This window comes from Microbulbifer variabilis (genome assembly GCF_020524905.1).
Taxonomy (GTDB): Bacteria; Pseudomonadota; Gammaproteobacteria; order Pseudomonadales; family Cellvibrionaceae; genus Microbulbifer; species Microbulbifer variabilis_A.
This window is the reverse complement of the sequence record NZ_JAIVKI010000001.1, coordinates 634,385-692,055: the sequence shown is the minus strand read 5'-3', so window position 1 is coordinate 692,055 and position 57,671 is coordinate 634,385. Positions and strand designations below refer to the sequence as shown.

At 49.2% G+C, this 57,671-nt stretch carries 49 protein-coding genes (1 of these 49 cut by a window edge); 23 read left to right on the top strand and 26 right to left on the bottom strand.

The annotated features are described in order from the left end of the window. The first annotated feature begins 9 nt into the window (after positions 1-9). The gene (locus LC073_RS02905) at positions 10-1,296 is read left to right on the top strand and encodes an aminotransferase class I/II-fold pyridoxal phosphate-dependent enzyme (protein WP_226643203.1); all 1,287 of its coding nucleotides are present in this window, start codon (positions 10-12) and stop codon (positions 1,294-1,296) included. 59 nt (positions 1,297-1,355) lie between these two features. On the opposite strand, the gene LC073_RS02900 is transcribed toward LC073_RS02905, so the two are convergent. The 3 genes from LC073_RS02900 to LC073_RS02890 form a co-directional block, all read right to left on the bottom strand. Then, complete coding sequence (locus LC073_RS02900) at positions 1,356-3,041, bottom strand: lysophospholipid acyltransferase family protein (RefSeq protein WP_226643201.1); 1,686 nt, start codon at positions 3,039-3,041, stop codon at positions 1,356-1,358. Beyond that, the gene (locus LC073_RS02895; RefSeq protein WP_226643199.1) at positions 3,038-3,829 is read right to left on the bottom strand and encodes a UDP-2,3-diacylglucosamine diphosphatase; all 792 of its coding nucleotides are present in this window, start codon (positions 3,827-3,829) and stop codon (positions 3,038-3,040) included. Before LC073_RS02895 ends, LC073_RS02900 begins: the two co-directional genes overlap by 4 nt. Before the next feature lie 319 nt (positions 3,830-4,148). Next, entirely contained in the window at positions 4,149-4,481 is a 333-nt protein-coding gene (locus LC073_RS02890) for a DUF1820 family protein (RefSeq protein WP_226643197.1), read from the bottom strand. A 181-nt stretch (positions 4,482-4,662) separates the two neighbouring features. Here LC073_RS02890 and miaB point away from each other — a divergent pair, with 181 nt between their 5' ends. The 6 genes from miaB to LC073_RS02860 all read left to right on the top strand — a co-directional run bounded on the left by miaB (position 4,663) and on the right by LC073_RS02860 (position 11,389). Next, on the top strand, positions 4,663-6,030 hold the full coding sequence (gene miaB, locus LC073_RS02885; protein WP_226643195.1) for a tRNA (N6-isopentenyl adenosine(37)-C2)-methylthiotransferase MiaB: 1,368 nt from the start codon (positions 4,663-4,665) through the stop codon (positions 6,028-6,030). Between the two features lie 208 nt (positions 6,031-6,238). Continuing rightward, positions 6,239-7,267: a PhoH family protein gene (locus LC073_RS02880; protein ID WP_226643193.1), complete on the top strand. Its 1,029-nt coding sequence runs from the start codon at positions 6,239-6,241 to the stop codon at positions 7,265-7,267. A 17-nt stretch (positions 7,268-7,284) separates the two neighbouring features. Next, the gene (ybeY, locus tag LC073_RS02875; RefSeq protein WP_226643191.1) at positions 7,285-7,755 is read left to right on the top strand and encodes an rRNA maturation RNase YbeY; all 471 of its coding nucleotides are present in this window, start codon (positions 7,285-7,287) and stop codon (positions 7,753-7,755) included. A gap of 66 nt (positions 7,756-7,821) precedes the next feature. Beyond that, positions 7,822-8,715, top strand: coding sequence for an HlyC/CorC family transporter (locus LC073_RS02870; protein ID WP_413231424.1), 894 nt, complete (start codon positions 7,822-7,824; stop codon positions 8,713-8,715). Positions 8,716-8,788: 73 nt separating this feature from the next. Continuing rightward, positions 8,789-10,354: an apolipoprotein N-acyltransferase gene (gene lnt, locus LC073_RS02865; RefSeq protein ID WP_226643184.1), complete on the top strand. Its 1,566-nt coding sequence runs from the start codon at positions 8,789-8,791 to the stop codon at positions 10,352-10,354. Between the two features lie 114 nt (positions 10,355-10,468). Beyond that, positions 10,469-11,389, top strand: coding sequence for a TIGR01777 family oxidoreductase (locus LC073_RS02860; protein WP_226643182.1), 921 nt, complete (start codon positions 10,469-10,471; stop codon positions 11,387-11,389). A gap of 35 nt (positions 11,390-11,424) precedes the next feature. On the opposite strand, the gene LC073_RS02855 is transcribed toward LC073_RS02860, so the two are convergent. The 3 genes from LC073_RS02855 to LC073_RS02845 form a co-directional block, all read right to left on the bottom strand. Then, on the bottom strand, positions 11,425-11,838 hold the full coding sequence (locus LC073_RS02855) for a hypothetical protein (protein WP_226643180.1): 414 nt from the start codon (positions 11,836-11,838) through the stop codon (positions 11,425-11,427). Between the two features lie 161 nt (positions 11,839-11,999). Then, on the bottom strand, positions 12,000-12,785 hold the full coding sequence (locus LC073_RS02850; protein WP_226643178.1) for a YdcF family protein: 786 nt from the start codon (positions 12,783-12,785) through the stop codon (positions 12,000-12,002). After that, positions 12,782-13,231, bottom strand: a complete 450-nt coding sequence (locus tag LC073_RS02845) for a zinc ribbon-containing protein (RefSeq protein WP_226643176.1) — start codon at positions 13,229-13,231, stop codon at positions 12,782-12,784. The genes LC073_RS02850 and LC073_RS02845 overlap by 4 nt, the downstream gene beginning before the upstream one ends. Before the next feature lie 160 nt (positions 13,232-13,391). Between LC073_RS02845 and leuS the strand changes: the two genes are divergently transcribed. The 3 genes from leuS to holA all read left to right on the top strand — a co-directional run bounded on the left by leuS (position 13,392) and on the right by holA (position 17,635). Then, positions 13,392-15,989 carry a leucine--tRNA ligase gene (gene leuS, locus LC073_RS02840; protein ID WP_226643174.1) on the top strand — a complete coding sequence of 866 codons (2,598 nt, stop codon included), beginning with the start codon at positions 13,392-13,394 and terminating at the stop codon, positions 15,987-15,989. Positions 15,990-16,091: 102 nt separating this feature from the next. Further along, the gene (gene lptE, locus LC073_RS02835) at positions 16,092-16,616 is read left to right on the top strand and encodes an LPS assembly lipoprotein LptE (protein WP_226643173.1); all 525 of its coding nucleotides are present in this window, start codon (positions 16,092-16,094) and stop codon (positions 16,614-16,616) included. A gap of 11 nt (positions 16,617-16,627) precedes the next feature. Beyond that, positions 16,628-17,635: a DNA polymerase III subunit delta gene (gene holA / locus LC073_RS02830; RefSeq protein ID WP_226643171.1), complete on the top strand. Its 1,008-nt coding sequence runs from the start codon at positions 16,628-16,630 to the stop codon at positions 17,633-17,635. Between the two features lie 104 nt (positions 17,636-17,739). On the opposite strand, the gene LC073_RS02825 is transcribed toward holA, so the two are convergent. The 6 genes from LC073_RS02825 to LC073_RS02800 all read right to left on the bottom strand — a co-directional run bounded on the left by LC073_RS02825 (position 17,740) and on the right by LC073_RS02800 (position 22,207). After that, entirely contained in the window at positions 17,740-18,939 is a 1,200-nt protein-coding gene (locus tag LC073_RS02825) for a hypothetical protein (RefSeq protein WP_226643169.1), read from the bottom strand. Positions 18,940-18,994: 55 nt separating this feature from the next. Then, positions 18,995-19,474 carry a hypothetical protein gene (locus LC073_RS02820; RefSeq protein WP_226643167.1) on the bottom strand — a complete coding sequence of 160 codons (480 nt, stop codon included), beginning with the start codon at positions 19,472-19,474 and terminating at the stop codon, positions 18,995-18,997. Positions 19,475-19,795: 321 nt separating this feature from the next. Then, complete coding sequence (locus tag LC073_RS02815; RefSeq protein ID WP_226643165.1) at positions 19,796-20,644, bottom strand: CsgG/HfaB family protein; 849 nt, start codon at positions 20,642-20,644, stop codon at positions 19,796-19,798. Positions 20,645-20,686: 42 nt separating this feature from the next. After that, on the bottom strand, positions 20,687-21,088 hold the full coding sequence (locus tag LC073_RS02810) for a curli assembly protein CsgF (RefSeq protein WP_226643163.1): 402 nt from the start codon (positions 21,086-21,088) through the stop codon (positions 20,687-20,689). Next, positions 21,088-21,522 (bottom strand): curli production assembly/transport protein CsgE, encoded by a 435-nt coding sequence (locus LC073_RS02805; protein ID WP_226643161.1) that lies wholly within the window; start codon positions 21,520-21,522, stop codon positions 21,088-21,090. Before LC073_RS02805 ends, LC073_RS02810 begins: the two co-directional genes overlap by 1 nt. 1 nt (position 21,523) lies before the next feature. Then, positions 21,524-22,207, bottom strand: coding sequence for a helix-turn-helix transcriptional regulator (locus LC073_RS02800; RefSeq protein WP_226643159.1), 684 nt, complete (start codon positions 22,205-22,207; stop codon positions 21,524-21,526). A gap of 689 nt (positions 22,208-22,896) precedes the next feature. Here LC073_RS02800 and LC073_RS02795 point away from each other — a divergent pair. After that, entirely contained in the window at positions 22,897-24,567 is a 1,671-nt protein-coding gene (locus LC073_RS02795) for an acyl-CoA dehydrogenase family protein (RefSeq protein WP_319004703.1), read from the top strand. 63 nt (positions 24,568-24,630) lie between these two features. On the opposite strand, the gene LC073_RS02790 is transcribed toward LC073_RS02795, so the two are convergent. Then, positions 24,631-27,216 carry a TonB-dependent receptor gene (locus LC073_RS02790; RefSeq protein WP_226643155.1) on the bottom strand — a complete coding sequence of 862 codons (2,586 nt, stop codon included), beginning with the start codon at positions 27,214-27,216 and terminating at the stop codon, positions 24,631-24,633. A 287-nt stretch (positions 27,217-27,503) separates the two neighbouring features. On the opposite strand from LC073_RS02790, the gene LC073_RS02785 reads away from it, so the two are divergent. From LC073_RS02785 to LC073_RS02760, 6 genes are all read left to right on the top strand, one after another. Next, on the top strand, positions 27,504-28,829 hold the full coding sequence (locus LC073_RS02785; RefSeq protein WP_226643153.1) for a DUF5690 family protein: 1,326 nt from the start codon (positions 27,504-27,506) through the stop codon (positions 28,827-28,829). An 18-nt stretch (positions 28,830-28,847) separates the two neighbouring features. Then, positions 28,848-30,029, top strand: coding sequence for a TIGR03364 family FAD-dependent oxidoreductase (locus LC073_RS02780; RefSeq protein WP_226643151.1), 1,182 nt, complete (start codon positions 28,848-28,850; stop codon positions 30,027-30,029). Beyond that, positions 30,022-30,612 (top strand): HD domain-containing protein, encoded by a 591-nt coding sequence (locus LC073_RS02775; RefSeq protein ID WP_226643149.1) that lies wholly within the window; start codon positions 30,022-30,024, stop codon positions 30,610-30,612. Before LC073_RS02780 ends, LC073_RS02775 begins: the two co-directional genes overlap by 8 nt. Before the next feature lie 12 nt (positions 30,613-30,624). Then, the gene (gene phnX, locus LC073_RS02770; protein ID WP_226643141.1) at positions 30,625-31,434 is read left to right on the top strand and encodes a phosphonoacetaldehyde hydrolase; all 810 of its coding nucleotides are present in this window, start codon (positions 30,625-30,627) and stop codon (positions 31,432-31,434) included. Positions 31,435-31,514: 80 nt separating this feature from the next. Beyond that, positions 31,515-32,216: a UTRA domain-containing protein gene (locus LC073_RS21780; protein ID WP_226643139.1), complete on the top strand. Its 702-nt coding sequence runs from the start codon at positions 31,515-31,517 to the stop codon at positions 32,214-32,216. Between the two features lie 197 nt (positions 32,217-32,413). Then, a complete protein-coding gene (locus LC073_RS02760) occupies positions 32,414-34,174 on the top strand; it encodes an alkaline phosphatase family protein (RefSeq protein ID WP_226643138.1) in 1,761 nt (586 codons plus the stop codon). Positions 34,175-34,178: 4 nt separating this feature from the next. On the opposite strand, the gene LC073_RS02755 is transcribed toward LC073_RS02760, so the two are convergent. From LC073_RS02755 to LC073_RS02735, 5 genes are all read right to left on the bottom strand, one after another. Continuing rightward, positions 34,179-34,919 (bottom strand): SDR family oxidoreductase, encoded by a 741-nt coding sequence (locus tag LC073_RS02755; RefSeq protein WP_226643136.1) that lies wholly within the window; start codon positions 34,917-34,919, stop codon positions 34,179-34,181. Positions 34,920-34,951: 32 nt separating this feature from the next. Then, positions 34,952-36,997, bottom strand: coding sequence for an aminotransferase class I/II-fold pyridoxal phosphate-dependent enzyme (locus tag LC073_RS02750; RefSeq protein WP_226643134.1), 2,046 nt, complete (start codon positions 36,995-36,997; stop codon positions 34,952-34,954). 245 nt (positions 36,998-37,242) lie between these two features. Then, on the bottom strand, positions 37,243-37,647 hold the full coding sequence (locus LC073_RS02745) for an NUDIX hydrolase (protein ID WP_226643132.1): 405 nt from the start codon (positions 37,645-37,647) through the stop codon (positions 37,243-37,245). Positions 37,648-37,693: 46 nt separating this feature from the next. Next, positions 37,694-38,809 (bottom strand): phospholipase A, encoded by a 1,116-nt coding sequence (locus LC073_RS02740; RefSeq protein WP_226643130.1) that lies wholly within the window; start codon positions 38,807-38,809, stop codon positions 37,694-37,696. 308 nt (positions 38,810-39,117) lie between these two features. Continuing rightward, on the bottom strand, positions 39,118-39,843 hold the full coding sequence (locus tag LC073_RS02735) for a hypothetical protein (protein ID WP_226643128.1): 726 nt from the start codon (positions 39,841-39,843) through the stop codon (positions 39,118-39,120). Positions 39,844-40,474: 631 nt separating this feature from the next. On the opposite strand from LC073_RS02735, the gene LC073_RS02730 reads away from it, so the two are divergent. Continuing rightward, positions 40,475-41,413 carry a hypothetical protein gene (locus tag LC073_RS02730; RefSeq protein WP_226643126.1) on the top strand — a complete coding sequence of 313 codons (939 nt, stop codon included), beginning with the start codon at positions 40,475-40,477 and terminating at the stop codon, positions 41,411-41,413. Positions 41,414-41,517: 104 nt separating this feature from the next. On the opposite strand, the gene LC073_RS02725 is transcribed toward LC073_RS02730, so the two are convergent. Genes LC073_RS02725 through LC073_RS02710 form a run of 4 tightly spaced genes read right to left on the bottom strand, consistent with a single transcriptional unit; the run spans position 41,518 to position 47,525 of the window. After that, on the bottom strand, positions 41,518-42,831 hold the full coding sequence (locus LC073_RS02725; protein ID WP_226643124.1) for a lysine N(6)-hydroxylase/L-ornithine N(5)-oxygenase family protein: 1,314 nt from the start codon (positions 42,829-42,831) through the stop codon (positions 41,518-41,520). 2 nt (positions 42,832-42,833) lie between these two features. Then, positions 42,834-44,648 carry an IucA/IucC family protein gene (locus tag LC073_RS02720; RefSeq protein ID WP_226643122.1) on the bottom strand — a complete coding sequence of 605 codons (1,815 nt, stop codon included), beginning with the start codon at positions 44,646-44,648 and terminating at the stop codon, positions 42,834-42,836. Continuing rightward, complete coding sequence (locus tag LC073_RS02715) at positions 44,645-45,625, bottom strand: GNAT family N-acetyltransferase (RefSeq protein WP_226643120.1); 981 nt, start codon at positions 45,623-45,625, stop codon at positions 44,645-44,647. Before LC073_RS02715 ends, LC073_RS02720 begins: the two co-directional genes overlap by 4 nt. Positions 45,626-45,659: 34 nt before the next feature. Beyond that, the gene (locus LC073_RS02710) at positions 45,660-47,525 is read right to left on the bottom strand and encodes an IucA/IucC family protein (RefSeq protein WP_226643118.1); all 1,866 of its coding nucleotides are present in this window, start codon (positions 47,523-47,525) and stop codon (positions 45,660-45,662) included. Between the two features lie 178 nt (positions 47,526-47,703). Here LC073_RS02710 and LC073_RS02705 point away from each other — a divergent pair, with 178 nt between their 5' ends. Then, on the top strand, positions 47,704-48,921 hold the full coding sequence (locus LC073_RS02705; protein ID WP_226643116.1) for an MFS transporter: 1,218 nt from the start codon (positions 47,704-47,706) through the stop codon (positions 48,919-48,921). 52 nt (positions 48,922-48,973) lie between these two features. On the opposite strand, the gene LC073_RS02700 is transcribed toward LC073_RS02705, so the two are convergent. After that, positions 48,974-49,483: a GNAT family N-acetyltransferase gene (locus tag LC073_RS02700; RefSeq protein WP_226643114.1), complete on the bottom strand. Its 510-nt coding sequence runs from the start codon at positions 49,481-49,483 to the stop codon at positions 48,974-48,976. A gap of 159 nt (positions 49,484-49,642) precedes the next feature. After that, on the bottom strand, positions 49,643-49,861 hold the full coding sequence (locus LC073_RS02695) for a hypothetical protein (RefSeq protein ID WP_226643112.1): 219 nt from the start codon (positions 49,859-49,861) through the stop codon (positions 49,643-49,645). A gap of 102 nt (positions 49,862-49,963) precedes the next feature. Between LC073_RS02695 and can the strand changes: the two genes are divergently transcribed. The 4 genes from can to LC073_RS02675 all read left to right on the top strand — a co-directional run bounded on the left by can (position 49,964) and on the right by LC073_RS02675 (position 53,997). Next, positions 49,964-50,653: a carbonate dehydratase gene (gene can / locus LC073_RS02690; protein ID WP_413231423.1), complete on the top strand. Its 690-nt coding sequence runs from the start codon at positions 49,964-49,966 to the stop codon at positions 50,651-50,653. 109 nt (positions 50,654-50,762) lie between these two features. Further along, positions 50,763-52,436: an FAD-dependent oxidoreductase gene (locus LC073_RS02685; protein ID WP_226643110.1), complete on the top strand. Its 1,674-nt coding sequence runs from the start codon at positions 50,763-50,765 to the stop codon at positions 52,434-52,436. A 105-nt stretch (positions 52,437-52,541) separates the two neighbouring features. Next, positions 52,542-53,054, top strand: a complete 513-nt coding sequence (locus LC073_RS02680) for a flavin reductase family protein (RefSeq protein ID WP_226643108.1) — start codon at positions 52,542-52,544, stop codon at positions 53,052-53,054. A 211-nt stretch (positions 53,055-53,265) separates the two neighbouring features. After that, positions 53,266-53,997 carry a glycerophosphodiester phosphodiesterase gene (locus LC073_RS02675; RefSeq protein ID WP_226643106.1) on the top strand — a complete coding sequence of 244 codons (732 nt, stop codon included), beginning with the start codon at positions 53,266-53,268 and terminating at the stop codon, positions 53,995-53,997. A 161-nt stretch (positions 53,998-54,158) separates the two neighbouring features. Here the strand turns inward: LC073_RS02675 and LC073_RS02670 are convergent, their stop codons facing one another. Both LC073_RS02670 and LC073_RS02665 read right to left on the bottom strand, forming a co-directional pair. Continuing rightward, a complete protein-coding gene (locus LC073_RS02670; protein ID WP_226643104.1) occupies positions 54,159-56,780 on the bottom strand; it encodes a TonB-dependent receptor plug domain-containing protein in 2,622 nt (873 codons plus the stop codon). A gap of 379 nt (positions 56,781-57,159) precedes the next feature. Beyond that, positions 57,160-57,671, bottom strand: the 3' portion of a protein-coding gene (locus tag LC073_RS02665) for a M20/M25/M40 family metallo-hydrolase (protein WP_226643102.1). Its footprint extends 1,051 nt past the window's final position; only the last 512 of its 1,563 coding nucleotides appear in the window; the start codon falls outside the window, past its right edge — the gene reads right to left on this strand; the stop codon is at positions 57,160-57,162.

Here is a 57,671-nt window from a genome sequence, read left to right as displayed (position 1 = left end):
GGACATCACGTGCAAATCGAATCCGCCAGTATCAACCAGTTAGCGGAGTGGGAGAAAGAGCTGAGCACCCACTACGAGCGCATCCGCCAACACGAACTGAATCTGGATATCACCCGCGGCAAGCCTTCAGCCGAACAGTTAAATTTATCCGATAAGCTCGACGGCATCCTCTGCAACGATTACCGCGCCGCCGGCGGGACCGACACCCGCAATTACGGCGGTTTGACCGGACTCACCTGCGCCCGTGAACTAGGCGCGGATATACTCCAGGTGCCCACGGAAGAAGTCATTGCCGGAGGCAATAGCTCGCTCACCCTGATGTATCACGCGGTGTTGACCGGCTACCTGTTCGGCTTTGCCGGTAATACCCCCTGGCGCGAACTCAAAGCGCCGAAGTTCCTCTGCCCGGTGCCTGGATACGATAGACACTTCTCCATCTGTGAGCAGTTGGGGATCGGCATGATCAATATCCCAATGAATGCGCAGGGGCCGGATATGGACCTTGTGGAAAAACATATTCGTGAAGACAACGAAATTATCGGCATCTGGTGCGTGCCTAAGTATTCCAACCCCAATGGCGTCACCTACAGCAATGAAACCGTAGAGCGCCTGGCCCAACTGGGGCAAATCGCCAATCCGGGCTTTCGTATTTTCTGGGACAACGCCTATGCCGTGCACGACCTGGGCCACTATGTCAGCCTCGCCAGCATCCGTGCGGCCGCCTTGGAAAGTGACACAGTGGACTCAGTGCTTCAGTTTGCCTCCACCTCCAAAGTGACCCATGCGGGGGCAGGTGTGGCATTTGTCAGCGCCAGCAGTGCTAACCTGCAATCCTTGCAACAACAGATGCAAGCGATGACTATTGGCCCAGATAAAGTGAACCAACTGCGCCACTCGCGCTTCTTTACCGAGTTCACCACCCTTAAGGAACACATGCGTAAGCATGCCAATATCCTAAAGCCCAAGTTTGACTGCGTGCTGGAGCACCTGCACAACGGTTTGGGAGATACGCAATTAGGTCAATGGGAAAAACCTGAAGGAGGCTATTTTGTCTCTTTCAACACTATTCCAGGCTGTGCCAGGGCAGTGGTCAAACTGGCAGCGGAGGCCGGAGTAAAGCTGACTCCAGCCGGAGCCACCTTCCCCTACGGCGAAGACCCTGAAGATAGCAACATCCGCATAGCACCGAGTTTCCCCCCATTGGAGGAACTCGATACCGCCATGTCTGTGTTCGTGCTGTGTGTAAAACTGGCCAGTGTGCGCCAAAAACTGGAGCAATTGCGAAAGGCCGGATAACGGCCTTAAATAATTGTGGCCATTAATAAAAGGGCGGCTCTTATAACCGCCCTTTTGAATTAAGCAGCATTTTCCCTGGAGAGATAGCGCCGTGCGAATTTCTCATCGGCCAGATCCAAGTCAACTACCACAAGCCCATCGACGGAATCACAGAAATCCGGATCGACATTAAAGGCGTGAAAACTGGTCCCGCCCGGCTTGGTCAATGCCGCATATTTTTTGAAAAGCGGCGGTAAAACCACCCCCTCTTCACGCAACACCAACTTTAACTGGCGCATATCTGCGATGGAGTCCCCCGAAAGATCTGGCAGTGGCGCACCGGCCTGCAAGAATGGCAGGCGCGCATCGCCCAGTGAGTTTTGCGGAGCGAAATAATGGGAGAAGTATCTTACGATCGCCGACTTGGCCCGCACCGAAAATGTTCCCGGCATTGAGACAGGGCCAAATAAATAGCGCACATTATTGCGTAAAACCCACTGACCGATAGCACTCCAAAGCAGGTCCAAGCCCTTTCCTCTCCAGTATTCAGGCAGCAAGAAACTGCGGCCCAGTTCCGCTGATCTAGGCAGGCACTGACGCGGTGGAGAGGGGTAATTGAACAGGGTGCTGCTGTAGATTTCATCCTCGGCCAGACTCTCGGTGCCAGCAATGCGATAAGCACCAGCTATTTGCCCATGCTTATGGTCCCACAGTAACAAGTGGTCATAGTGCGCATCGAAAGCGTCCCAGTCCCGACTCTGCCCTGTTCCCTCACCCACTGCGCGGAACGCCACTTCACGTGTACGCGCCAACTCACGCATAACCGGGCAGTCCGGTCTCTGGCGATACAAGCGCACGGAAAAATCACCTTGGGCAGTTAGGGCTTCACAGCTTTCGATGACTCTTTCCACTTCACCTCGAGGCTCCGCAGCAGCGATAAGCTCCGGCCCCAGAGGGGCGGGAGATCGATGCAGTGTGTATACATGTTTGCGCCATAGCGCGGCCTGGGCGCGCGGAGTGAGCGGCCAGCTACGAAAGTGTTCTGCTTCCAGGGGGCGACCAACTCGGATATCGATGCCACGACTGGCCTGCTTGAACATTTCTCGAATCAGCCAGAGGGTCGAAAGGGGCTTATTCAGCATTGACAAGCCATAGAACCACCAGGAATTTCTGCCGAGTACTTGTACTGGTAGAATCGGCGCATTCGCCTTCTCAGCAAAACGTACAAATCCAGGATTCCAGCGCCCATCACGCACGCCCTGGGGACTGAGGCGCGAAACCTCACCGGCGGGGAAAATAATCACTGCCCCACCCTGCCCCAGATAATCGTAGATTCCCTGCACATCCGCACGGCGGGTACGCCCGTTAAAGTTATCCACCGGCAAAAAATAGGGACGCAGCGGATGAATATTCCATAAAAGTTGGCTGGCAATTGCACGCACATCCTTGCGCACACGGGCAACCATATCGATTAAGGCTAGGCCATCCAGACTGCCCAACGGGTGGTTTGCCACAATAATCAGGGGCCCTGTCACCGGCACCCGTTCCAATTCCGAAGGATTTAATTCATAGCGGAAATTGAGGTCGCTAAATAGCTGGCGAATAAAATCCAGCCCTCCCAGATGGGGATAGCGCCGCCCAAACTCTACAATCTGCTCCTCACAACAAATTTTTTTAAGAGTGGCGGATACCAGTTTCCGTGTTGGCTTTTGCGGCGCTGCGCTATACCAGGCATTTTTTTGCAACAGTGTTTCGAGCTGAATCATGCGGCCACCACCTCTGTCATTATGCTGGCTATTTTTGGGGCCCGGTACCAATGGAGCAGTTCCAGGCTGCCATCTTGTTGTTCTACCACGGCACTCATCGAATCGACCCAGTCACCGCAGTTAGCGTAGGTCACGGTGCGCTCGCCCATGTTTTTGCTGCGCAGTGCCGGGCGATGAATGTGTCCACAGATAACCCCATCCATGCCTTTGGCCACTGCCTCACCCACGGCGACATTTTCGAAATCATTCATCATTTGCCTGGCAGCGCCCACACGGTTTTTTACCTGACTTGCCAGAGACCACCAGGGCTTATTGAAACGACTGCGCCAGTAATTAATCCAGCGGTTAAATCGCAACATCAGATAGTAACTGCGATCCCCAATGTGGTAACTGACCGGATTAATTTTGATGTGGTGTTCAAATTGGTCTCCGTGGGTTACCCAGTAACGTTTACCGTTAGCCGCTGTGTGAATCCAATCGCGCTCGATGCGGATATTACCCAGACGTTTACCCGTCCAGCTGCGCATGGGGGCATCGTGATTTCCGGGAATATAAATGACCTCCGGAGTAAGACTGCTCAACTCCGAGAGCATACCCAGCAACATGGAAGATGCCTGACACCAGGTGCCTTTCCCTTTAGACAGGGCGTACATATCGAAAATATCCCCCACCAGGTAAACCTTATCGGCACGATTTTGTGCCAGGAAATCTGCCAATCGGCGGGGCTCACTGTCTCTACTACCCAAATGGACATCCGATATCCACAGCGCGCGGTAGCGATTGCTCATAGCAAGGTTCCAGCCTTTAACCCGTAATCAACTCGCTTAGAGGCTGATAACCAGCCCGACTGGCACCAATCCGGGCGCTACAGTGGAGGTTATCAATCAATAGCTTACAAGCCGCGAACAGACGGACACTTATTAGATATCAGTCAAATACTAATAAGGCCGATGATCGCCTGGGCAGTCACTTTGCAGCGATTTGATGACAGTCCGGAGGACCTTTATTGAAGCTTATATTGCAGTGAAACCCGGCCGACTGCGAGGGTTTTAGGCGCCCGAATCAGCCTGGCCCAAAGCCCGCTGATCCGGTGAAAAGAAAGGCTGATTATTCGGTATCTTGGGGATGGCGAATGGGCGGTGCGAAGGGGAATTTGGTTACTTTATCGCCTTTAACCTCGACAATTTTGCCGGTTCCCTCTTTCTCCACTTCATCGATTCGCACAATACTGTGCATTGGAATATAGGAACGAGTTACCGAGGCAAACTCGGTTTTCAGCTTTTCTTCGCTAGGGTCCACTACCAGCTGGGCCTTCTCCCCGAATACGAATTCCTCGACCTCGATAAAGCCGTACATATCGCTCTGATAAATCGCCCGGGCATAGAGTTCATATACCTGGTTCTGGTTGTGGAAAATCACTTTATATATCGGGTTGGCCATAAGTCTCTCAGGATGGGGAATACCCCGAAGCTCAAAGTTGTTCAGAAAACGGGCAAAGCCCGAAAAAGCGCGCAAGAATAGCACAGGTTCTCAAGCGCTAATATAGCCATCTATGCAGTGCCGGGTCCTGTCGCTATAATGCCCCACCCGTTTAATTGACCAGTTTTTAATCAGGCACGATATGTCCGATACACCGGCGAAAAAGCTATACATCAAAACCCACGGCTGCCAAATGAATGAGTACGATTCCGCCAGGATGCGCGATCTGCTCGGCGAGTCACATGCGATGGTACCCACCGACGATCCCGAAGAGGCGGACGTACTACTGGTCAACACCTGTTCTATTCGCGAGAAGGCACAGGAAAAGTTATTCCACCAGCTGGGTCGCTGGAGACGCCTCAAGGAGAAAAATCCCGAGCTGGTTATTGGTGTTGGCGGCTGCGTAGCCAGCCAGGAGGGAGAGGCAATCGCCAAGCGCGCCCCCTATGTTGACCTGATTTTCGGTCCACAAACTCTGCATCGCCTGCCGGAGATGATGGAAACCAGAGAGCAGAAAAATGGTGTGGTGGTTGTGGATATCAGCTTCCCGGAGATCGAGAAGTTTGACCGACTGCCGCAGCCCGAAGCCGATGGCGCCACCGCCTTCGTCTCCATTATGGAAGGCTGCTCCAAGTATTGCACCTTCTGCGTAGTGCCCTATACCCGCGGCGAAGAAGTGAGCCGGCCAGTTGCCGATGTCCTTGAGGAAGTCGCCCACCTGGCAGAACAGGGCGTGCGGGAAGTCAACCTGCTGGGCCAGAACGTCAATGCCTACCGCGCTGCAGGCGTGGATGGGCAAGAGGTGGATTTCGCCGAGTTGATCACCTATGTGGCAGCTATAGACGGTATCGACCGCATCCGCTACACCACCTCGCACCCGGTGGAGTTCTCGGACGCCTTGATCGACGTCTATGCACAGGTACCGGAACTGGTCAGCCACTTGCATCTTCCGGTACAAAGTGGTTCCGACCGCATTCTGATGGCCATGAAACGCGGCCACACCGCACTGGAATACAAGTCTAAGATTCGCCGACTGAAGAAAATACGCCCGGATATCTGCTTATCCTCTGACTTTATCGTGGGCTTCCCCGGTGAAACTGACAGGGACTTCGAAGCCACTATGAACCTAATTCAGGAAGTAGGTTTTGATATCTCTTTCAGTTTTATCTACTCACCGCGCCCGGGAACCCCGGCAGCAGACCTGCCCGACGATACCCCGGAAGAGGTCAAGAAAGAGCGCCTGCAGCTACTGCAAAGCCGTATCAACCAGCAGGCTCAAGCCATAGCGCGACATATGGTAGGCAATACCGAGCGGGTTCTGGTGACCGGAGTTTCCAAGAAAGACCCCGGTCAATTGCAAGGGCGCACCGAAAACAACCGAGTGGTTAATTTCCGTGCCGATGACCTCGCCTTGATTGGTAAATTTGCCGATGTCCTAATTGAGGAGGCCTTGCCTAACTCCCTGCGCGGCACACTAATCACCTCGGAGCTGGAAGAAGACCTATTCTAGGAAAGAGTGATTGTCCTATCTCCTGGCAAGGTATGCTTAAAAACCACACCTTGCCGCCCAAATATCCTAACAACACCACTGAAATTACAAGCTGTAATTAAAATCGGGTAAAGTTAGAACCTATTGGTAACACTCAAAGCTTTCCTATCCGGGGAAAATGGGTATACCCTAGCAATGAACCCTACAGATTAAGGTGCCGGAAACCAGTTTGGAAACGCAAACTCTCGCTCACAGTATCACCCTCGAGCCCAATGACGCTCGCCGTCTCGCCAACCTCTGCGGTCAGTTCGACCAACATCTACGCCAAATAGAACAGCGACTGGACATTGAGATCCGCAATCGCGGCAATCAGTTCGCCGTCTACGGTGAGTCCAATAAAGCCAAGGCCGCCTGTGAATTGTTGAGCATTCTCTACAAGGAAACCGGCTCGCGCGATCAACTAACTCCCGATGAGATCCACTTGGCCCTACAGCAGGCCGGTGTGGAGGAACTGCTCAGTAAGGGGGAGAAGGGCGAATCCAGTGAAGCCGAACAAGTGGTATTGATTCGCACCAAAAAGTGTTCTGTGCGCCCCCGAGGCTTAAACCAGCGCAAGTATGTGCAAGCGGTTCAAAGCAACGATATCAATTTCGGCATAGGTCCAGCCGGTACCGGCAAGACTTATCTGGCGGTGGCCTGTGCGGTCGAAGCCCTACTCAAAGACCAGGTGGAACGCATCCTGCTGGTGCGCCCGGCGGTAGAAGCCGGTGAAAAACTCGGTTTCCTCCCCGGTGACCTGAGCCAAAAAGTGGACCCCTACCTGCGGCCGCTGTACGACGCGCTCTACGAAATGCTCGGCTTTGAAACAGTCGGCAAACTGATCGAGCGCAATGTGATTGAGGTAGCTCCCCTGGCCTATATGCGCGGGCGTACCCTCAACAACGCCTTTGTGATCCTCGACGAGAGCCAGAACACCACCCGTGAGCAGATGAAAATGTTCCTGACGCGGATCGGTTTCGGCTCCACTGCGGTGATTACCGGAGATCCGAGTCAGGTTGACTTGCCACGAGGACAGGCCTCAGGGCTGCGCCACGCGGTAGAAGTCCTGGGCAAGGTTAACGGTATTAGCTTTACCCATTTCGGCGCTAAGGATGTTGTCCGCCACCCTCTCGTGCAGCGCATCGTAGAAGCTTACGATATTCACGAGGCCGAGCAGGAAGTTAATATCAGCAACAAAGCCGACGAGAATGCCGCCTGAGGTTCCCCCACAGAGTTATGATTGATTTGACCCTTGATGTGCAGCGTGCCAGCCGCTGCACAAGCCTGCCTTCCGATGAAAAGATCCGCACCTGGATCACAAACGCCCTGTCCGGCCAACGCGAAGAAGCTGAGCTGGCGGTGCGCATCGTCGACGAAGAGGAGAGCCAACAGCTCAACTTTCAATATCGCGGCAAAGACAAACCGACCAATGTTCTGTCTTTTCAAACCGACTTTCCCGCCGAACTAAACCTACCAATGCTGGGAGACTTAGTAATTTGTGCTCCAGTTGTGGAAAAAGAGGCGAGGCAACAGAACAAAACGATTGAGGCGCACTGGGCACATATGCTGGTCCATGGCACACTGCACCTTCTGGGTTATGACCATATCGAAGAAAGCGATGCGGAAATCATGGAAAAGCTGGAGACAGGCCTACTGATCCATCTCGGCTTTGCCGATCCCTACACCCCTCTCGATGAAGCGGGATGACAAGGGATCAAAATGAAATTACCCAAATACGATTATTGTTTGAAATAGACGAGAGATATCCGGAGCATGGCCACTTCCATGACCACAGACGAGCCCCCAAGTAGTCACTCTTCCAGCAAACCCCGGTCGAGTGAAAAAAACTGGCTAGAAAGATTGTTTGGTGCATTTTCTGCCGAACCCAAGTCCCGCGATGAACTATTGGATATCATCAAGGACGCCGCTGAAAATCAGTTGGTTGACGCCGAGGCACTATCCATCATCGAGGGCGCCCTGGACGTGTCCAACCAGCAAGTTCGGGAGATTATGATCCCCCGCTCGCAGATGGTGGTTGTGGGGCTACAGGACAAACCAGAGGCATTCCTGCCCAAGATTATCGAGTCGGGCCATTCCCGCTTCCCCGTAGTCGGTGAGAGTATCGACGATATCCGTGGGATACTGCTGGCCAAAGACCTGCTCCCCCTACTTCTCAAAGGCGTTGAAGAATTTCAGCTCGAAGACATTATTCGCCCGGCCAATATCATCCCTGAGAGCAAGCGCCTGAATATCCTCCTGAGGGAGTTCCGTGAAAATCGCTATCATATGGCCGTTGTAATCGACGAATATGGCGGCGTTTCCGGCGTTGTGACCATTGAAGATATCCTCGAAGAGATCGTCGGTGAGATCGAAGACGAAACCGACGAGGAAGAAGCCGATAGCTTTATCCGCCGGGTGGGTGACAATGACTATATCGTCAAGGCACTGACACCCATCGAGGAATTCAATGAATTTTTTGATTCCGAGTTCAGCGATGAAGAATTCGATACGGTTGGCGGTCTGATTATGCAGTCTTTCGGCCATCTGCCAGGTCGCGATGAAGTCACCCGCCTCGGAGACTTCCTGTTTCGGGTACTTTACGCGGACAGCCGACAAATTCACCTGCTGCGCGTGGCCCATATGCGTAAGCCGCCCGATGAAGATTGAACAGGGCAGCTTTTTGGCTAGTCAGAATTTTCTCGGCTAGAGGTGCAGCTGCGGCTACCGATTAAACGAGTCTATGCGAAGAATACTATTACCTCTCGTCGGTGCGGGTGCCGGCGGGCTAATGACGCTTTCCCTGGCCCCCTTCAATTACTGGGTATGTGGACTCCTGTCCCTGACCCTATTTGCCTGGCTGTATCTGTTCGCCTCCCGCGGTCAACCAATGCGCGGACGCAGCGCCCTCTGGTTGGCCTTCTGTTTTGGGCTGGGCCTGTATGCGACTGGTGGCTCCTGGGTCTATGTCTCAATCACCAATTTCGGCAACTCCTCGTCTCCCCTGGGGTTTGCGCTTACCGGTGGGTTTGTCGCACTGATGGCGGCACTTCTGGCGGCGCCTTTTTATTTTCTAGGTCGCTTTACCGCCAACAAATTTAGCTTTGCTCTCGCCTTTGCCGCGCTCTGGTTTATCAGTGAGTGGTTCCGCAGCTGGATGTTTACCGGCTTCCCCTGGCTGTTCGCCGGTTATGCCCACTTGGGAACCTGGATGTCTGGCTGGGCACCAGTATTGAGTGTTTACGGAATCGGATTGTTACTGGCCCTCTCTGGAGCTGTGCTTGCTCTTGCCATTGGCGGCTGTTTGGCTCCCCTGAAGCGGCCGGCCCATATTGCACTGATTGGCGCAGCAGTGCTGCCCTGGCCTCTCGGTGCTGCCCTCGCCAATATTCAGTGGACTCAGGCCGAGGGGGGGATAATCACCGTTGGATTGGTCCAGGCAAATATTCCCCAGGAAAAAAAGTGGCTGCCAGAGTTTCGCGGAGAAACCATCAGCCGCTACCAGGAGGGCACTCGCGCACTGAGTGAACGGGATGTGGACGTCATCATCTGGCCGGAAGCGGCACTGCCTATGCTTTACGGCCAAGCCCCAAACCTGATGCAAGCCCTGCAGCGCAATGCTGAGAAAACCGGTATCGACCTGATCAGCGGTATTCTCTACGATGCCCATAACACCGAGGATGGTACCCGCAAGGTGCATAACTCCGCAGCGGTCTTTGGACGCAGCCCCAGTGTTTACCACAAGCGTCACTTGGTGCCTTTTGGCGAGTATGTCCCACTGGAAAACCTGATCAGGGGCACTATTGAATTCTTCAATCTGCCCACTTCTTTTATTCGATCCGGACCAGACCAGCAAGGCCCACTAAATGCAGGGGGAGCCAGCTGGGCGCCTCTTATTTGCTATGAGATCGTCTACCCCCGCTTGGTGGCGGATAGCGCCCTCTCTTCCCAGGTACTCCTAACCATCAGTAACGACGCTTGGTTTGGCGACTCCATAGGGCCGCTACAACATATGCAAATGGCGCAAATGCGCGCATTAGAAACCGGCCGCTATCTGGTGCGCGGCACCAATACCGGGGTAACCGCGATCGTCGACCCCCGTGGGCAAATCATCGAGCAGCTGCCCCAGTTTGAACGGTCAAATATGACTGGTGATATACGCGCGATGCGCGGCTCAACGCCTTTTATGCTCGCCGGCATTTTCTCAGTGTTTGCTTTGGCCCTGCCTATGTTAGCCCTAGCATTACTTTTCAGCCGCAAGCGGTCCGATAAAGCTGATAGGCCCGTCCCCGAGGGAATCACCGAGTAATTATCTTCTGCCACCAATCACTTCACCGCACCCTGTCGAAACGCTCCGCAACTGGTGATGACTGCTATGCTGCATGCAATTTACCGGTGAAATTTTGGCAGGGATGGGCTGTCTATGCATTGCTTGATCAGTGGTGGCACCGGCCTTATTGGTAGACTCTTTTGCCAGCGCTGGCTAGCCCGCGGCGATACTCTCACAGTATTAAGTCGCCAACCGCATAAAGTGCATCAACTCTGCGGCGAATCCGTCAATGCCTGCAGCTCGCCGGAAGAGGTACGAGAACCGGTAGATGTTGTGGTAAATCTGGCCGGTGAGCCCATCTCCACCCGATGGACCGAGAAATGCCGCGTCGAGATTCGCAATTCACGCCTAAATACTACCGAACAGCTAGTGCGATGGTCCCTCGCCCAAAGAGAGCGCCCTAATTACTTCCTTTCAGGATCGGCTATCGGTTATTACGGAGATCGCGGCGGCGAATTGCTCAAGGAGGACAGCCCTCCAGGAGGAGGATTTTCCGCCCAACTGTGTCGTGACTGGGAGGCAGCCACACTGCCACTGCAAAGGTCTGGGATGTGTGTAGGAACCATACGCACCGCAATTGTGCTCTCCAGTCGGGGCGGTGCACTACCGAAGATGCTTCCGGCTTTTCGCCTGGGACTCGGTGGGCCAATGGGTTCTGGGGAGCACTGGATGAGCTGGATTCACGAAGAAGACGAAGTCGGGCTGCTACTTCATGCTATTGACCAGCGCCTGTGTATACCTTTCAATGCCAGCGCCCCAGAAGCGGTCACCAACAACAGCTTTAGCCGCTTACTAGCAAAACAACTGCACCGCCCGTGCCTTTTCCGCACGCCCGCCTGGCTGTTGAAAATACTATTTGGGGAAATGGCCGAAGAGCTGCTCCTCGCCAGCGAGAGAGTGGAACCTCGCGCCGCCCTCGATAGTGGTTACAGCTTCCAGTTTCCCACACTGGAACAAGCATTGGCCGATCTGCTAGATAAAGACAGCGCTAACAATAAGGTACGCGCCCAGTAGCCGACTATTTTTGCCAAGTGCTCAAACCTTTCAGGTTAAGCCGCGACCACGCTGCTCTCTAGAGCCTGGGTTAAATAGCGTCGGCTAGATTCACTAGTGACTAAATCTCCGTGACTAGCCATCGGCGCAGAGCCAACCCATTGTGCATGCCAACGGTACCATTGGGATTCCTCTGCATTCATACGCAGCTCGATAAACTCCACTTCCGCTGGATCGAAACCAAATTCACGGACAATTTGCCCAGCAAAAGTCTCGAAATTTTTATTCAACTGAGCCCCACTTTCGGCCCCACCGCATAGGAAAAAAAGTGTTCGGCCATCCTGGTCAACACGCTTGAAGCCGATCCATACCGCCCGATTGAGCCGGTTGTGTAACTGGATGGGAGCAAAGGAAACAGGGATGCCCTTCATCATAAGGTTATCTCGTTTATTGTTATGGTTGTTATCCACAGTCGCTACTCCATATTAAGTAGTAATCAGCGGGTGAGATCTGTGGCGCCAGACGTCTTCTTGCCTGGTACAACTAGCCTATAAAAACAGATGCATTCCCTTACCGACGCCTACTCCCTCATCTTGATAAGTCTCAGAGACCCCTCCGCCACAAAAGTTCCTCAGCACTTTTTGGCCTGTGGAAGCGGTCGAAATTGATACCATACCTGTGCCACCAGTTCCCTCCAATAGGTCTGAGTTTTTAACAGCGCCTCCGCACTGGGTATCCAGTGTAAAACCCTACCCTGTGCCCTCGGTAACAACTCAGAAATACTGCCCACCGGTAGGGGCTGCACCTTTAGACCCGCTCGCTTAAAGACCGCCGCAGCTCTGGGCATGTGCCACCAATGGGTGGCGAGCACAATAGTATCCACACCTGCGCCGCGCAATATCTCCGCGCTGTTTACCGCGTTCTCTGCGGTAGTGTGACTGCAAACATCGCGCCAACTCACCGGGAGGGACAACTCATCCAGTAAATCTGCCATCAGCTGCGATTCCGAGGCATGCTCATCCGGTGAGACGCGGCCACCAGATACCAGGATTGGCAGATCTTTTGGTCCATGCTGTGCCGCCCAGAGCACCCTCTCTAAACTGGATGTGGACAGAGTTTCATATCCAGATTCGCCATCCCGGGAAACCCCTCCTCCGAGCACCACCAAAGCCTTGGGTGCTGTCGCCGTATTTGGTAAATCTGTCACAGAGCCCAAACACTTGCCGAGCCAGCTGGAAAAAGCCGGAGTGGCACTAAGCCAAAGTAGACAAAATGAGAAAACCGCCAGCGGCAGTGACGACTTCTCCAGTAGAGAACCCTCTGGAAAAAAGCGAATACAGAATGCCACAAGCAGACCCAGCATTGGCGCCAGCGGCGGCATCAACACATTGATCGCTATTTTATACAGCTCAATCAATACTCAAGGCCGCCTTCTATCTGCCTGAAACAACCATATCCACAGCGATGGCAGGGGGTAATTTGACTATTCTTCGGCGGTTGGGCGAGATAACCGCAGCCCAGGCACTGCAACTCCTCATCGGCCCCCACGATCTCCCCAGCGAGGGCCCAGGGTTTGCCCTCACGGATACAGCGCATAAGATTGGGCCAGGCTGTTTCTGTGGGGTCGGCTGCATTCAATAACCAGTCGCCCCCACGCTCCTCCAGAGTCAGTAGTTCTCCACCCAGACCCCGCATATAATCCCCCGCCCGGTGTAGATCATCTTTTAACCAGGCGCGAAGGAAAGCGACTTTATTTGCGGTAAGGTTCTCTACCGCTAGCTCTCCCTCCACCAAATCCTCCAGGTCTTCACGAAACTCATCAGCCAGATCGTCCTTCGGCGGCAACTTCGGTTCCTTCGTCACGGTATCCCTCCTATAATCTCGCGTTTACGCATCCTAATAGATGCTTAGGGGAAAGTCCTTGATCGCAATCAATCCTTTTGCTTGCCGATCTCGTGCTGCCCCACTAAAACACCGAATATTTTCCCCGCAAAATTTGATCACGAGTATAGGTCCCCAATCAATGGAAGAGCAGTACAACCCCTCCGCAGTCGAAGCTTCCGCCCAGGAATTCTGGGAGACAGAGAAAAGCTTTGAGGTTCAGGAAGATACCGGCAGGGAAAAGTTCTACTGCCTATCCATGTTCCCCTACCCCAGCGGCAAGCTGCACATGGGCCACGTGCGTAACTACACCATTACCGACGTCATATCCCGTTACCAGCGTATGCAGGGCAAAAATGTCCTGCATCCCATGGGCTGGGATGCCTTCGGCCTACCGGCAGAAAATGCCGCCATTCAAAATAAAACCGCACCGGCAAAGTGGACCTACGCCAATATCGATTATATGAAGGGACAGTTGAAAGCCCTCGGCTTTGGCTTCGACTGGTCCCGCGAGCTGGCCACCTGCCAACCATCCTATTATCGCTGGGAGCAGTGGTTCTTCACCCGCCTCTATGAAAAGGGCTTGGTCTACAAGAAAAACTCCGCGGTAAACTGGTGCCCCAATGACCAGACAGTGCTCGCCAACGAGCAGGTTGAAGATGGAGCCTGCTGGCGCTGCGGTACCACTGTGGAAAGACGCGAGCTGGCCCAGTGGTTTATCAAGATCACCGACTATGCCGAAGAACTTCTCGAAGATCTGGATAAGCTGCCGGAGTGGCCAGAGCAGGTGCGCACCATGCAACGCAACTGGATTGGCAAGAGTCGCGGCGTGGAGTTGAGTTTTAAGCTGCCCACCACCGTGGCTGGGATGGATCATTTCGATGTATACACCACCCGCCCAGACACTCTGATGGGTGTCACCTATGTATCCCTCGCCGCAGAACACCCTATTGCGCTGGAGTTAGCAGAGTCTAACCCGGAGCTGAAAACATTTATTGCAGAGTGCAAAAAGCAATCCCTATCCGAAGCCGACATGGCCACCATGGACAAGAAAGGCATGGATACCGGCCTTAAGGCCATCCACCCCATCAGCGGGGAGGAGGTCTCTGTCTGGATAGCGAACTATGTACTGATGGATTACGGCTCCGGTGCCGTGATGGCCGTACCCGCTCACGATCAACGCGACTGGGAGTTTGCACACAAATACCAGTTGCCAATGACCCAGGTCATTGCTCCCGCCAATGACCAGGAGATTGATCTGGACAAAGAAGCCTTCACTGAAAAAGGCAAGCTGGTGAATTCTGGCAATTTCGATGGCCTGGATTTTGAAGGCGCCTTCACCGCAATTTCTGAAGTGCTGATCGCCGCTGGCAAGGGGCGGGTAACCACCAATTACCGTTTACGTGACTGGGGCGTGTCCCGGCAGCGCTACTGGGGAGCACCTATCCCCATGTTCAACCTGGCAGATGGTGGCGAAATCCCAGTGCCGGCCGATAAGCTGCCCATTTTGCTGCCGGAAGATGTGGAGCTGGATGGAGTTCAATCCCCCATTAAAGCCGACCTTGAGTGGCGCAAGGACGAACTCAATGGCATGCCAGTCGAGCGCGAGACAGATACCTTCGATACCTTTATGGAATCCAGCTGGTACTACGCCCGTTATACCTGCCCGGATTTTGAAGAAGGTATGCTCGACCCTGATCGCGCCAACTACTGGTTGCCTGTCGACCAGTATGTAGGTGGTATCGAACACGCCATCCTGCACCTCCTCTATGCACGCTTCTTCCATAAGCTGATGCGGGATGAGGGACTGGTCAACAGCGATGAACCCTTCAAGCAGCTGCTGTGTCAGGGCATGGTTTTAGCCGAATCTTTCTATAAAGAAGAAGATGGCCATAAAACCTGGATCAACCCCGCCGATGTTGATGTGGAGCGCGATGACAAGGGCAAGCCCATCAAAGCGGTTGAGCGCGCAACTGGCGAAGAAGTGATCGCCGGTGGCGTTGTAAAGATGTCCAAGTCAAAAAACAACGGCATCGATCCCCATGCCGCTGTTAAAGAGTATGGTGCCGATACGGTACGCCTTTTCACCATGTTTGCGGCTCCTCCCGAACAGACCCTTGAGTGGCACGATGCCGGCGTTGAGGGCGCCAGCCGTTTCCTACGCAAACTGTGGAAGACCGTACATACACATGTTGCCACAGGCACCTGCAGCACTCAGGTTGACCAAAAATCCTTAAACGATCAGCAACAACAACTGCGCCGCAAAACCCACGAGACAATTCAGAAAGTGGGCGACGACTATGGCCGCCGCCAAACCTTTAATACTGCTGTCGCCGCAGTGATGGAGCTTCTCAATGAAGTGGGAAAACTGGCCGATCGGAATAGTGATCAGGGACTCGCTGTAGAACGGGAAGCACTGCAAACAGCGGTACTTCTGCTGGCCCCGGTCACTCCGCACATCTGCCACCAACTGTGGCAAGTCTTAGGCAATAGCACTCCACTGATTGATGCCCCCTGGCCTACCGTGGATGAAAAAGCCCTGGTGCGTACGTCCATCACCCTGGTTGTGCAAGTCAATGGTAAAGTCCGGGCGAAACTTGATGCACCGGCAGATGCCGACAAAGGGAGCCTGGAAAAACTGGCCCTGGAAAATGAAAATGTACAGAAATTTATCGGCGATGCCACTGTACGCAAAGTTATTGTTGTACCGGGCAAACTGGTAAATATTGTCGCGAAGTAAAAAATCCGCACAATAAAAAACCAAACGACAGCCGGGAACACTATGCTCCCGGCTTGTATCTGCAAAACCCTTGTTTACTGGTATAAAAAAGCCAGGTTGTTTATGAAAATAATCGTTCGTCGTATCGTCTTTCTACTTGCCATTGTTACCACCGCAAGTTGCGGTTGGCACCTACGCGGAGCCCCAAATAACTTTCCTCCAGGCAGCTCCATTTATATTTCCAGTGAAAATCCACGCAGTGATATTGCCGATGAAATTAGCCGCCTCTTGGAAAACGGTGGAGTCCCTGTTGCGGCAACCCCTATTGAGGCTGATTATCTGCTCACCATTCACAAAGAAATGGAGCGTAAGCTTACTGTTGCTGTAGATTCTGAAGGTCGAGCTTCTGAGTACGAATTGATTACCAGTGCCATTTATAGTGTGCGAACACACAGTGGCGAAGTGCTATTAAATAAAGCCCAGGCCGATGTCTACAGATCATTGGAGTGGGACGTTTCAGAAATTGTCAGTAAAGGGGAAGAAGAACGTCTCTTACGTGCAGAAATGCGCCGTGAACTAATTAGCCGAATGATCAACCGATTGCGCCGTATTGATGTCAATGCACCATTGCAAGACAAGAGCTACTAGGTAGTTCTGCCATGCGTATCAACCCCCAACAGCTTTCCCAGCAGCTTAGGAAAGGGCTCGCGCCGATCTATATCATCTCAGGCGATGAACCACTCCTGGTACAGGAGTGTTGCGACCAAATACGTGCGGCAGCGAAAAAAAACGGTTTTGGCGAACGCGAACTTCTTCATGCTGAACACAATTTCGATTGGGAATTATTACTTGCCTCTGCCGGAAATATGTCTTTGTTTGCGGAAAAAAAGCTCATTGAGCTGCGCGCACCCAGTGGAAAGCCAGGGGATAAGGGCAGCAAAGCCTTGCAGGAATTTTCCAGGCTTGCCAGCCGAGATTTAATATTACTGCTGATTCTGCCCAAACTTGATAAGTCCCAGCTCAATAGTAAATGGATTAAAGTCCTTGAGCACGAAGGTGTGTTGGTACAAATTTGGCCAGTTAGTGCCCAGGAGATGCCACATTGGATCAGCCAAAGAATGAATGCCACCGGGTTATCCGCCGAGAAAGAAGCCATAAAAATTCTAGCTGAACAGGTAGAGGGTAACCTACTTGCTGCCAGCCAGGAGATCGAAAAGCTTAAGCTTTTAAACAAAGACGGTGAAATAATAACCGTTGAACAGCTGGAACATAGTGTTACCAGCTCCGCTCGCTATAGTGTTTTTGACCTAATCGACAGGGCACTGGCTGGGGAGCCAGAAAAAGCGATTAAGACTTTGCAAGGTTTACGTGCAGAGGGTATTGAGCCACCGGTGGTACTTTGGGCTCTGACAAGAGAGATACGCTCACTTTTAGAACTAGGCGAGAAAATCAATCAGGGACAGCCCTTAGTCAGATTGGTTCGAATACAAAAACGCCAACCACTCATACAAGCAGCTTTATCCCGTTTAACGCCCCAAAAGCTGGAAGCCCTTTTACTAAAAGCCAGAGCTGTAGATTCCGCAATTAAGGGGGGTAGTACCTATCAGTCCCCATGGAATGGCCTCCTGGAGCTCACACTTAATTTGAGTGGGCAAAGAAGTATCTAGTAAAAAGCAGCTCAAACAAGTGAGAGTTGGATTTTAATAAGCCATCAATAAAAAACCCCTCCCCTAAACGGGGAGAGGTTCAGACAACAATCGATATAGCCGTATTAGTTTTGAGAAACTGTAGCCATATTACTGTTACCGATCTGGTGGACACTCGCCATGTTGAAGTTACCATTTTGGGTAACATAAGTAGCGTTTTCGCTACCGGATTGCCCCAGGTGAGCGCCGTGCTCGAAGCCATTTTGGGATACAACCATCAAGTTAAATTCACCCATATCCTGGTGAATTTCAGCTAGGTTAAGCTCACCTGCCTGATCAATATCTACCGTATTGGCCATGCCGTCGGTGTAACCGAAGGCAGAGTTAGCGCTACCTGACTGATCAATAGTTGCTACGTTCAGATCCCCAGACTGGGAGAACTCAGTCCAGTTAAGGTCACCATTTTGTACCAGAGTTGCATCATTATTGTTACCATACTGATACATATCACCGATGTTATTGGTGTCATTCTGAGTGACAGTCATCACGTTGGCATCGCCATATTGACCAGCCGCACTGGAGTTACCGGTACCAGTCTGGGCAATTGTGGTAACGTTATTGGCACCATCCTGGGATAAATCTAAGTAGTTGAAATCACCAGTCTGTACCAGGTTAGCCGTGTTTTCCACGCCGCCTTGATAGACGAAGCCAACGTTACCTTCACCGACCTGACCACCTAAGAAGCCATCTGCCGAGCTATACCAAGTGCTGCTCCAAACACTGTTGCCATCACCTGTTTGGGTACTGACAAACAGGTTGCCATTACCGGCTTGCTGTAGGAAGGCCATATTGTCATTACCATCTTGAACTGCATCGAGGGTATTGTCACTAGAATCACCACCAGCACCAGCGTTATCAACGTATTGGTCTAGATGCACATAGTTTTCACTACCAATTTGGGTGGCGTAAGCTGTATTTCTGTTTCCATAGTACTGATGGATAACACCTTGGTTGCCCTCACCCTGTTGGAAAGTATAGGCTTGGGAGTCATTCTGACTTTGCTGACTGGTATTAGAATAGTTACGATTACCTACCTGAGTCTGGTCAATGTAGTTGGCATCGGCCGTAGACTGGCTTGCATAAGCAAGGTTATCATCACCTTCCTGCCACTGGTAAGCAGCATTATTGGTGGATTCTTCCATTTGATAAATATCAGCAACATTGTTGTCGCCAGCCTGCAGTTGATCACCGTAGTTACTATCGGCCATGGCCTGTCCAGCACCAACAAGCATTGCAATCGCAGCAGCAAGTGAAAGCTTTTTCATTTATGCATCTCCATCAGACTAAATAAACAAATACGAACAAAAAGAAAACAGTGCTTTAGTCATGTTGTACTACTTGCACTGCATGGTTGTCACCGAACTGCGCGACAAATCCAAATAGCCCATCTCCGTTTTGAATGATATTGGCTGAATTGGCATTACCCACTTGATTAATGAGGGCAATATTATCTACTCCATTTTGGATGGCTGTTGCTTGGTTATAAGCACCAGACTGGGAAATTGCAGCATAGCTATATTCACCAGCCTGCTGAATTACCGCTTCATTCGAAAAGCCTTCCTGAACCAAAAAAACCTGGTTGTATTGTCCAAACTGGGATACTTCTGCAGTATTAAATTCTCCAGTCTGAACAACTTCAGCCAGTTGGCCTGTGATAGATTCATCACGCTGTAACATAAGGTCAAGCGCCCCCTGACCGGAGGACAGCTCATCGTAGTCATCCAAATCGCCCGCCCATACAGTGGAAGCACAGGTAAAGAGCAGGAGAAAACAATAGAAACTCGCCTTGATAGCGCCCACCAAAATCTCCCTAAGTAAGATTGAAGCTAGAGCGATTTCGCTCACCCAAGACAACTATAGAAATTTAGGAAGGGACAATAAATCAGAAGAAAGAGTATTTTTCTTAAGAGAATGAGAGAAATACTTAAGACTTTTGTATGAGACTTTTAATGAGGAATTAATTTTAATTAAAAAATAAATAAGCCAAATAAGAAGCCGCACAAATTACACAAACTTACACTCAAACACAAGAACAAAACCATCCGCGCAATAAAAAAATGCAAGAGGCCGCCCATTGATTACCAACAGACATAAGAGAAAAATAATAATCAAATAAATAAGCTAAAGAATTTTCACAGTAGCGTCTGCATACTCACTCAATACGGAGCTAGGAAACTCATTAACATTCTGCATTGCCCATAAATTATTGGTTACACCATTGGCAATCAAGTGTATGACAGCTGACTCAATAGCAGAAAGAACACAAAGTTGAGCGGGATCATTGGTAGTCATTCCTGCTTCAATTTCTAGTAACCGCTTATATTCTACAAATGTATAAACATCACCCTGTATCTGCCTTGATAGAATTTTTTTGCTTGTTAGGACACTGTTTAAAACTCTACCACTTCTAACATCAACTGCACGCAGATTTACAGTAACTTCATCTACTCGATATTGTTCAGAGAGACCAATACCAAAATAGCGCGCCCCGGCTCCACCAGTTTTAATATTCGTGTCATAAGCGACTATTCCGCCTTCCAACATAACGTTGGCAGACATTAAGGATGGCAGCTCGAATGGAGGTGGAGATTCTTGCTCTTTGATTGCCGCTCGTATTATTTTTCTTTCAGTGAGTAAGTTTTGTAATCCTTCCCGCTCAAGAGTCACAAACCAACCTGACTCATTGAGCACTTGAACAAGCATTGAGGCAGCACCTTGTGTTACTGCAGTAGAGAAAGAACTAGATGGAGCTGGCCTATATTGGCCAGTTTGATCACTAAAGCCATAAACGGCTACTACAATCTTACCCCTAGGAGATGGCAGACTCAGTAGGTCGGCATAAGTACTCATCCGATCCGTTAATGTGGCTTTTTGTTCTCCTGGACCAAACAAGGCTTCGCCAGCATCCTGAAAAAATGTACAACCACTTAAAACCAAAATAGAAAAAATAAATATTATTCTCAACGCCATCACCACGACCCCTAAAAACAAACCTTCCGTTGGCCAATTAAATCAGTTACGAGGATTCAGGCCAACGACTACAATCTCAGAAATCTCTCCTGTGACAGCATCTGTAATAGTTATAGTTAAGCTACCATCTACATCGAGTATATTTACAATAAAATCATCTGTTACCAAAGTACCATTATTCCCATCACCAACATCGGTAAGTAACTGAGATAACAACCTGGACTCAAGAGTATCCGTAAACCTATCAAGTGATGATGAATCGGAGTAAGGGGATTTACCTGCTTTAGGATCCTTCTTACTATTTTGAGCACTGGCGTTATTTAACAAATAATTACCATTGAGAGGATTACCCCCAAAGGATGGATTTATTGGATTATAAATTAGCTCTGTCGCAGAAACAGAGAGAGACAAAAAAGTAGCAGCCAATAAAAAATAAAACCTCACTAAAGCTCCTCCCCAGCTAAATCCAAATTTTGCGAAAACAAGGCCTGTAATCTTTGCTGTCGCACATTATTATTTATTTGAGCAACAGCCTGCTCAACCAATTGACCAAAACGTCTTCTACCTGGATAAACAACGGTCCTAAATACTTCTTTATTTTCATAATTTACCCACACAACGCTCCCCCATCTCGCAGAAGGCCTCTCGTGCACAGTCAAGTTATAATCAAAATCTGATAAATTGGATGAAATATACAGAGAAAGAGAGCGTGTAAACTCATGCCCTATACCACTCACCGTGTTATCAATAACCAACCCTGTGAGAATCGATTCTTCACTCTCAGAAAACTCTGACTCCTGAGAAATTGTTGATACCGATGCAAAACCAAAAAAAGACAACAAGAGAAAATTAAACAAAAATAAATTAATTTTTTCCATTTCACAGATTCTGACTTGCCCAACTACTTGCTTCTAACCTATTCCTACAGCCAATCTTCTTATACACTTTATATAGATGGCTTTTTACGGTGTGCTCACTTACACATAAGGCCTCAGCAATGTCTGCATTTGTTTGACAGTCGCAGATAAGCTCAAGTATCTGCCTCTCCCTTTGTGTAAGATTTGTGGAGGATCTCATCCATCTTTTAGGGCGCCTATGCTGTCGTAGGAAATTATGTAACACATCTCTGGGAAACCAATACTCACCAGAGAATATCCTGCCTAACCGCTCCATTATGACGCCCGGTTCAGATTTTGCAGGCATTAACCCCAAAACTTTCTCCCAATGCAAGACAAAGTCAAACTCGTTCGCATCATCAACGTTCAAAAGGATAATATTGGGGGGATTTGTAGAAGTGTGAATATCCCTCAAAAGATGATCAAGATCAGACTTGAAAAGACCCACACAGTCAAGCAATAAGTAATCAGCTTTTAATCCATCAATAGAAAAAGATGGGGTACGCTGTACGACAGAACATCTGGTATTAAACTCCTCCTCAATGTGTCCCGCAAAAATTGAGCTCTGCAAGTTGACCGAAGAGGTCATGAAGGCAATAGCTGGCCCTTTACAAACAGTATCCGGTGAAACAACTTTGAGGCGTGCATAATCCTTATGCAAATTCATCTGGGTTCCCCCAACACGCATTCCTTTGTAAAATTTTATCTGACGACTTCTAACTTTTTTATTATTTTCTTTCCGTAGCATCTTTGTTGAGAGCTAAATCTATTCGATCAACCAACATACTGCAACAGGTAGTGAAGCAGATAACAAAAATTCAATCTTAAGTGTGCCAACGAATATTACAATTGTCACTTTTTCATACAAAGGTACTACAATTTCACTAACTAACATCTCTAGAGGACATGCTTTTGTATAAAGTAAAAAAACTTTTTAAAGCATAAGAAACAATAAAAAATTGTACTGATCCACACAATTAATAGATTTTGTTCTACTAAAGCCAAATGAAAAACTCCTTCTTAAGTATCAATAATCCATCCAAACACCGTAATAGGCTAAAACACAAAAAAATCGAGAAACAACCTAGTCAACTGGTTTTAAGTAGAAAGTCTATTGTTGTTAAAAAAAGCAATATTGCTTCGAATAAAATATATGTAGATTTCATTTAAATAAAAATTACCCATGCACTTAATGTACCTCATAAAAATTGATCAGCGCCCAAATAGTAATCAAATGAGGAACTGCTTTATGGTTTTATATTGGTACTATGTGTTCATTAACTTCAGCTTAAAATTGGTAAATCAGTACAAAGTAAACCAACCGTAAAACGTATATTTGTGTTAACCGTAGAGGCCATGGTTATGAGCGATCACTTTCACCCCTCAGCCCACTCAACTACTCACATAGTAAACAATCAAACTCCGCCTCTCTGTGGACATAACCTGTACGCCGGTGATCAAGCTCTGCGGGATTCAGTACATTTCTATGGGGGACATTGGGCCGAGGAAGATTTACAGCGCTATGGCGAGGTTTGTGGAAGACCCGAAATGATAGAGCGAGGCTATGCTGCCAATGAGTTTAAGCCAATACTCGAAAGTCATGACCGAATCGGTAACCGCATAGACTTAGTACGCTACCACCCGTCCTATCACCAACTTATGCAACTTGCACTATCGGAGGGACTACACAGCTCCCCATGGAGTGCCCCTCGCAATGGTGCCAATATAGCTCGAGCCGCAAAGTACTATTTACATTGCCAACTCGAGGCGGGTCACGGGTGTCCTATAACAATGACATTTGCTTCTATTCCCTCGATAAAATTAAACCCCAAGATAGCAGAGGAGTGGACTCCCAAGATCCTCAGTCGTGGTTACGATGGAAGCAACCGCCCATACTTTGAAAAATACTCTCTGACTATCGGTATGGGTATGACTGAGAAGCAGGGAGGCTCGGATGTACGTGCAAATACAACCACAGCCGTCCCCACGGGGGATGGTACTTATGAATTACTCGGACATAAATGGTTTATGTCTGCGCCTATGTGTGATGGATTTCTAGTTTTAGCTCAGGCGCCAGGAGGTCTTTCCTGTTTTTTAGTGCCCAGATGGCGTCCGGATGGGAGTAAAAATCAACTGCAAATCCAAAGACTTAAAGTAAAGTCAGGTAATGTATCCAATGCTTCTTCAGAGGTCGAGTTTCGGGGCGCTTTAGGATGGCTACTTAGTGAGGAGGGCCAAGGAATCAATGCCATTATCAAGATGGTCGCAATCACCCGTTTTGATTGTATGGTCGGGTCCTCTGGGGGCCAACGGCAAGCCGTGATGCAAGCGATTTACCACACGTCACAAAGAGAAGCCTTTGGGAAAAAGTTAATAGCTCAACCCCTGATGCAAAATGTCCTTGCGGATCTTCAATTAGAGGTTGAGGGATCTGTCGCCCTAACAATGAGAATGGCCCTGGCTATGGACCATGAAGATCAAGAGCACGAAAAAATGCTACTCAGGCTGGGATCGGCTGTGGGCAAATATTGGATCTGTAAACGCAGCCCACATCACGCCTATGAAGCTATGGAATGTTTGGGGGGTAACGGAGTTATTGAAAACTTTATCACTGCCCGCCTCTACCGCGATGCGCCAATTAATGCCATTTGGGAGGGATCCGGGAATATACAAGCCCTGGATGTACTACGGGCTATCACAAAAACACCCAGTGTGGTAAATCACTGGTTAGATGAAATGGCAACAAGCATTGGTATTGATACCCGGTTTGACAAAGCAATAGATTCTCTAAAGAAAGAACTTGCCGACTTAGATCAATTTGAATACCGGGCACGGGGTATCGTTGATCAAATGGCAATTACAATGCAAACCCATCTACTATTACAAGCTGGTAATCAGTCTGTCAGTGATGCTTTTATTCGTTCAAGATTAGAAACTAGAGGAGCTCATAGTAGTGGAAGTTTACCAAAAGGTATAGACCTCAAAACACTAATCAACCGTGGTGACCCACTTTCAATAGAGAGTTAAGCGAACTCGAAAAAACAACTCGACAATAGGCGAGTTGTTTTTTCGATAAAGTAATACGTTCGACTAGAAAAAACTGTAGCGGAATCCCAGTTGTCCACGAACCCCGTAGTACTCTACTTGTTTAGGTCTATCTTTATCACCAATATAGTAAGTTAGTGGTTCATTGGTAAGGTTTAAGGCTTCAGCAAAGACAATCAGATTATCACTCAGCGTATAGTTTGCACTCATATCCAAGCTAGTATATGCCCCGTAGTATTGATCTTCTTTTTTATTGGCACCATGCTCCTCAATATACTCGCCCTTATGATTTTGAGCCAAACGAATAGAAAGAGCACCATCGTCATAATAGATAGAGAGGTTATGCAATAAATCTGCTTGACGAGAAATTGGTACAGACTCCTCACGGCCCGGAATATGCATTTCTGAATCCATCACGGTAATATTTGCAGAAACTCCAATGTTCGATAGAAATCCTGGCATAAAGTCTAGCTTGTGAACCAGGTTAAATTCCAAGCCCCTTAGCGAGGCATTATCGCCATTATCCGGGCTATAAATATCAACCCCAGAAATGCCATTGTACTCTCCCACTTTCACATCTGTAAAAATTGGATCAGCAATATCTTTATAGAAAAGACCAGCAGATAATATACCTGAATTGTTGTAATAATATTCGTACATCATATCAAAATTCCAGGAGTAAGTCGGCTCAAGATTTGGATTGCCACCTTTGAACTCATTATCATGCTCGGCATAGTAGCCACCTGGATTTAGATCACCAAAATCTGGTCTCGCAAAGGTTCTGGTTAGTGCAAACCTAATATTACTATCTTCTGTAAGTGCATAGTTAAGATGTGCCGATGGCAGGATGGATAAATAATCCTTATCCCCGAAAAATGGGATAAGATATCCGCCAGTAGATTCACCGGCAACAAATACCTGGCTATCCACTTCGGTTCGTGTCTGAGTGAGCCGCAATCCTGCCACTAAAGTGACCCTATCTGAGAGTTCATAAGTTCCCATACCATAAGCGGATAAGTGTCTCTCAGTAAGATTAAAGTTGCGTCCAAGTGCCCCTCCATTATCAACTAAAGCTGACTCTTCAGTAACCAATGAAAATTTATTACTATTTTCATTCCAAAATTTCTCCAATTGGGACAATGAAGCAACCTGGGAGAAATGTGACTCGTAATCGATATCCAATTCAGACAAATATTCACTTCTGCCAGGCTGATCAGATAAAGAAAAATCAGAAAGAACTGGGGCAGGACCAAAGTTATCTTCATTCCAAGCGTAAAATTCATCAGAAAATTCAGAGATCCTTTCTTTATCCCTATATTTCATTCCGAATTTTAATTCCAATTCGCTGGTAAGCTCAGAAATAAAGTCGAAAGAAGCTACTATTTTATCTTTTTCATTGACATATACTTTATAGAGCTCAACCCAAGACAACCTGGACTGAGATGGGTCCATTGCAAAGTCATCGGAAAGGTGTGTAGGTATATTTTCTGCTGGATCGGTGCCACCATCGATCCGGTTATAGGCCAAACCATCTTCACTCAAGCCAATATAACCAACATCCGTTTGATCAAAACGCATCACAAAATATGAACGATCACCTCTATTCGGTGTGTTCCCGTAACGGAATTCATTATCATAGCTGGCTAAACTCCAGTTTAGCTGGTTATCCTCTCCAAAGTAGTGCTCTCCACCAATCTCAAAGCCTTGCATACGCGTAATCAGCGTGTTGTGAATATGCTGAAGCTCCATTCTATCCTTATCGAATCTTAGCCTGTGTTTATAATGGGTCTCCTCATCCTCCAAAGTCCCATACAGGCTGCGAGTAAATAACTTACCCCCATGATTTAACCGATACTCGGTAGCCAGGTTTAATCCCAGAGTATCCCTAGTCCCCGTGTAGTCCCGTAACTCCAGCCGATAAATACCTTCCCCTTTACGGCGAGGCTCATAATTATCGGTTGCCCAATCTCTATTCCATCCGGTTACATTGGCAAGAAAACCCCACTTACCATCTTCACTTCTATCCCCATAAAGAATACTCATGGATTTAATATCGCCATCCGCTTTATCGGCATAGCCACCAGACACAGAAATATCCAGAATGCGCTCTTCAGGAGCAGTACGGGTAACAAAGTTAACATTGCCTCCAATGGAGTCCCCTTCTTGATCAGCCGTAATGGCTTTGGAAACTTCAATACGCTCAATCAGTTCTGATGGGAAGAAATCAAAAGCCGTAGCCCTACTGGTAGTTTCTTCTTCAGCAGATGGCAAGCGATGACCATTAAGGCTGGAAGAACTCCACTGGGATGGAAGACCGCGTACAGCTACGAAGCGCCCTTCCCCTTGGTCACGTTCGATAGAAACTCCGGACACTCTCTGCACGGCTTCTGCAGCATTACGATCCGGCAACTTGCCGATACCATCTGCCGATACCACACTGACAATACGATTGGATTCTCGCTGAAGTTCCAGGGAACGCAACTCCGTATCAAACATACGCCCGAGTACGACTACTTCTTCTATGCTGCTACCATCCTGGGTGTTCGTAGCACTATTTTCCTGTGCATACACATAATTAGTCTGCCCAGCCAGCAAAGCGATTGCTGCAGGCCATAATTTGTTATTTTTCATTCTCTATCCCCCTGTATAAATCAAAATACGGCTGGCAGATTTTTTTCGAAACGGTGTTAATCTGTTCGATCCTAACTTCATATCTGGACTAGACCAGAATCCTAGTTCACAGGTATGACGTTTATATAACAGGAGTATGAATATTCCCCTTCCTCAAAAACTGACTATATCTTGAGCAATCTTTTCCGACACATTAGAAAAATGATCTGACTTCACCAGGCGCGTCATAAAAGTGACATCACGAATCACTAAAATCTGGTCTAGACCAATAAATAACGTTGGCTAGTATGGAAAATATCAGTAATAGACGGGCCTCTATTTACAGCAAAGCTTATAGCTGCGAGCTATTCATATTGCTTTTTTCAGGGATCGCTGCCTTTTTCACTTATTTCTGCATGTATGCTTTTCGCAAACCCTTTGTCGCGGCATCCTATTCCCACATTTCCGGGTGGGAATTTGTTCTCGACTACAAAAGTGCGTTGATTATTTCTCAAGTACTGGGATATGCGTTTTCAAAATTTATTGGGATTAAGATTGTCTCAGAACTACGCCCTGTACAGCGAGGCAGGTTACTCATACTCCTTATCCTTGCCAGCCACTCAGCCTTGATAATCTTTGCGTTGGTCCCTGCGCCTTATAATGTAGCCATGCTTTTTTTAAATGGTCTCCCTCTGGGAATGGTGTGGGGGCTAGTGTTTAGCTATCTTGAGGGGCGTCGTCTCACTGAGGCATTAGGCGCTATTTTGTGTGTTAGCTTAATCGTCTCTTCAGGAGCTGTAAAAGCGATTGCTGCATATATAATGCTCGAATGGGAAGTACCAGAACTCTGGATGCCTGCCACGGTAGGATTTTTATTTTTACCCGGCCTGGTTCTTTCAACATTCGCACTTAGTAGGACCCCTCAACCCAACCAAGCAGACATCCGCGCACGCAAACAACGAGTTCCGATGACCCCTGAAATGCGCTGGAGTTTTGTTAAAGAAACCAACTTAGGGTTGGCAGCCTTAATAGTAACTTATGTATTCCTAACAGCGTTTCGTGATTTTACCGATAATTTTGCTGCAGAACTTTGGCAAGCTTTGGGATACGGTGAAGTACCGCAGATTTTCCTGACCAGTAGTTTGCCTGTGGCACTGGTAGTATTAGGTTTCCTAGCACTGCTTATTTTTATACGCAACAACTACCGTGCATTACAGCTCAATCAGTTGTTAATAGCGACTGGAGGCGCGACCTGTATTATCGCAACTCTCGCATTTGAGTCCAATGTTATTGCCGGGGCTACCTGGATGATCGTAATTAACATCGGCCTTTATATCGGCTATGTTCCGTTTAACTGCCTGTTATTTGAACGTCTGGTCGCTTGTACTAAAAGCCTGGGTAATGCAGGTTTTGTCATTTATCTGGCAGATAGCTCGGGTTATATGGGTAGTATTGGCGTTATGTTGTATAAAACATTCACGCAACAAAATCTAAACTGGCTAGAATTTACCCAGAAATTTTCTTATATCACTGGTTTTGCATGCATTCTATTGATGCTGTTCTCACTTCTTTTCTTTCGCCGCTTGAGCCGCAACTATTCTTCACGGTCTGAGCTTATTACTTCTCCAGTGTAAAAAGGTATTAGTGAAGTTATGAAATTTGATATCGCCATTGTTGGTGCCGGAGTATTAGGAAGCTTCGCCGCTTACCATGCACTAAAAGCCGGAAGAAAGGTATTATTAATCGATTCCAGCATTCAATCCTGTGGAGCAACCGTCCGAAATTTTGGGCAAATAGTGCCATCTGGTATGAATCTGGATGTATGGCGTAACCTGGGGCGGCGCTCACTAGAAATATATGGCGAATTAGCATCATTAATGCCAGATACACTCTGGCAACAAGGATCTCTTTATGTCGCTTCCTCAGCAGAAGAAGCGAGTCTTCTTGAAGAGATGCATGAGATTAATACTGAGACGAATTACGTTTCCAAACTTCTTACTCCAGCACAATGCCGCGAGCGTATTGCCTCTCTAGAGCAAGGTTACTGCCAAGGTGGCCTCCTCTACCCACAAGAAATGAGTGCAGAAAGTGCACTATTGATGAAAAATTTCTGGAAACTACTTGAAAATGAAGTAGACCTCCACTTCAAAAAATCTTCTCCAGTTTCGACTATAGAGGAAGTCAACAAAGACATAGTGGTTCGCTGCTCAACAGGAGAAATCTTTTCCGCAGAACGAGCGCTAATTTGTTGTGGACATCAGCTTAGCTACTTGTTTCCAGAATTTTTACAAACAGAGAAAATGCAGCTCAGTAAATTGCAGATGTTACGTACCCAACCCATCAAAGGCGTGAAGATTCCAGGAAATTTGCTTACTGGTCTGACTATACGCCGTTACGAGGCATTCAAAAGCTGTCCCAACTATAAAAATTTACCTGCATCTCAGATAGATCCGGATTATGGAAAATTTGGGATTCACCTGCTTTTTCGGCAATCTGCCGATGGCAGCATCATCATCGGTGACTCCCATGAGTACTTCTCTGCGCAGGAATCCGATTCTTTAGATTACGAGATTCGTCAGGAAATCAACACACTGATGGTCACGGAAGCCAGACGTATCCTCAAACTTCCCCATTACGAGATAGACAGAGTCTGGAATGGCTATTACAGCCAAGAAAATAGTCAAGGGGTATTCCTCAAATCTGCAGCTGAAAATATTCATTTAGTGACAGGTATTGGCGGAAAAGGTATGACAACGGGGCCCGCACTAATGGAGCGGGTGGTGAAGAATATTTTTGAGGAAAATGCTCTGGAGGAATGCCTCATCGATGTGTAATAAAACGATAGATGAAATTCGCCAACTATTTTCACAAAATGGCAATATAAAACTTGGAGAAAATTGCACGCAATTACAGCATGCCTCTCAGTGTGCTGCCTTGGCACAGCAAGCCGGTAATACCGTTGAATTGATTGTTGCTGCATTTCTGCATGATATCGGCCATCTCTATGCGATAAAAGAAGAAGTTATTGGCATCGATTCTGAGGGTCATCGCGAACATGACCGTATAGGCGCAGAATTGTTAGATGGATGGGGATTTCCCTCTTCGGTGACCATGCCTATCGCCCTCCACGTTCAAGCCAAGAGATACCTTACGAGCATGGATAATCATTACGAAGCAAGGCTATCCCGAGCTAGCCAAAAAACGCTACTGCAGCAGGGTAAGAGCATGAGCAATCAAGAGCAATGTATCTTTCTACAGACCCCCTTTGCCAAGGATGCCCTGCTCCTGCGCGAGTGGGATGACTCGGGAAAAACACCCGATTTAGAGATAGCCCCTTTAGATCACTGGCTACGGCTTTGTGCGAAGGTACTCGGTCAACAAGTAACCAGCTGCTCAACTCCCAACCTCACCAACTGAAGGAGATATTCCATGGAATCCTCACAATTGAAAGCTGTCATCCTGGACTGGGCCGGAACACTTGTGGATTTCGGCTCCCGGGCTCCGTTACGAGCCTTTATGCAAGTATTTGCCAATGCGGGCATTATTGTCAGCGAAGAACAAACCCGCATTCCAATGGGGACGGAGAAGAAAGAGCATATTCGTCGCATGTTACAGCAGGAATCCATTCTTACTGCCTGGCAAAAAGTACACGGGCGTTTGCCGCAGGAATCCGATGTAGAGGAACTGTATCGACAACTGGCCCCGATACAGATTATTGAAATCGACAAACACAGCCAAATGGTACCTGGGGCTGATAAACTGTTTATTCGCCTACGTGAGCGTAATTTACGTATCGGTAGCACCACTGGCTACAGCCGTATAATGATTGAGGGAATGCTGGCAAAGGCTCTCCAACAAGGCCTGGAACCCGATTGCGTTGTTACTGCAGATGAGGCTATAGGCGCGAGACCCGGGCCTGCCGCCGCATTGAAAAACATCATTGCCATGGGAATCCCATCCGTCAGCCAATGTGTCAAAGTAGATGACACCGCTGCTGGCATTCATGAGGGGCGAAATGCCGGCATGTGGACAGTTGCAGTGGTACTTTCCGGGAACGCCTCGGGATTGTCGTTAGATAGCTGGCAAGCACTTTCAGAGACGGATAAAAACAATCACAGCCTTTGTGCCTATCAAAAACTAGAGGGCTGTGGCGCTCATTACTTAATTGATGATATCCGTAAACTTGAACCCATATTGGTTGATATCAATCGCCGTCTGGCCCTTGGAGAACGCCCCTGATAGGCTATCAACTTTGAACAATAACCGCTCGGTAGCCCAGGCTAAAGATTGAGCTTAAGATCACATCCAAGAGAAGTATTGTGTCCTCCAGTTTCGACGATATCAAAGCCCATATACAACTGTTGATCGGCAATGATCGCCTGGGTGCTAACCACAAGCTGCCCGCCGAACGAGAGCTGGCGGAACAGCTGCGGATCACCCGTATTACCTTGCGCGATGGATTAAACCGCCTAGAAGGGGAAGGTCTGGTCTACCGCCAGAATCGCCGTGGCTGGTTTGTTGCCCCGAATCGGTTTGTGATGAACCCCGCGAAGAAGGTTAACTTTAACTCTATGGCCCGAGAGCAGTCCTTCCTCCCCACAACTAAGGTGCTGGGCTTTCGCAAACTGAGCGTGCGCCGCGATATTTATTCAGCTTTTGCGGTAACCAAAAGCACCAAATTTTTTGAAATGCGAAGAGTACGCTATTTAGACCAGCGGGCGGTTATGGTGGAGGAAAGTTATCTACCAGCAGAGCGCTTCTCCGGATTATCGGATTTCGATTTATCGGAATCTGTGACAGAAATATTGCGGCATAACTATGCAGTGAATATTAACCGGGAACACTGCAATATCCAGGTTGCGAATCTGGAATTACTATGTGCCGAACCACTAGGTATTCCGGCCGGTGCTCCAAGCCTGAAAATTACCCGACTGCGTTATGACTCCAGTGGGTATTTGATTGATTACAATATCGAATACTGGCTACCCCACGCTATAGAAATGGAAGTCGCCACCCAGTAATCCCCTATTCCTTGTTAAAAAGCCACTCTACTCCTTATTTAGGGGCTTCAGGTGTTTTTTAATTGTAGGTTTTTAAATAGCTGTCATTTCTTGGCAGCATCACGGTAAAAATCTCTTCACTAGCATTTAACAACCGTCGTCTATCCTAATGCTCCTGGTCTAGTCCAGATAACCATTATAATTACAGGATATTCGATATGAAGATACTCATCTCCTGCCTGTTGTTGATTACGCTAGTTTCGAGCACCCAATCCGTTTTTGCATTAAATAATAAGAAAGTTCTTCTTATCGGCATTGATGGATTACAGTACGAGAAGCTAAAAGACGTTGCCACTCCCAATTATGATCGATTAATTCTACACAAAGCCTACACCGGAGGTATTCAAGGCACCCCAAGCCAACAAGACACTAAAAGTGGGCCTGGCTGGTCCACTATACTCACAGGTGTCTGGGCAAACAAACACAGGGTTACCTCCAATGACTCTGGCCTGGCTAACGAAGAATTTCCAAGTTTATTCAAACGAATTAAAGAAGCGGACAATAACCACTGGGTAGGCAGCATATCCAATTGGAGCCCCATTAATAGCAACTTCTTCACCACAGATCTGGAGAAGGCAGACTTGGTTTTAAGTGGTCTTTCCGATGCAGATGTTACCGCACGCGCTATACAGGAAATCTCTTCCGGACATGTGGATTTTCTATTCCTGCATCTGGATGATCCCGATGGTGCCGGTCACAGTTCCTGTTTTGGCGATCGCTATAACGAAAGTATTCGCACGAGTGATACACAACTTGGTGAGCTGTTAAATGCAGTAGATTCGCGCATTGCTAACGGAGAAGAATGGCTGGTGCTGGTAACCACAGACCATGGTCGCGATACCCGGGGTTGTGGTCATGGATCACAGACGGTCAATGAGAAAACTATTTTTATTGGTAGTAACCTACCATTAAATGCCGAGCACAACGATTACGTTGAGGATATCCAAAATAAGGACTTCGGTGGTATTTATGGCTATTCGGCACAAACGTCGATAGCCCCTACAATACTGCGTTTTATGGATATCGATCTGCAGACAACCTGGAAACTGGATGGAAATCCATTGATTGGCAGCCCAGGCACACGTAAGTTGATGTCAGCCAGTAATACGTCAATCAATTGGTATTCCACAGATAGTGGTCCAGTTGAAGTCTATCAGAACGATCAACTTATTGATGTAGTAGACGCTAGCACACGGAGTTGGACTGATTACACGGGCGTTCAGGGCATTCTAGATTATGTACTCGTCTATAACGACACCCCGGTCGCCCTGCGTAAGTCCGCCCTGGAAATTATCGCCGGTCTCGACTGGAACGGTTCGCGTGCATACTACTTTCGTGGAGACAATCAATATGTACGCTATAACAAAATTCTAGATAAAACGGCAAATGACTATCCACGCACAACAGATAACAGTAGTTGGCCAGGTTTAGGGGATTATGCCAACCAGATTGTCGCTGCCTTTAAAGCCAATAGTGATAAAGGTTATTTCTTCTTAAGCGATGGGCGTTACCTGCGATACGACCTTAATGATGATCAGGTGGACTCCGGCTACCCCAAACTCGTGGATAACAATAGTTGGCCAGGTATGGCTTCCTACGCATCAAAAATTCGTGCAGCCTTGAAGTGGCCGAATAGCAAAGTCTATTTTTTTCTGGAGGACGGAAATTATTTGCGCTATGACTTGGAAGATGATCAGCTTGACAGTGGCTACCCAAAACCTATCAATGACAATACCTGGCCGGGGCTCGGCGCCTATGCCACTGAGATTACTGCGGCCCACCAGTGGAACATGTTTCGCGCTTATTTCTTTCTAAAAAATCAACGCTATATACGCTATTCCATCACTACTGATCAGGCCAACAGCGGATATCCGCGAATAACAGACGATAACACCTGGCCAGGCTTGATGAACCCCTGATTACCTACCAGGGTAAGCGACTACCATCCCAAAAAAACAGGTTGCCGCTATCGGCAGGGGCGAGTTGTTGCAGTACATCTACAATACGCCCGGCACTCAATGCCGGGCTGTATAATTTGCCCGGTGCAAGGTTACTTTGGAATGGTTTCGAAAGTGCCGTATCCGTAGTTCCCGGATGGATTGCCACCACACAACTCTGTTCCAGGCGGCGCCCCCATTCAATAGATAGGTTTTTTACCAGCATATTGAGCGATGCTTTGCTGATACGGTAGCTATACCAACCCCCTAGAACATTGTCACCAATACTCCCCACTTTGGCTGAAAGGGATGCCCACAGCAGCGGCTGTTTTCGCTGTAACTTCCTGTCCAGGGCCTGGGCCAGGTGCAAGTGAGTCAGCAGGTTGATTCGCATGGACTGTATCAACCAATCATCCTCACATTGAGCCAGGGATTTTTCCGGGCCATGGAATGCATCGTGTAACAGCCCACAGCAATGAATCACCCAGTCGGGCGGAGAGGAAAACTCAGAGAGAAAGGTCTCAACAGATTTAACAGAGTGCTCATCAGCGAGGGAAACCGCCAGGTGCCGACGCTCCCCGGCATGCCCCGGCACCCGATCCACGGCGGCGCGACTCAAAGTTACCAGTGTAATATCGGGATAGCGCCGAACTATTTCGGCACCTATTGCACGAGCCAAACCGCCCGAAGCACCAGCAAGCAATACCGTCCTTGGTTGGTCAAACATACCGGCCTCCATGCCGGATAGCTCATATCGTTTTATTTCGTCTTTTTAGCGCCGGACTTCTTGTCTTTGGCTTCTTCAATGCCTGGCACATCCTTAACCACGCGCAGCATAGGTTCATCGGAGCGGAAAATCAGACCGTGAATCTCCGTGGTATTTTGACCCTGTAATAACTGCTGTAGGAACTGCACGATCTGTGCAGAAATTTCCTGTCCGGGAACCAGTACTGGAATACCCGGCGGGTATGGCACTATCTCATCAGCGCTGGTGCGGCCAACCAGATTCTGCGTAGCGTTAACCCCGTTATCCATCAACGGCAGCTCTTCTGTCTCGGCAAAGTAAGCATCCGCCGGCAGACAGGTAAAGCGGGTGAATTCAGGCAAACGACGCGGCGTGCCCACATGGATACGCTTATGGGTATTTCCCGCCAACTGCTTGAGCGCGTGAATCAGACGCAGCAATTTACTCTCGGTGCTCCCCAGAGTTACCAATACCGTGATGGTATTGTAGGTGGTCTTTTCCACCTGAATACCATACTGGTCAAACAGCTTGATCTGCATTTCATTGCCCGAGTAGCCACTGCGGGAAATATCGATGGTTACCTTGGTGGGGTCCAGGCGGATGTTATCGCCAGCCAAGGGCTCGGCAATCAGGTCGTCGCGAGTCAGCGCGCGGAATACACCTGTTTCGTTCACTGCGCGACGCAAGGTTTCCACCATCTGCAGGCACTGCTTGAGGCGCCCGTAGCCTTCCATCGCCATCTGCTTGCGGGCCACATCGAGGCTGGCAATCATGGCGTATTGCGGACTGGTGGAAGCGTGCATATTCAGGTTCTCGCGGAAGCGGAACTCGTCAAAGTCCGGGTCCTGCACATGAATCATGCTGGCCTGGGAGAAGGCCGACAACATCTTATGGGTGCTCTGGGTCACGTAGTCAGCGCCACACTCAAGCGCTGTCGGACGCAGCTCCGGGTGGAAGAATCCGTGGGCAAACCAAGCCTCATCGACCAGCACCTTAACCCCGCGCTCATGGGCATAATCGATGATGGGTTTCAGGTCATAACGCAGCCCATCGTAGGTGCAGGAGGTAATAACCAACAGGCGTGCATCACTGTGCTCATCCAGGGCCGCCTCAATGTCGGAGCGCTTTACCGGACCATAAATGCCAAATTCAGGGTGTAACACCGACTTTAGATAGACCGGCTTACAGCGGTTCATCACTATCGCATGGTGGACCGATTTGTGGCAGGCCTGGTCGACAATAATCTTACCGCCCCCACCGAGGATCTGTTGGATCACTACTTTGTTAGCGGTGGAGGTACCATTGGTCAGGAAAAAGGTGTGACGCGAACCAAATGCCTGGGCCGCCAGATCCTGTGCCTCCTGGATTACCGAATGCGGTTCCAGCAGGCTATCCAATATCTGCACCGAAACAGACAAGTCTGTATTGAAGACATGCTCACCCATAAAACGGTAGAAATCCCCCACCCAGGGGCTATTGCGCAGGCTGTCGCCACCGGAATGGCCGGGGGTATGCCAGGCGTCACGTGCAGAGAACACATACTCTTTCAAGGTATCGGCAAAGGGAGTGGAGGCACGGCGGGCAATAAACGCCTGTACCAGGCGAAACATATGGTTGAAGTTGCCTTCCCGGCGGTCGAACAACTCGTCAAAACGCCTGCGTAGATTGGTCAGTGATTTAACGCCACTCTTACCCGCCAAAGGTGTACCGCCGGCAATATCACTCTGAGCCACCAGAAAAATATTGAGCTGGGAGCGAAGTGCATGTATCTGGTCAGCGAGCATATCCGCGGCTTCGAGCCCCTGAGCATCGGTGCCACCATCCACAATTATCGCTTGCAGGCGCCCTTCCTCCAGAGCCAGATGTTCGACATCTGCAGGGACCACCGCTTCAAATACCAGTCCGAAGGGATTCTCATGCAGAGCTGCGGTGTTGTTGAGAGCGCTAACCCAGTCTCCCGCTAATTTGCTGTCTGCGCTCACCAGCGCTACGTGGCATTCCAGCTTCTGTGCGCTGTGCTTCAGGTTGCCCAATTCAGGCATCTTCATGTCCAAACCCATATTCTTATCCACCAGCATAGCCCGCAACTTCTCGAGGGCCGCTGCTTTAATTATTCAACTGTTTGATTTTATTAACTTTTATTAAGTCCCCCGGCAATAGCGGAGAATCTGGAGTTCTTGGGTAAAAAACCAGGGGGCAAATACTAATAGAGAGGACTTGGGAATTCCGCGATGACAGTGCTTTTGGCGGAATTCGCCAAAAGCAAGCTGACCGACCAGATCTATTGCCAAGGAAGAGGTTAAAGTTAGAACTTTGCGCTGCGGACAACGCCGTCGAACTCGAGGCAATCCCTGACTCTGTGCCGCTGAACCTCGGACAGGCGCTCCAGAGGAAAATACGCCACCTCTGAGTGCTCGCTGGACAAGGTGATATGCCTTCTGTCGGTAAAACGAGCACGAAAAATAAATACGTGGGAGTTGTAGACCTTGTGGTAATAGACTCCACTGAGGTATTCGATACCCACCTCTCGTCCCAATTCCTCGCGACACTCCCGCCGCAAGGCCTCGTGGATAGTCTCTCCCGGGTCCAGGGCTCCACCGGGAAGCCCCCAGCTGCGGTTGGCATAAGTTGCCAGCAGTTGTAAGACTTCCCCAGCATCATTAGTAATCACCGCATGCGCGCTGAGCCGGTAACTGTCCTCAAATCCCATAGGTTCCTTCCCTGACCCGCTACTGACTCATCCTTTTTATAGAGGGCTAGAAACCCTGAGCCAGGGTAAAACCGAAGCCGAGAGTCTGTACTGACTCATCGTAGTCGATCAGGCTTTCTCCGTAACCGTTAAAGTAGCGAACGTAGCCATCCACCCGGTCCCCCAGGGGAAAGCCCCAGGTTAGCTCAAACGCGCCATGATTGTCTGAGCGCAAATTATTGCGCAACATAACGGCTATAGTGTGATCACCATCGCGGTAGCGCCCACTCAGCTCAAAGTGCCCCAGATAATGTTCTATATCCGGGTTGTCGTCATCATCGCGGTCCTCCGGTAGGCGATACCAAGGCTTAACGCCAAGGGAGAAGTTATCCCGCTCAAAGAGGAAGTTGGCATATACCCGGTTCCAACTGCGGGAATAGGGCTCATTACGGCCATTGGACTGATGATTGAAGGCGACCTGGTTGGCCACATTTTGCCAGCCAAACAGGCTCCAATCATTAAGCCAGGTCAGGATCAACTCCGGTTCGTGGTTAGTTTCACGAAAGGGTGATGAGTTATCAGAGTTATAAGCCTGCCAAAAACTGCGGTTGGTGTAGGCCACACTCATAAATGAAGCACTACCGAGAAAGCCCCGCCATACGGGTACCTGTACCGACAACTGAAATTGCACCTCGATATTATCCAGGTCTTTGCCTTCACCCTTATAGTCTGACAAGCCACCCTTTTCAGGTGACGGGTTATAGGTAAACGGCAATATATAGTTGGTTTTATGGGAGGCAAGAGTAAAGGGGTTACTGGCAGCATCGCGAATGGCTTGGGCCCGGCCACCTAGCAGAACCTTATCGGTGGGCAGATCCTCTGAGTACTCTTCCACCACCGGATCGACCTCAAAAAAATCTTCCTCCAGCCCCAACTGAGCTCTAACCCGGTCAGCACAGAGCAGGCGAATCTCCCTCAATGTGGTATCGGCGGAGGAAATCAACAGCTGCTCTTGTAAACATTGCTCCTGCTGTTGTTTCGGTGTTTCATCCAGTTCCTTGAGCTCTACCTCTGTCTCTTCATCAATACTGGCTAGAGCAACATTAAACGGCAACTGGGAAGTCACAAATAAAGCGACTGCCAATGGCATTCCCCAGCGGGAATTGGATTTGATAAAAGGCAAAATGGCTCCCCCATTAGCACAATAGTGACGCAAGCTTACACTGCGGTTCTGAAAAAATCCCGCCGTATAATTTTTCCGGCACCCGCTCAGTGACCTGTTAGCGGCGGTTGACTAGGATGCCTACCGGATACCAAAAGTTCAAAATAGCGGGGAAGAAGGGCATTTTGGGATTATTTTCACGAAGTAGAAAAACCTGGCGGTCTTATAAAGATGAATCAAGTGCCAATTATAATGGTTATTCATTGGACTGATAATTGAGTTGTGTTCACAAGATTGAAACTCGGTGAACACAACCAAGAAAGGGCATTTTAAAAAAGCAGGCTAGTAAGACTGGGGGACCATTCCAGATCTCTGAGTCGAACCTGCCACAGGCGACCGGTACTGGAAGGCCAATCATAACCCACCAAAAGACTGCGGTTATCGACATAGCAGTGCGCATCCCGCTCCGCCTCATCGCCCTGATAAATGTAACCGCTAATATCTGACCCCAGATCCTGGGTGCGCTGGCTAGCCTGGTCGCCCGCCATAATCCGTGCGGTGCGATGGCTCACTCTGGGAGCCAGTAGCTTGCCTCGCTGGGAGGGGTCCACAATATCGGGGGAAACAACTTCCAGTCCAGCCGGGTGCTTTATCAGTGTTTTCAAGAGTGGCCCCATAAAAACTCGCATCAGGGGAAACAGCAGGCGGTTATTACCACCCACCCGCAATTCTTGAGGGCCATTGGGTCCACTCCAGGTCGCCTCTATTTCATCACCCAAGCGGGGAGAATGCCCTTCAGGGGAGCACAAATGATACTGGGCAGTGACTTCATCAACCTCATCGCGCCAATTCACTTGGCACTCGCTCACCAAACCATTACTTAACAGCGCAAAGACCTCTATGCCGAAGCCCTTATCGCCCACCAGTCTTTGACTGACTAAAGAGCGGCGGCCCAGGGCGTCAAAGCCCAACTGCCAGCTGTCTTGCACGGGCATCTCGCGTCCGTCGCAGCTGTAGTGATAGCGCCCTTGTGCAAGGGTTGAGTTCAAACGCATTACAGATTTCCTCCCTGCTCACTGCATGCACTAGACCAATGGTTCAGTACCAAAAAAGTATTGCACAAGAGTTTTGAACAAACCGGTTTTGGCACATTATTCAGCAATATATTTGTGAGTTAATTGGCAGGTTATGATCACAAATAATGGGATGTAAAATGGATATATCCCAACGCTATCAAAAAGGAGAATTTGAGGATTTACAGGTACTAATTAGTACTCACATAGACTATTTTTTTGGGAAGCACAGAAATATTTAATGAAAAAATTCAAGACCTGAAATAATTCAACAGCAAAGTTCAGGTTTATTGCCAGTTTGATAGCAGGATCAATTATCAGTGAGACCAAATTATATTTTCGCCTATAAATTAAACTTCGATTTTAAATAAAAGAGTTAAGGCTACTTCTTACAACCAGGTTACAACCAAGGTGGGAAAGCGATTTTTCAGACGCCATAAATTCCTTGAACACCAGCCAAACATCCTTAGCAAAAATAGTATCGCGCCACTATTAAGCGATGAATTCCTTTACTTACAAGACCATACCCATAAAGAAATCTGGCTTTTCTTATTAAGAAACGGTATTAAACAAAAAACTTGATTCGTCGATTCAATAAAAATGAGTAGCCGACATGCCAACTTTTGCCTACCAATCCATCAATTCAAATGCCAGTACCAATCGTGGCGTAAGCGCTTCCAATAGCCAGCACTTCACTCGTGTTACCCATAATCACCAAGCTACTCATCAAGACCCCTGGTTTTTGGTAATGCCAACGGCCGAGAGCCTTGAACCCCACATTCCGATCCATGGCCCGGCCCAGCTGGTTGCTCAAGCACCACAAGGCTATATGGCCAAAGGCCAACATAGTAACGGCCAGTTCCTTAGTATGATTGAAGGTAAGGCGCGGCAAACCCATCAACACCTGTATCGCTCATTTAGAAAACCATGTGATCTGCTGGTTTATGGCGAAATGGATGGCGCTCACAGCGAATGGGATTCCATGCAGCAGCACGCTGGGGGTTTGGTGGGATCAAGCTCTACTGGAAAGGCCTGTAATAGCTTTAGTGTACATGCTGCCAATACCACTCAACACCAAATTCTGGGTTCGGGCATGGGCTGGATCGCGGTAAAGACAGGTAATGTGAATGCTGTATTTGTGCATGTCCCTAACAGCATTGCCAAGAGTGAAGGCCAGGCAACATTGTTCTACCAAAATATTAATAAACATTTATTACAACAGGGACACGGTGCTATCGATCTCGTAATGGGGGATACCAATCAGGGCACTAACAGCTTTACCCCCTCAGTGATCAGTCGCGCAACGAGCAATATATTCCGTGACGCTCATCCCGCTAACGAGATGACACCCTCAGACTCTTACCAACGCAGCTTTTCCGGCACTAATAGTACCGCCAGCCAAAAATATGATGTGGCCGTCTACAATACTGCAACAATCAAAATTGTTAATGTGGACTATATATCACAAAGCACAGTGGTCAATATTAATGGAGCCAATAAGGCCGCTGCGATCACTGATCATATGGGTATTTTTATTGACGTTACCAAGTAATCCTTGGAACGAGGATGGCCAGAGAAAGGGTTGTAGAAATACTTTATCCGTGACCGACCTCTCTGATAGGCATCAGGAGGTCAATCACGGTTAACCCTACAAAATTAAGCTACAGCAGCTTGCTGAGTTTGAGGGGTAATCCACTTCATAAAGTTACTCGTTTGCTGGTTGTCATACACCCCACTACCAAGCAAATCATTCACCACCTGCGCGGCACGCCAGGCCGACAGACTCAGCTGTGGCTCCGCAATTCCATGACTGGTACGACCTGTGCCAAGGAAATACAAGCGGCGGCCACTCTCGTCGCCGTTGAGTTTTGCTGCAAAAGCATCATCCAATAACAAGCGACCGTCTGTATCACGCGCAATATGTTCCTGCAGAGGCGCCAGACAGGGGGGTAAAGCCTCGCAAAGGCCCGTGCACAATATTACGATATCCGCATTAATCCATTCGGTTCCATCCGCCTCTCCCAACAGGTGGTTTTCCAGCTGTAACTGGTAGTCACCACGATGAGACATATCCATTAGCTCACGATTGGGCATTAATGCCACTCGCTCAGCATCTTTTTCCAGGTGCACAAGGCGATAGAACAACTGATAGAGCTCCTTGAGGGTATCCGGGGATATACCATCAGAAGCCAGTTTTTGCTCCGCGACAACTTCCTCACGGCGCTGTGGGCTCAACTGACGAAAAACATCGACATATTCCGGAGTAAACCAGTCATTGGTAAACGGTGTTTCATCCAACGGCAGGTAGTTGCTGCGGCGGGATACCCAAGTGACCTGTTGTGGACGACCCCAGTGTTTGCTCAGAAGATTAATAACCACTTCTGCACCTGTCTGGCCGCCACCGACCACGGCAACACGTTTACCACTGACATCTGGATTACGCAGGGCGATTTCCAGTGCATGGAAGCAATTGTCTGACAGGAATGGGCGACTGCACTCTGGAATATTCGGTTTTTTACCTGCAGCAACACATAAATTTTTGGCAAGCACTTGCTCGCGGCCATTGGGGCCATGCACATCCAGCTCAAAGAATTCACCATTATCCACCACGCTTTGGACACGGCTACTCATTTGAATGGAATCCAGGCGGCGCGCTGCCCAGGCCAGATAATCAGCAAACTCACGGCGAGTTACAGTGCGCTGCTCCGCATGCAGGAAGTCATAGAAGCGCTTATTTTCCACCAGGTACGCCAGAAAGCTACATGGATTGGTGGGATCGACCGGTGTTACAAGGTCCTTCAAGTAAGAGGTCTGCATCATAGCGCCCGGCAACATTAAACCCGGGTGCCAGGAGAATTCCGCTTTAGCATCAAAAAAGCGATGACTCAAAGATTTGTTCCGCAGTAGAGCGGCAACGGCCAAATTAAAAGGACCGGCTCCGATACCGGCGAGATCTAGGAAATTACTCATGATTAAGCCTCTAAAGCGGAAGCGGTTTCAGGTTGGTGTTGTTGTGACTCTTGTTCAGCGAGCCAAAGGGGATTGGTCAGGTCTCCACCGACAATGGGAACAGGGCGCTCGGCACTGTCGTCATAGCCCTGGCGCAGACGCACGCGATTAATACAGACACGTTCAATATGCGGACGGAATAAATTAAACTGCTGGAAACGCTCTGCCATATCAGCGTTATCTAGTTGCGCAGATTCTTGATAGCGGCGCAAAACCTTGGCCAAAACGCCATAGAATTCCAGCTCTCCTAGACCGATCTCAGTCATCAATTGGGCAGATAAATAGCGCAGCACTGTGACAAAGTGGCCTGTGAACAGGTCGTGAATAATGTAATTGGGTGGCAGCTGATCGAGAACCTGTGCCGCTGACTCTGGCAGGTCTGCACGATCCGGGAATTCACCCTGGGCGAGTCGCAGGTCCCCCTGGAAATCTTTTAAGAGAACGCGCACCACTTTGTGATCGCGCAATACCAGTGTCAGATTTTGAGAGTGTGCCACCAGACCTATGCCATAGCGGCTAAGCAGGTGATAAAGCGGCACCACCGTAGCGTCAAACAGGTTCGTAAGCCAGGCTTCTACAGGGAGACCGGAAGCCTCTATCAAAGCGGCGGCTACAGATTTACCACTCGCATCTTTTTGCAGTAGCGCAGCCATTAAAAGGTGGCGCTCACCTTCTGCACACAAGCCCGCCGGACTCTGCCGCCAAGTGACTCCCAGTAATTCCCGGTAACGATATGGCGTGCCCTCAATCGACTCTTGATGCGAGTGCGGCACATGTAGTCCGGCTACTTCCTGTAAAACACCCGTACCGCGCGACTGCAGTTGCTCATCACGATCACAGAGTGACTGCATCCACTCAGATAATGCCGGTCCGCAGCGCATAAACTTACCTGGAATGCCACGATAGCAAGAGGTGTTTAATACCGTTAACGGCAACTTCACATGCAAAGCGCGCGGGCGCTCAAGGTTTGACAGAGTGCGCAGTGATACCTGAGGCAGGTAGCTATCGCCAAATTCACCGAGCAGGACCAGATCGCCGCGGAAAATTTGTTGTGCATAATGCTGGCGAATATGATGCTGCCACTGCCATGGATGTACAGGCAATGGCAAAAACTCCTGCCAACTAACCCCTTTTTCACGGCAAGCACGATCCAGCTGCTGCAATTGTGCCTCATCCAAGCTCTCGGCTAATAGCTGTGGCCAATCCCATTGCTCGCTATTGCCACTCACGGCCAAATCTCGGCGAACGGCTAACCATAAAAGCCGAACCCCCTGAGCCGCCTCTGTGCCGTAAGCATTAAATTCCTGTGCTCCCCAACCGATACGCCCTTTATTCACCATGGCCTTGGGGTGCCCATCCAAGAGGCATTGCAATTGTTCATCTGGTAATGTGGACAGGGTTTGCGCATTGAGAGGAGCACGCTTTTGCAGCAGAGTGACGTCGGCAACCAGGGTATTAGCGAGTTCATGCAATAAATTGCCCAGAGTGCTGGAAGAAGCTTCCAAATCCTGAAAGGCATCGATAAAAAACTGCGCTGCGTCATCCGCTGCCATTAACCGTCCATCGACTTCACGCTCAATACTTTGCGCATCGATCAACAGCCAATCCCAAACGGTTAATTGAGCCTTGAAATGGTAAATAACACCGGAGGCCAGAGAGACAGAATAACAGCCATCCGCTTCAGCCTTTGCCGTCAGCGCCTGCTCATAACAGAGTTCCGCCAGCGACTTTACTAGAAGGGTTCTATTTGCCTGTTGCCAATATTTTTCGCCGCTCATATTCCCCCCATATTTCGCAGAAATTCATCACGTTTGCATATGACCAGGGCGGCACGTTTATGTGGAAAATCAAACTCTTTAATTTTTTTCCAACCAATAGTGCCGTCAATATATTTGAGGAGTGCGCGGTTATCTGCACGCGGTTCCCCAACTAAAGTTTCGGTGCGCGAGTCGTCCAGAAACATAAAATGGCTAACACCATTAAACCAAGCCTGGGCAAAGCGCCCCCCTAAGAAGCGCTGATTACCCACTAACATGTGCGCGCCGCGATCAAATGGCTGGCAGTCGTAGTAGGGTGCAATACGATCTTCGAGAGCCCAATAAATTTCAAAGTAGGCAAAGGGCTCATCGTCAAAGCAGGCTATTAACGGGTGCTTGTGGGGGTCCTGCATCACAGAGTCGATAAACTGTCTCTGTTTCTCTGCATCGCCCTCTTCCTCCCAAAAAAGCGCAACGCGTTCCTGATTCATCCAGTCAATAAAACGCTCTAAATCTTCTTGGGGGTCCAGATGACGCAAACTAAAATCCATTCCCAGGGAGTGGAAGTGGCGGCGGTAAACCTCTCCTTTTGGCGGTTCTGCACGGAGAGGGTGACGAACCCCCTGCTCATTCTCAACCCACTGCAATGGAAATTTGCCACCATTGTTGCCGCAATACCAAAGCTCTGTCCGTTGATAAAAACCACTGCGGGATACACGGCTTACAACAGTACTTTCTTCAGCGATAGCAATAGTTTGTAGTACCGCATTCAGCGAAAAAAGCCAGTCGAACCAAAGATCCAACTCTGTCAGTTGATTTTCACCAGTTAGCAGAATAAAACGCGCAGCTTCTTGTCCGGGGGTATATTCAATCTGAAAATAATTTTCGCCATTTGACTGGCAACGATATCCGCCCGCAATAACTTGCCAAGAGCGCCCATCGGGAAGCTGACCATGTTCCTCTGGGGACATTTCTAGCGCAGCTGTTGAGCTGGTCATAATTCTTTCCTTTCAATTTTCATCGACACAGGTATCAGGCTTCAGAAATTTCAGTTTCTACTGCCACTTGCAATGGGTTCGCCATGGTGTGATAGATGGAAAGCGGATCATCGGTGGTCGTTTCATTCATGCCGATCACCGCACATTGAAAATTGCCCTTAGCCCAAATTTCATCGGCGGTGAGCAAATACTCCAGACAGCTGCGGTCACGTCTCTGCCCCTCATAAAGCAATTGCAGACGTTCACGCAACTGACGCAATAGCACATGCTCAGGTAATAATCCCGCAGCGGAAAGCGCACAGATCAAACCAAAACAGCTATTAACAATCAGGTAATAAACAAACAGACGATTGGCCATCTCTTCATCAATGACATTCTCACTGTCCTGGGCCAAATCAGGCAGGTAAGGTTTGAGCAGTTCCTCGCCCAGACGGCTATAGCCACTGCCCTGGCAGTCTCTGAAATAACCTGCCACCGGCAGAGCACCATCGAATGACAAAATCAGGTTTTGCTGGTGAGCACCAAATAAAATGCCAAAATCGGCCTGGGCGATCAGCAGAGGTTCGATCACTGCATCGAGAAAAGCGTTAAACCAACGCTTGGTAGCGGCTTCTGTGGAAATTTTTTCTTCTTCAGCAAGACGCTGCACCAACTGTGCAGCCCGACAGGAATCACCATCGGGATGATCCTGGGTCAGAGTGGCCAGCAGGCAAGTATTTTCTGCAGAGGATTCCAGGAATGGGTTTTCCCTGAACATTACCAGGCTTTCTATAATCTGCTCGCCACTACTATCGGCAAGCATCAGGTAAGCAGGCTCCGCCAATACCTGAAAGCGCGGGTAGCGGCTGGCAAACTCCTGTCCCAATGGCGTATTGCGAACTTTTAAAACTTCGAGACCTCGCACCATTTCTTTTGGCTGCAAGGTGCGCACCGAATTTGTCAGTCGCAAGCTGAGGGAAAACTTCAGCATATAAGGGCTTTTGCCACTATAAATAGCGCGTAATGAGGAGGTCGCCCGCCATGGCTCACACCCTTCGCCAAGCTCAATAATTTTTCCGCTCGCAACTAACTCAGCAACGCGTGGATCTTCACCGAGTTGACGCCACTGCCAGGGATGCGCCGGAACAGCTACAAACCCTTCCGGGGCCGCCGGAGCAGCATCTGTTGCACGCACCAGTTCGGCAAACTGCGCTTCACTAATTTCCGCCCCACTGGCTCCGCGTAAATATTCTGGGTTCACCCCCAGCCACACCAGGGCAAAACTATTACCAAATTCTGGTGCGAAATGTTCGGCATCCTCATCGGTAAATGGGTCACGGCTTTTAGGGGTCGGGTGAATAGAGTGGCCACACAAAAGTGCCTGCTCCGCCTCAGCAAAAGTCAGCGGCTGGGTAAATAGCTTTTCAGTATCGGCACTTCGCGCTGCCAGCGCCTGCGCCATGTTTTTTACGCTGGCCGAGACCCGGCGGATAAACTGTACTCTCGACTCTGTCGTAGCGCCGGAGAAAAACGCGGGCTCCTGTGCAACCAGCTGCGCCGCCTCGGCTAGCTCAATAGCTTTACTGGCGCCATCCGCAGTTCTCCATACCATAGGCAAGGTAAACTGATGCCTGCCACACTCACTGCGGTAAGAGACATTCAACCAAAGTTCGTCACCACGGGCGGGCAGAGGAATACTCACCGCCGGCACACTGATGCCTTCAGGGAGTTGTCCGCCGGTCCGCTCATGCCAGACAGCACTATCCGTTTCTCGGATAAGCGCATTGAAGAAACAGTTGGCTGACATTCTTTCCGCAGCCATATTGACCTGCGTAACTCCGGCGGTCATAACTGGGTCTTGAGCAAAAGCATCGCCATCAATGCAGCTGGCATTAGCCGCATCGGATTGAGGATTATTCATGGTGGTGATTCTTTTTTGAGCTAAATCTAAGTGAGAATGGTTTGCATTAGCCTTATGATGCAGGTAAATTTCTCGCACTTCAAGCCCGCCGCTAGAGAAATTATCTGGCTGTGAACTCATGCACAGGAAAGGGTCGCCCTTTCTTGGGCATTCTTATTTATTTGTTGTGGAGCCCCGGATGCGGAAATCCCAGAACCGCTCAAAGAATCACCAGCGCAAAATCAATATGGTGGTGGCCAGCCAGGGAGCCGCTCAGGTTGTGCTTCTGACTCAAATCCCACTCATAGTTGAACGCTGCGGCCTAAGTCTGGCCAGTATTGGGGGGCTGGTGGCCCTGGGTACTTTCTGCCTGATGATTGCCGGACCACTCTGGGGTGAAATGGGTGACAGAATTGGCCGCAAGCCAGTATTACTTGCAGGGCTAATCGGTGCCCTACTGGCCCAGTGCCTCTTTGTTGCACTGTTAGTAGCCATGTCCCAGGGATACCTCGAGGAAAGCAACGCTCTTATCGCCCTGGCGATCAGCCGCATTATTTATGGATTAAATGCCGCCGCCATCTATCCCTGCTGCCAGGCCTGGGCCATCGACTTGGGAGAGGAGGATAAGCGCTTATCTATTCTTTCAGGCTTGAGTGCGGCAGCCAATCTGGGACGAGGTCTCGGCCCCCTGCTTGCCCTGCCGGCACTTCTGGCTGGTGCACTATGGCCGTTGGCCTGGCTGATCCTGTTACCGTTAAGTGCCCTGCTGCTAACTGCCGGATTGCCCAAGGGAGAGAGTCATGTGCCGGAAGTACAATCCCCTGATAACTCTTCTTTTCCCCCAGGCGCTATTGCGCTTTTTGCCACCGCTCTACTGGGTACCGTTAGTGTCGGTCAGCTACAGGTGGTTATGGGCCCTGCTCTTCAGGATCTCTATGGTCTCAGCGCTCTGGGGGCTTCGTCGACCACCGCCGTATTATTGGCTGCGGTGGCGATTTGCGGATTTCTGGTTCAAGTGGGCTTGGTGCGAAAGCTCAAAGCGCCACAAATGAGTTTTATGCTGGGAGTGACTTCCCTGTGCACGGGCACCATATTGCTTTCTAGCACCCTAGGTAGCCTGTTCGCCGCTGCCGGGCTACTGGTCTTTGTCGTGGGGGTTGCTTTTTTGGTACCGGGCTACAGCGCGCTATTAAGCCAATTGCAACAGCGTGGAGGCAGGCTGTTTGGGCTGCTGTCACTGATGCATACCGGAGGTTACACCATTGGCTTTGCTGTCGGTGGTTGGCTGTATGAGAAAGAACCACAACAACCCTTATTTGGATTGCTAATCAGTGTCTCCCTAATCGCGCTTTTTGCCGTAGTCGCCAGCTTGATCGGCAAGAGGAAAAAAATGCGGCAGGCCCAATACGACTGTTAGGCCTGAGACTGATAGATCGAAAGGAGGGGTGGCTAAATGCCACCCTCAAAATTCAGAGATATCGTTGCCAAAATTCTGCCAGGCCAAATTCTTCATCTAAGGTGTAAGGTTTGAATCCCACCCTGCGGTAGGCATTCTTTGCCGCAAGATTTTTTTCCAACACCTCCATCGTCAGCTTGCAACAGCCCCTTTTTTTTGCCTCTAGCGCCACAAAATCCATCATCGCAGCACAGACACCCTGCCCCCGTGCGCGCTCGCTGACGATAACATCGTGAATATTAACCAAGGGCATACATGCAAAAGTGGAAAAGCCGGTAAAACAATTTACCAGGCCTAAGACTCCGTCATCGTTATAGGCCAGTATACTGAAAGCACCGGGAAATTCCGCCAGTTTAGGTACCAACTCATTGCGACACTTCTCCGGTAATGGGCCCCCACCGCCAAAGGGATGACGGGAGTATTCTTCCATTAAAGTGATGATATCTTCAGCCTGACGGTGGTCTGAATAATTCGCCAGAACCACGCGAACTGCGGTGGAAGTCTTCTGGGTAACCAAGGTCATTATTATTTCTCCGAATTTTTCCGCTGGAAAGGCACACAACTGCTATTTAGTCTCTATGTAAACAAATTTTTGATAACTTGGCGATTAATACCAAAAATAAATTTTGTAGATTTTTTGCACTCATTTCTTTCTATTCTAAAACCAACAGAGAAGGGAAAATTAGATCAAGGGCTCCCTTTCCAATTCTCGGTCAAATGGAATATCCACTTCACCTCCAGACACAATAACGTCTGCTTCTTCAGCGTTAGAGAGGTAGCCACGCAAGCGTGTTCGCCGAGCCTGTAGCTGACGCATACGCAAACGGTGCCGATCGATAAATCCAGAACGTACGGATGTACGTTGTCGCCTGCTAGAGCCCGAGTGATTTCTCCTTGCCATTATTTTTCCTTTTTTAAGACCCAAAGCTAAAAAATAGTCATCCTTGAGGTTAGCTCAATCCCCCTTGGCCCGCAGGAATAAAGTCGCTATCCTGCCAACATAATGTCCAACTGGTCATATCAGGATACAACGCCATTGCACCCGCTAGATCATCTATTAAAAAATAACCACCACTGGTCCGAGGCCACCCGTAAGGAAAACCCGGACTTTTTCCTCAAGCTGTCTAAGCAGCAGTCACCAGAATATCTTTGGATAGGCTGTGCAGATAGCCGCGTGCCGGCTAATGAAATTGTCGGTCTGCTGCCCGGCGAGCTGTTTGTGCACCGCAACGTCGCCAATGTAGTAGTGCATACAGACCTCAACTGCTTATCTGTTTTGCAGTACGCTGTGGAAATTTTGAAGGTAAAGCACATTATCGTTTGCGGACATTACGGCTGCGGCGGTGTACAGGCGGCCTTACACAACCAACAACTCGGTTTAATCGACAATTGGTTGCGCCATATCCAGGATGTGCGCGACAAGCACCACACTCTGGTCGACCTATTCCAGGAACAGCAGCGTACAGACCTACTGTGCGAGCTGAATGTCTTAGAGCAAGTGATCCATATTTGCCAGACCACAATCGTGCGCGACGCTTGGCGCTCGGGGCAGTCACTCTCTGTCAACGGCTGGGTCTATGGATTGAAAGACGGTTTGGTTCACGACCTGGGGATTTCCATTCGCCACCCCGGAGAGATCGCGGATGTCTATCAGAATGCGCTAGCCACTATTTCCCAAGGCAATAACGCATAGCAGCGCACTCCTACAGTCTCCCTTATATTTGCCCTAGGGTCTGTTAACAAAAAGTATCCAACCCCGGTTGCCTTAGCTGCCGGAGACTGTCAGTTAACACGGGGGCGCCATGCCTGAATATCGCCAGTGGGAATGCCAAAACTGTGGCTGGATCTACGATGAAGCCAAAGGCTGGCCGGAAGATGGTATCGCTCCAGGTACCCGCTGGGAGGATATCCCTGAGGGCTGGTGCTGCCCACAATGCGGTGCCAGTAAGCGGGATTTTTCAATGCGCGAGCTGGGTACACCGGAGGGTGGCGCAGTTTCTCCTGAAACAAGTCTTAGCTCTCCATCTCCATCATCATCCCATAAAAACGCCATCACTTTTCGCATTTGGGAGTGCATGGTTTGCGGCTGGATCTACGACGAGGCCCATGGCTGCCCGGAAGAGGGCATAGCGCCCGGCACTCGCTGGGAGGATATCCCGGAAGACTGGTGCTGCCCACAATGCGGCGTGGGCAAGGAAGACTTCGATATGGTGCTGGTGTCCCCGGCACCAGAACAAATAAAAAACGAAAAAGAGCCGGGCCGCCACAAAGCCCCCACGGCTCCCATGGAAAACCGGGCCCCGCTGGTGATTATCGGCACCGGCCTGGCCGGATATAACCTGGCGCTGGAATTCCGCAAACACGACCGCACCAGTCCCTTAATGCTGATCTCCAGCGACGATGGCACCTTTTACTCCAAGCCCCTATTGTCCGCCTCTCTTTCCCATGGCAAAACAGCCCAGCAATTATGCCAAGCCAGTGCCGAGGAAATGGCCCGTAGGTTGAATGCAGAAATTCTGGTGCATACCCACGTCATTTCAATATCACCCCATTCCAGAGCGCTGACACTGCGACAGGAAACCGGGAGCCACACTGCGGACATTCATTACGACCGATTGGTGTTGGCTACTGGGGCCCGCTGCCGCAAGCTGCCAGCTATCGCTGGTGATGCACATGCGCGGCTATTTCGAATCAATAACCTGACTGACTACCACCGCTTTCGTACCGCACTTGTCGGGTGTAAACGAGTGCTATTGATAGGCGCAGGTCTCATAGGCTGTGAATTTGCCAACGATTTAGTGCAAGCCGGCTTTGACGTAGCGGTAGTAGACCCACAGGACTGGCCCCTGGCCTCTCTACTGCCAGAAGCCGCTGGTCGAGATCTTCAAGGTGTACTGAGTGATAATGGGGTGCGTTTTAACCTGGGCAGATCCATACGTTTACTGAGTCACGGTTCAAACGGCATTGAGGCCCAGCTCGATAACGGTAAGATATTAGAAGCCGATATCGCCCTGGCGGCATTGGGCCTGGAAGCCAATACCACTCTGGCAGAAACTGCCGGGCTCAGAATTCAACGGGGAATTACCGTCGACCGAAATTTACAGAGCAGTGATCCGAATATTTTTGCTATTGGCGATTGTGCAGAATTAGAGGGCCACCAGCTCTTTTATGTTGCCCCTCTAATGACTTGTGCCCGCGCACTGGCGCTTACTTTAAGCGGCGAACCCAGCCCTGTACATTATGGCGTTATCCCCGTTGCGGTTAAAACGACACTGCGTCCCACTACCTTGTGCCCACCCCAGCCAGGTGCCGAGGGCAGTTGGCAAATTTCTTCTCGCAATGAAGGCGTCTGTGCCGAATTTCGCAATGGCCGGGGTGAGTTATTGGGTTTCGCCCTGACTGGTGCCGCAATCGCAGAAAGAGAGCGGCTCACCAATGAATGTACACCACTCATGAACAGTGAGTCATTTAAATAGCAGTATTCGAGCATCTTCCACTAGCTTGCGAGGCAAGACGCGCAATCAGTACGCTTTTGCCGTAAAATGGTCGGCTAGCACAGTTTTTGTACAAGCAACCATCGTATGTCGACAGAAAGAAGCCCTATTATTACGCCCTCCCCCCAACAAAGCCGCCTGTTGCGCGATACTCTGGGGCAATTCGCCACCGGGGTCACGGTGATTACCACCCGGGATTCAGAGGGCCAACCTGCCGGGATGACCGCCAACAGCTTTAATTCTGTATCCCTGGACCCGGCACTGGTGTTATGGAGTATCGACAGACAGTCTCTGGGTTATGAGGCCTTCACTACCCGTGAACATTTCGCCGTACATGTACTGCGCGCCGACCAGCAGCATGTTTCCAACCTGTTTGCCGGCCGTGGGGCCGATAAATTTGGACAGATTCAATGGAAAGAGGGCCCCGATGGCATACCCCGCCTGGAAGAGTGCGCCGCCTATTTCCACTGCCGCCGTGCCCAATGTATTGAGGGTGGTGATCACACCATCCTACTGGGAGAAGTACTGGAGTTTTGCGCTTACGGCGGCGAACCCCTGGTTTTTCACCGAGGGCGCTACCGGGCCTTGGCTGGGGAATAAGAGCCTAGAGAGAGGTTTTACAAGCAATTTATTCAAAGAGGGCCATGGGCCCTCTTCCTTTATCCTGTTTCTATTCATTAAGATCATTAAGACTGCACAAAATATTTTTAACCCTGCGAAGTTAGCAGCCGATAAACTTTGGTAACCTAATCATCCCTTCATCATAATTCCATAACAGACTCAAAAAATTCATCCGGAGAGTTTAGCGACAGTGAATTCAGGTACTCTTTTCTGTTTCGCCCACCGCGGATACCAACTGCAGGCCAGTGAAAATACTCTACAGGCCATAAACCAGGCTCTGGAATTAGCTGTCGGCGGTATTGAAATTGATGTCTGGAATATCGGTGGGCAACTGCTGGTCACACACGATAGGCGCCTGGGAAGACTGCTTTCCGGCAACGAATTGATAACCGATCTTCACCCAGATAGTCTACTTGAGCGTACCTTACCCTGCGGCAATAGAATTCCGACCCTACACGAAGTACTGGAATTAGTCGGCAGCAATGCCCAACTTAATATAGAGATCAAGGGCCCCAACTCAGCAGCGTTGGTGGCGAAAGAAATCCAAATGTTCGTCAGCGACAAAGGAACGAGCTTCGAACAATATATTGTTTCCTCTTTTGATCACCGCCAGCTACACGAATGTCTGCATCTGATACCAGAAGTGCGCCGTGGTGTTTTATTCAGCGGTGTACCCCTGGATCTAGCCGCGAGTACAGTGCCTCTAAAAGCTTACTCATTACACACCTGCCTGGATTTTATCGAGGCCGATTTGATCGCCGATGCGAAACGGAGAGGTTTAAAAAACTATGTATTTACCGTTAACAATCCAGACGACCTAGTATTGCTAGCCGCGCAGGGTGTGGATGGTGTCTTTACCGATAAGCCACAGATGGTACTAGATTTCAATGAACGGATTCTGGGAATTGGAAAGTCCGGCTGAGGATTCCTCTCTAAATGGGAGTGACTAATCCACAACAAAAAACTCGGCATCCGCCGGGTTTTTTGTTGCTCATAATAAGAAGCTCTAGAAAAGTTAGATTGGCAGCGATCTTCAATCAAAGAAAATTTGGAAAATTTCGCCAACTAAAACTCTCTACCTCATCAAAATTCTGCACTCGCACGCAGATACCAGAAGCCTCCATTAAAGCCAAACGGTGAAGTCAGGGCGTGACGTACTCCTAAATACTGCAAAGTACCATCTTGCTCATCATCAGGCTGTACATCGAAGATATTTTCACCACCTATGGCTATTTTATAATTCTCATAGAGGGTAAAAGTTGCCTCTAAATCCACCAAAATTTCACTACCATAGCTGTAAGTATCCGAAGCATCACCTGGCCCAAACAAACCACCAGTAGACTCCCAATCGCTATAACGGTTCAGGCGCAAATAGCCACTAAAAATAGCACCAGTATCAATATCAAAAGTCAGTGTAGAGCGATCACTGGGAACCTGATTTTCCAGATCGAAGACTCTGGACGCATTAATGGTATTGGCTGCTACATTACTCACTTCCTGCTTATTGTGATTGTGGCGTAAATCCACAACCAGTAAATTACCTGCCACCTCAAAATCACTGGTAATGGCTAGATCTATACCGGAAACTTTAGAATCGTATGCATTGACAAAGTAATTGGCATTACTGCCATTCAAAAGCTCTGCATTTTCAATTCCTGCACCAAGTAATAAATCAATCTCAGCAGTACCTATAGCGTTACTTCGCAAAGCCAACCGATCCTCGATATCGATATTGTAATAATCAATAGTGATATTGGTATTGTTAAACGGCGTAAACACGGCCCCCAGAGTAAAACTGGTAGACTCTTCTGGGCTTAACTCCTTCGCCCCCAGGGCCATAGCTATCGGGTGGTTCACAGGATAGGTACCATTAGGAATTAAATTACCACTAGAGTCTGCCGTAGTGGTGACATTCAAAGTGTTCACCTGCCCAGGTGTTGGGGCACGGAAGCCGGTATTCACAGTGCCACGTATGGCGAAGTTTTCATTGATGTCGTATCGAGCTGAAAGCTTCCAGTCTGAAGTAGAGCCAAACTCATCAAACTCTTCAATACGTACTGCTGCACCGAGTGTCAGTGCATCCGTTATATCAGCTTCAAGGTCGATATATGCGGCAATACTCTCACTGCTATAACTACCTACCGCTTCTGAGGGGAACCCCTGGAACCCATCCGAGCCCACTCCAAAATACATCGCAGTGGGGCCTACTTCTGTGGATGCGCCATCGCCGGCACCAATTGAATAAGTTTCTTCTCGCCATTCAGCACCAAAGGCGATATTTAACGGAGATGCTAAAGCAGCGATATCAATGGGTTTTACAAAGTCCACATTAAAGCTGGACTCTTCCTGGGTGAGAGTGCCTGGTTTAAAACTAGTAGGCGACAATAACCCAAGACTGGGGTTAATAGAGTCTTTTAATACATATTCTACTTCGTTCTCTGCAACCCTAGCGCGCAGATCCCAGGTTAAACCATTCAGGAATTCTCCACGCGCACCCACAACAGCGGAGACATCGTGAATTTCCGCTCCAAATTGCGGGTTGTAGCCACCAGGAAATTGGGTATAAATTGGGTTACGTAATACATAGCCGCTGGGACTGGAGTCATCAGCCACCAAATAATCAGACGGATTTAAGCCTTGACCGACAATATAATCAATCAGTGACTGTGGTGCCGGGTCTGGAATATAGTCGATACTATCTGGATTACTGGGATCATTGGGCATATCAACCTGTAAAGTACCCCGAGCGGTGAACTCGTATTCAGGATCTAATACAGGACCACGATAGAAGAAGTCAGAAATGGTTTCATTCGTGGAATAACCAAAGTTTCCGTACAGTTCCACATCGTCATTGATATCCAGTCCACTGTTGACAAAGAATTTTAAAGCCTCCACATCTGGGTCACCCCAGCGTTGGCCAAGGCCGTCTAATGGCACCAAATTTTCACCAACTACAGATCCCACAAACTCCGCATCTGGACGGGCAACACTTCGCCAGGTTTTATCAGCCTTTGAATATTCCACCGTAGCATTGACAAAACCCTGATCAAAAAGATTAAAACCGGCATTGGCGGCAAAAGAATTTCGGGTCCCATCCCCCTCAAAATATTCACCGGTTTGAGCGGAGAGCCCAAAACCCTCCGCATCATCCTTTAGGATGATATTGACCACACCAGCAATAGCATCAGAGCCATACTGGGCCGAGGCACCATCGCGTAGAACTTCCACCCGCTCGATAGCCATGGATGGCAGAGTGGAAAAATCCACCGCCTGGGCCCCCTGATTTACGGTACCCAGAGGAGCAAGCTGCAAATTCACCAGAGCAGATCGATGCCGCCGAGTGCCATTAACTAATACCAAGGTTTGGTCTGGGGATAAATTGCGCAGAGTCACCGGACGAATAAAGGCGGTGCCATCGGCGATAGGAAAACGCTGGGTATTAAAGGAAGGGGCAATTTTTGCCAGGGATTCGGTGAGATCGAAGCCTGCTTGATCTGCCAGCTCCTCCCCTCCCACAACATCGACCGGGGAAAGCGTTTCTGTTGGGGAAACACCTTCCTTACGAGTACCGGTAGTTATCACCTCTTCCATAGTACGATCATCAGCTGTCGAGGGTTCTTCACCCTGTTCCTGAGCAAAGGTACCTGGAGCCGCTAGTGCAACAGCGATTGCCAACGATAGTGGTTTCAGAAAATAGATTTGCATATTGCCCGTCCTCTCTTCTCATTATTAATTTGGACAGCACACCACCGGACACCCCTGAGTAGTGATGTACAGTAATTTTCTTGCGCAAGTAAAATAATCGTGCGCTCTTTACTTATGAGGGAATATGCCAGCTCGTCGCAATAGTTAATATTTTGGCGTCAGCGCTAAAAGCTTCTCATCGGTTGGCAGTTTCCCTTAGCTGATTAGACAACAGTTAGTCACAAAACTAAAATCCATGGCGTTTAAATTTATTAAAAACAATAGCTGACACACCCGGCTAGTAGTCATTACTGCCAGGAATGCCATTTCTCAAACTAAAAGTAAAAATCAAAGATGGGGCTCAGGCCCCCAGGGAGAATTTCTCCCTGGGGTCTCATTATTATTGTGGGATATAGGTGACATCCAACTCAAAACTGGAAGTCTGGCGACTGTATCCACGGACCATAATATAAGCCTCGTTATCACCAGTTGGAACTTGTAGCGTACAATTTTCGTCAGAACCGCTCTCATAAGGCCGACAATCATAGTAACGCCAAGTTGGAGCAGCCCCAAACTGCACATATAAATCAGCGTCATTCGTACCGGTCATATCGGCCACAAAGCTGGTGCCCGGCGTTACACTAAACGGCCCGTAATGCTCTTCACTCCCTCTCGATACACTGCCAGAGAAACTTTCGGTTTGCTCCTGACCTGGATCGGGATCGGGATCGGGATCTGGGTCTGGATCAGGGCCGGGATCATCACCAATCGCTCCCTTGGCCAACTCTGCCACATAAGCTGCCGCCAGTTTGCCAAACTTCACGGCATGATTGGCATCACCGCCGCTGTTGGCCAGGGTGTCGTTGATAGTGTGGATATAGGGGTTGGAACCATTAAAGGTGGCCTCAAAAG

Excerpts from the sequence above, each read along its gene's own strand:
- LC073_RS02900 (WP_226643201.1), bottom strand. The coding sequence starts at position 3,041 with ATGATTCAGCTCGAAACACTGTTGCAAAAAAATGCCTGGTATAGCGCA.
- LC073_RS02895 (WP_226643199.1), bottom strand. The coding sequence starts at position 3,829 with ATGAGCAATCGCTACCGCGCGCTGTGGATATCGGATGTCCATTTGGGT.
- LC073_RS02890 (WP_226643197.1), bottom strand. The coding sequence starts at position 4,481 with ATGGCCAACCCGATATATAAAGTGATTTTCCACAACCAGAACCAGGTA.
- miaB (WP_226643195.1), top strand. The coding sequence starts at position 4,663 with ATGTCCGATACACCGGCGAAAAAGCTATACATCAAAACCCACGGCTGC.
- ybeY (WP_226643191.1), top strand. The coding sequence starts at position 7,285 with ATGATTGATTTGACCCTTGATGTGCAGCGTGCCAGCCGCTGCACAAGC.
- LC073_RS02870 (WP_413231424.1), top strand. The coding sequence starts at position 7,822 with ATGGCCACTTCCATGACCACAGACGAGCCCCCAAGTAGTCACTCTTCC.
- lnt (WP_226643184.1), top strand. The coding sequence starts at position 8,789 with ATGCGAAGAATACTATTACCTCTCGTCGGTGCGGGTGCCGGCGGGCTA.
- LC073_RS02860 (WP_226643182.1), top strand. The coding sequence starts at position 10,469 with ATGCATTGCTTGATCAGTGGTGGCACCGGCCTTATTGGTAGACTCTTT.
- leuS (WP_226643174.1), top strand. The coding sequence starts at position 13,392 with ATGGAAGAGCAGTACAACCCCTCCGCAGTCGAAGCTTCCGCCCAGGAA.
- lptE (WP_226643173.1), top strand. The coding sequence starts at position 16,092 with ATGAAAATAATCGTTCGTCGTATCGTCTTTCTACTTGCCATTGTTACC.
- holA (WP_226643171.1), top strand. The coding sequence starts at position 16,628 with ATGCGTATCAACCCCCAACAGCTTTCCCAGCAGCTTAGGAAAGGGCTC.
- LC073_RS02825 (WP_226643169.1), bottom strand. The coding sequence starts at position 18,939 with ATGAAAAAGCTTTCACTTGCTGCTGCGATTGCAATGCTTGTTGGTGCT.
- LC073_RS02815 (WP_226643165.1), bottom strand. The coding sequence starts at position 20,644 with ATGGCGTTGAGAATAATATTTATTTTTTCTATTTTGGTTTTAAGTGGT.
- LC073_RS02805 (WP_226643161.1), bottom strand. The coding sequence starts at position 21,522 with ATGGAAAAAATTAATTTATTTTTGTTTAATTTTCTCTTGTTGTCTTTT.
- LC073_RS02800 (WP_226643159.1), bottom strand. The coding sequence starts at position 22,207 with ATGAATTTGCATAAGGATTATGCACGCCTCAAAGTTGTTTCACCGGAT.
- LC073_RS02795 (WP_319004703.1), top strand. The coding sequence starts at position 22,897 with ATGGTTATGAGCGATCACTTTCACCCCTCAGCCCACTCAACTACTCAC.
- LC073_RS02790 (WP_226643155.1), bottom strand. The coding sequence starts at position 27,216 with ATGAAAAATAACAAATTATGGCCTGCAGCAATCGCTTTGCTGGCTGGG.
- LC073_RS02785 (WP_226643153.1), top strand. The coding sequence starts at position 27,504 with ATGGAAAATATCAGTAATAGACGGGCCTCTATTTACAGCAAAGCTTAT.
- LC073_RS02780 (WP_226643151.1), top strand. The coding sequence starts at position 28,848 with ATGAAATTTGATATCGCCATTGTTGGTGCCGGAGTATTAGGAAGCTTC.
- LC073_RS02775 (WP_226643149.1), top strand. The coding sequence starts at position 30,022 with ATGTGTAATAAAACGATAGATGAAATTCGCCAACTATTTTCACAAAAT.
- phnX (WP_226643141.1), top strand. The coding sequence starts at position 30,625 with ATGGAATCCTCACAATTGAAAGCTGTCATCCTGGACTGGGCCGGAACA.
- LC073_RS02760 (WP_226643138.1), top strand. The coding sequence starts at position 32,414 with ATGAAGATACTCATCTCCTGCCTGTTGTTGATTACGCTAGTTTCGAGC.
- LC073_RS02755 (WP_226643136.1), bottom strand. The coding sequence starts at position 34,919 with ATGTTTGACCAACCAAGGACGGTATTGCTTGCTGGTGCTTCGGGCGGT.
- LC073_RS02750 (WP_226643134.1), bottom strand. The coding sequence starts at position 36,997 with ATGGGTTTGGACATGAAGATGCCTGAATTGGGCAACCTGAAGCACAGC.
- LC073_RS02745 (WP_226643132.1), bottom strand. The coding sequence starts at position 37,647 with ATGGGATTTGAGGACAGTTACCGGCTCAGCGCGCATGCGGTGATTACT.
- LC073_RS02735 (WP_226643128.1), bottom strand. The coding sequence starts at position 39,843 with ATGCGTTTGAACTCAACCCTTGCACAAGGGCGCTATCACTACAGCTGC.
- LC073_RS02730 (WP_226643126.1), top strand. The coding sequence starts at position 40,475 with ATGCCAACTTTTGCCTACCAATCCATCAATTCAAATGCCAGTACCAAT.
- LC073_RS02725 (WP_226643124.1), bottom strand. The coding sequence starts at position 42,831 with ATGAGTAATTTCCTAGATCTCGCCGGTATCGGAGCCGGTCCTTTTAAT.
- LC073_RS02720 (WP_226643122.1), bottom strand. The coding sequence starts at position 44,648 with ATGAGCGGCGAAAAATATTGGCAACAGGCAAATAGAACCCTTCTAGTA.
- LC073_RS02715 (WP_226643120.1), bottom strand. The coding sequence starts at position 45,625 with ATGACCAGCTCAACAGCTGCGCTAGAAATGTCCCCAGAGGAACATGGT.
- LC073_RS02710 (WP_226643118.1), bottom strand. The coding sequence starts at position 47,525 with ATGAATAATCCTCAATCCGATGCGGCTAATGCCAGCTGCATTGATGGC.
- LC073_RS02705 (WP_226643116.1), top strand. The coding sequence starts at position 47,704 with ATGCGGAAATCCCAGAACCGCTCAAAGAATCACCAGCGCAAAATCAAT.
- LC073_RS02700 (WP_226643114.1), bottom strand. The coding sequence starts at position 49,483 with ATGACCTTGGTTACCCAGAAGACTTCCACCGCAGTTCGCGTGGTTCTG.
- LC073_RS02695 (WP_226643112.1), bottom strand. The coding sequence starts at position 49,861 with ATGGCAAGGAGAAATCACTCGGGCTCTAGCAGGCGACAACGTACATCC.
- can (WP_413231423.1), top strand. The coding sequence starts at position 49,964 with ATGTCCAACTGGTCATATCAGGATACAACGCCATTGCACCCGCTAGAT.
- LC073_RS02685 (WP_226643110.1), top strand. The coding sequence starts at position 50,763 with ATGCCTGAATATCGCCAGTGGGAATGCCAAAACTGTGGCTGGATCTAC.
- LC073_RS02680 (WP_226643108.1), top strand. The coding sequence starts at position 52,542 with ATGTCGACAGAAAGAAGCCCTATTATTACGCCCTCCCCCCAACAAAGC.
- LC073_RS02670 (WP_226643104.1), bottom strand. The coding sequence starts at position 56,780 with ATGCAAATCTATTTTCTGAAACCACTATCGTTGGCAATCGCTGTTGCA.